This is a genomic window from Bordetella genomosp. 1 (assembly GCF_002261335.1).
GTDB lineage: Bacteria > Pseudomonadota > Gammaproteobacteria > Burkholderiales > Burkholderiaceae_B > Bordetella.
Genome location: NZ_NEVL01000002.1, coordinates 1 through 56,063, shown reverse-complemented (window position 1 = coordinate 56,063; position 56,063 = coordinate 1). Strand labels below are relative to the sequence as shown.

52 protein-coding genes and 1 riboswitch (1 of these 53 running past the window's edge) are annotated in these 56,063 nt (G+C 70.2%); of the genes, 28 read left to right on the top strand and 24 right to left on the bottom strand.

What is annotated here, in order from left to right:
* Positions 1-895, bottom strand: partial view of a sodium:calcium antiporter gene (locus CEG14_RS05325; protein ID WP_094825337.1) — the 5' portion only. 119 nt of this gene lie to the left of the window's left edge; 895 of the gene's 1,014 nt are visible here — the first part of the coding sequence; the start codon lies at positions 893-895; the stop codon falls past the left edge of the window.
* Between the two features lie 45 nt (positions 896-940).
* Positions 941-1,115: riboswitch (yybP-ykoY riboswitch) on the bottom strand.
* A 279-nt stretch (positions 1,116-1,394) separates the two neighbouring features.
* On the opposite strand from CEG14_RS05325, the gene CEG14_RS05320 reads away from it, so the two are divergent.
* Positions 1,395-2,735 carry an aminopeptidase P N-terminal domain-containing protein gene (locus CEG14_RS05320; protein WP_094825895.1) on the top strand — a complete coding sequence of 447 codons (1,341 nt, stop codon included), beginning with the start codon at positions 1,395-1,397 and terminating at the stop codon, positions 2,733-2,735.
* A 22-nt stretch (positions 2,736-2,757) separates the two neighbouring features.
* Here the strand turns inward: CEG14_RS05320 and CEG14_RS05315 are convergent, their stop codons facing one another.
* Positions 2,758-3,237: a TM2 domain-containing protein gene (locus tag CEG14_RS05315; protein WP_094825336.1), complete on the bottom strand. Its 480-nt coding sequence runs from the start codon at positions 3,235-3,237 to the stop codon at positions 2,758-2,760.
* 622 nt (positions 3,238-3,859) lie between these two features.
* Between CEG14_RS05315 and CEG14_RS05310 the strand changes: the two genes are divergently transcribed.
* The 6 genes from CEG14_RS05310 (at position 3,860) to ruvA (ending at position 9,314) form a co-directional block, all read left to right on the top strand.
* Positions 3,860-5,017: a UbiH/UbiF/VisC/COQ6 family ubiquinone biosynthesis hydroxylase gene (locus CEG14_RS05310; protein ID WP_094825335.1), complete on the top strand. Its 1,158-nt coding sequence runs from the start codon at positions 3,860-3,862 to the stop codon at positions 5,015-5,017.
* Positions 5,018-5,150: 133 nt separating this feature from the next.
* The gene (gene dusB, locus CEG14_RS05305) at positions 5,151-6,176 is read left to right on the top strand and encodes a tRNA dihydrouridine synthase DusB (protein WP_176461431.1); all 1,026 of its coding nucleotides are present in this window, start codon (positions 5,151-5,153) and stop codon (positions 6,174-6,176) included.
* A gap of 39 nt (positions 6,177-6,215) precedes the next feature.
* Positions 6,216-6,455 (top strand): helix-turn-helix domain-containing protein, encoded by a 240-nt coding sequence (locus CEG14_RS05300; protein ID WP_094825333.1) that lies wholly within the window; start codon positions 6,216-6,218, stop codon positions 6,453-6,455.
* A gap of 67 nt (positions 6,456-6,522) precedes the next feature.
* Positions 6,523-8,112: a bifunctional phosphoribosylaminoimidazolecarboxamide formyltransferase/IMP cyclohydrolase gene (gene purH, locus CEG14_RS05295; protein WP_094825332.1), complete on the top strand. Its 1,590-nt coding sequence runs from the start codon at positions 6,523-6,525 to the stop codon at positions 8,110-8,112.
* Positions 8,112-8,663, top strand: coding sequence for a crossover junction endodeoxyribonuclease RuvC (gene ruvC, locus CEG14_RS05290; protein ID WP_094825331.1), 552 nt, complete (start codon positions 8,112-8,114; stop codon positions 8,661-8,663). Before purH ends, ruvC begins: the two co-directional genes overlap by 1 nt.
* Before the next feature lie 78 nt (positions 8,664-8,741).
* Positions 8,742-9,314: a Holliday junction branch migration protein RuvA gene (ruvA, locus tag CEG14_RS05285; protein WP_094825330.1), complete on the top strand. Its 573-nt coding sequence runs from the start codon at positions 8,742-8,744 to the stop codon at positions 9,312-9,314.
* A gap of 127 nt (positions 9,315-9,441) precedes the next feature.
* Here ruvA and CEG14_RS05280 read toward each other — a convergent pair whose 3' ends face one another.
* Positions 9,442-10,362, bottom strand: coding sequence for a complex I NDUFA9 subunit family protein (locus CEG14_RS05280; protein ID WP_094825329.1), 921 nt, complete (start codon positions 10,360-10,362; stop codon positions 9,442-9,444).
* A 146-nt stretch (positions 10,363-10,508) separates the two neighbouring features.
* On the opposite strand from CEG14_RS05280, the gene ruvB reads away from it, so the two are divergent.
* Positions 10,509-11,576, top strand: coding sequence for a Holliday junction branch migration DNA helicase RuvB (ruvB, locus tag CEG14_RS05275; RefSeq protein ID WP_094825328.1), 1,068 nt, complete (start codon positions 10,509-10,511; stop codon positions 11,574-11,576).
* Between the two features lie 115 nt (positions 11,577-11,691).
* Here the strand turns inward: ruvB and recQ are convergent, their stop codons facing one another.
* Positions 11,692-13,521 (bottom strand): DNA helicase RecQ, encoded by a 1,830-nt coding sequence (gene recQ / locus CEG14_RS05270; protein WP_094825327.1) that lies wholly within the window; start codon positions 13,519-13,521, stop codon positions 11,692-11,694.
* A 79-nt stretch (positions 13,522-13,600) separates the two neighbouring features.
* Entirely contained in the window at positions 13,601-15,043 is a 1,443-nt protein-coding gene (locus tag CEG14_RS05265) for a fimbrial protein (protein ID WP_094825326.1), read from the bottom strand.
* 180 nt (positions 15,044-15,223) lie between these two features.
* Between CEG14_RS05265 and CEG14_RS05260 the strand changes: the two genes are divergently transcribed.
* Both CEG14_RS05260 and CEG14_RS05255 read left to right on the top strand, forming a co-directional pair.
* Positions 15,224-15,925 carry a response regulator gene (locus tag CEG14_RS05260; protein WP_094825325.1) on the top strand — a complete coding sequence of 234 codons (702 nt, stop codon included), beginning with the start codon at positions 15,224-15,226 and terminating at the stop codon, positions 15,923-15,925.
* The gene (locus CEG14_RS05255) at positions 15,922-17,448 is read left to right on the top strand and encodes a sensor histidine kinase (RefSeq protein WP_094825324.1); all 1,527 of its coding nucleotides are present in this window, start codon (positions 15,922-15,924) and stop codon (positions 17,446-17,448) included. The genes CEG14_RS05260 and CEG14_RS05255 overlap by 4 nt, the downstream gene beginning before the upstream one ends.
* 66 nt (positions 17,449-17,514) lie before the next feature.
* Here CEG14_RS05255 and CEG14_RS05250 read toward each other — a convergent pair whose 3' ends face one another.
* Both CEG14_RS05250 and CEG14_RS05245 read right to left on the bottom strand, forming a co-directional pair.
* Positions 17,515-18,573 (bottom strand): cytochrome d ubiquinol oxidase subunit II, encoded by a 1,059-nt coding sequence (locus CEG14_RS05250; RefSeq protein ID WP_094825323.1) that lies wholly within the window; start codon positions 18,571-18,573, stop codon positions 17,515-17,517.
* Positions 18,570-19,910, bottom strand: a complete 1,341-nt coding sequence (locus tag CEG14_RS05245; RefSeq protein WP_094825322.1) for a cytochrome ubiquinol oxidase subunit I — start codon at positions 19,908-19,910, stop codon at positions 18,570-18,572. The genes CEG14_RS05250 and CEG14_RS05245 overlap by 4 nt, the downstream gene beginning before the upstream one ends.
* A gap of 116 nt (positions 19,911-20,026) precedes the next feature.
* Between CEG14_RS05245 and CEG14_RS05240 the strand changes: the two genes are divergently transcribed.
* The gene (locus CEG14_RS05240; RefSeq protein ID WP_094825321.1) at positions 20,027-21,793 is read left to right on the top strand and encodes a glutamine--tRNA ligase/YqeY domain fusion protein; all 1,767 of its coding nucleotides are present in this window, start codon (positions 20,027-20,029) and stop codon (positions 21,791-21,793) included.
* Positions 21,794-21,866: 73 nt separating this feature from the next.
* Here the strand turns inward: CEG14_RS05240 and CEG14_RS05235 are convergent, their stop codons facing one another.
* Genes CEG14_RS05235 through CEG14_RS05225 form a run of 3 tightly spaced genes read right to left on the bottom strand, consistent with a single transcriptional unit; the run spans position 21,867 to position 25,053 of the window.
* The gene (locus CEG14_RS05235) at positions 21,867-22,862 is read right to left on the bottom strand and encodes a Bug family tripartite tricarboxylate transporter substrate binding protein (protein WP_256985586.1); all 996 of its coding nucleotides are present in this window, start codon (positions 22,860-22,862) and stop codon (positions 21,867-21,869) included.
* A 44-nt stretch (positions 22,863-22,906) separates the two neighbouring features.
* On the bottom strand, positions 22,907-24,130 hold the full coding sequence (locus CEG14_RS05230) for a CaiB/BaiF CoA transferase family protein (protein ID WP_094825320.1): 1,224 nt from the start codon (positions 24,128-24,130) through the stop codon (positions 22,907-22,909).
* Entirely contained in the window at positions 24,127-25,053 is a 927-nt protein-coding gene (locus CEG14_RS05225; protein WP_094825319.1) for a hydroxymethylglutaryl-CoA lyase, read from the bottom strand. Before CEG14_RS05225 ends, CEG14_RS05230 begins: the two co-directional genes overlap by 4 nt.
* 109 nt (positions 25,054-25,162) lie before the next feature.
* Here CEG14_RS05225 and CEG14_RS05220 point away from each other — a divergent pair, with 109 nt between their 5' ends.
* The 4 genes from CEG14_RS05220 (at position 25,163) to minE (ending at position 28,130) form a co-directional block, all read left to right on the top strand.
* Positions 25,163-25,906, top strand: coding sequence for an IclR family transcriptional regulator (locus CEG14_RS05220; protein WP_094825318.1), 744 nt, complete (start codon positions 25,163-25,165; stop codon positions 25,904-25,906).
* A gap of 126 nt (positions 25,907-26,032) precedes the next feature.
* On the top strand, positions 26,033-26,920 hold the full coding sequence (gene minC, locus CEG14_RS05215) for a septum site-determining protein MinC (protein WP_094825317.1): 888 nt from the start codon (positions 26,033-26,035) through the stop codon (positions 26,918-26,920).
* A 118-nt stretch (positions 26,921-27,038) separates the two neighbouring features.
* Positions 27,039-27,854 carry a septum site-determining protein MinD gene (gene minD, locus CEG14_RS05210; RefSeq protein ID WP_094825893.1) on the top strand — a complete coding sequence of 272 codons (816 nt, stop codon included), beginning with the start codon at positions 27,039-27,041 and terminating at the stop codon, positions 27,852-27,854.
* 3 nt (positions 27,855-27,857) lie between these two features.
* Positions 27,858-28,130 carry a cell division topological specificity factor MinE gene (gene minE, locus CEG14_RS05205; protein ID WP_094825316.1) on the top strand — a complete coding sequence of 91 codons (273 nt, stop codon included), beginning with the start codon at positions 27,858-27,860 and terminating at the stop codon, positions 28,128-28,130.
* Positions 28,131-28,922: 792 nt separating this feature from the next.
* On the opposite strand, the gene CEG14_RS05200 is transcribed toward minE, so the two are convergent.
* From CEG14_RS05200 to mog, 3 genes are all read right to left on the bottom strand, one after another.
* Positions 28,923-29,792 carry a M23 family metallopeptidase gene (locus CEG14_RS05200; protein ID WP_094825315.1) on the bottom strand — a complete coding sequence of 290 codons (870 nt, stop codon included), beginning with the start codon at positions 29,790-29,792 and terminating at the stop codon, positions 28,923-28,925.
* Positions 29,792-30,133, bottom strand: coding sequence for a hypothetical protein (locus tag CEG14_RS05195; protein ID WP_094825314.1), 342 nt, complete (start codon positions 30,131-30,133; stop codon positions 29,792-29,794). The genes CEG14_RS05200 and CEG14_RS05195 overlap by 1 nt, the downstream gene beginning before the upstream one ends.
* A 61-nt stretch (positions 30,134-30,194) precedes the next feature.
* A complete protein-coding gene (gene mog / locus CEG14_RS05190) occupies positions 30,195-30,839 on the bottom strand; it encodes a molybdopterin adenylyltransferase (RefSeq protein ID WP_094825313.1) in 645 nt (214 codons plus the stop codon).
* Between the two features lie 205 nt (positions 30,840-31,044).
* On the opposite strand from mog, the gene CEG14_RS05185 reads away from it, so the two are divergent.
* On the top strand, positions 31,045-32,520 hold the full coding sequence (locus CEG14_RS05185) for an inorganic phosphate transporter (RefSeq protein ID WP_094825312.1): 1,476 nt from the start codon (positions 31,045-31,047) through the stop codon (positions 32,518-32,520).
* Between the two features lie 96 nt (positions 32,521-32,616).
* A complete protein-coding gene (locus tag CEG14_RS05180) occupies positions 32,617-33,294 on the top strand; it encodes a DsbA family protein (protein ID WP_094825311.1) in 678 nt (225 codons plus the stop codon).
* Positions 33,295-33,323: 29 nt separating this feature from the next.
* On the opposite strand, the gene CEG14_RS05175 is transcribed toward CEG14_RS05180, so the two are convergent.
* The 4 genes from CEG14_RS05175 to CEG14_RS05160 form a co-directional block, all read right to left on the bottom strand.
* Entirely contained in the window at positions 33,324-33,662 is a 339-nt protein-coding gene (locus CEG14_RS05175) for an AzlD domain-containing protein (protein ID WP_094825310.1), read from the bottom strand.
* The gene (locus CEG14_RS05170) at positions 33,659-34,327 is read right to left on the bottom strand and encodes an AzlC family ABC transporter permease (protein ID WP_255032171.1); all 669 of its coding nucleotides are present in this window, start codon (positions 34,325-34,327) and stop codon (positions 33,659-33,661) included. The genes CEG14_RS05175 and CEG14_RS05170 overlap by 4 nt, the downstream gene beginning before the upstream one ends.
* Positions 34,328-34,451: 124 nt before the next feature.
* Positions 34,452-34,778 (bottom strand): chaperone modulator CbpM, encoded by a 327-nt coding sequence (locus CEG14_RS05165; protein WP_094825308.1) that lies wholly within the window; start codon positions 34,776-34,778, stop codon positions 34,452-34,454.
* A gap of 2 nt (positions 34,779-34,780) precedes the next feature.
* On the bottom strand, positions 34,781-35,728 hold the full coding sequence (locus tag CEG14_RS05160; protein ID WP_094825307.1) for a DnaJ C-terminal domain-containing protein: 948 nt from the start codon (positions 35,726-35,728) through the stop codon (positions 34,781-34,783).
* Positions 35,729-35,869: 141 nt separating this feature from the next.
* Between CEG14_RS05160 and CEG14_RS05155 the strand changes: the two genes are divergently transcribed.
* The 10 genes from CEG14_RS05155 (at position 35,870) to fabI (ending at position 45,370) form a co-directional block, all read left to right on the top strand.
* A complete protein-coding gene (locus CEG14_RS05155; RefSeq protein ID WP_094825306.1) occupies positions 35,870-36,358 on the top strand; it encodes a GNAT family N-acetyltransferase in 489 nt (162 codons plus the stop codon).
* A gap of 7 nt (positions 36,359-36,365) precedes the next feature.
* Entirely contained in the window at positions 36,366-36,920 is a 555-nt protein-coding gene (locus CEG14_RS05150; protein ID WP_094825305.1) for a DinB family protein, read from the top strand.
* Between the two features lie 19 nt (positions 36,921-36,939).
* Positions 36,940-37,269 carry a DHCW motif cupin fold protein gene (locus tag CEG14_RS05145; protein WP_094825304.1) on the top strand — a complete coding sequence of 110 codons (330 nt, stop codon included), beginning with the start codon at positions 36,940-36,942 and terminating at the stop codon, positions 37,267-37,269.
* Between the two features lie 325 nt (positions 37,270-37,594).
* Positions 37,595-38,446 carry a hypothetical protein gene (locus CEG14_RS05140; protein WP_143277168.1) on the top strand — a complete coding sequence of 284 codons (852 nt, stop codon included), beginning with the start codon at positions 37,595-37,597 and terminating at the stop codon, positions 38,444-38,446.
* Between the two features lie 130 nt (positions 38,447-38,576).
* Positions 38,577-39,212, top strand: coding sequence for a glutathione transferase (yfcF, locus tag CEG14_RS05135; RefSeq protein WP_094825302.1), 636 nt, complete (start codon positions 38,577-38,579; stop codon positions 39,210-39,212).
* Positions 39,213-39,234: 22 nt separating this feature from the next.
* Positions 39,235-39,630, top strand: coding sequence for a VOC family protein (locus tag CEG14_RS05130; protein ID WP_094825301.1), 396 nt, complete (start codon positions 39,235-39,237; stop codon positions 39,628-39,630).
* Positions 39,631-39,784: 154 nt separating this feature from the next.
* Positions 39,785-42,385, top strand: coding sequence for a DUF3141 domain-containing protein (locus CEG14_RS05125; protein ID WP_094825300.1), 2,601 nt, complete (start codon positions 39,785-39,787; stop codon positions 42,383-42,385).
* A gap of 30 nt (positions 42,386-42,415) precedes the next feature.
* Positions 42,416-43,393 (top strand): phosphate acetyltransferase, encoded by a 978-nt coding sequence (locus tag CEG14_RS05120; RefSeq protein WP_094825299.1) that lies wholly within the window; start codon positions 42,416-42,418, stop codon positions 43,391-43,393.
* Positions 43,394-43,403: 10 nt separating this feature from the next.
* Positions 43,404-44,588: an acetate/propionate family kinase gene (locus tag CEG14_RS05115; protein WP_094825298.1), complete on the top strand. Its 1,185-nt coding sequence runs from the start codon at positions 43,404-43,406 to the stop codon at positions 44,586-44,588.
* Positions 44,585-45,370, top strand: a complete 786-nt coding sequence (gene fabI, locus CEG14_RS05110) for an enoyl-ACP reductase FabI (RefSeq protein ID WP_094825297.1) — start codon at positions 44,585-44,587, stop codon at positions 45,368-45,370. The genes CEG14_RS05115 and fabI overlap by 4 nt, the downstream gene beginning before the upstream one ends.
* A 7-nt stretch (positions 45,371-45,377) precedes the next feature.
* Here the strand turns inward: fabI and CEG14_RS05105 are convergent, their stop codons facing one another.
* From CEG14_RS05105 to tkt, 4 genes are all read right to left on the bottom strand, one after another.
* Positions 45,378-47,099 carry a SulP family inorganic anion transporter gene (locus CEG14_RS05105; protein WP_256985585.1) on the bottom strand — a complete coding sequence of 574 codons (1,722 nt, stop codon included), beginning with the start codon at positions 47,097-47,099 and terminating at the stop codon, positions 45,378-45,380.
* Between the two features lie 121 nt (positions 47,100-47,220).
* Entirely contained in the window at positions 47,221-48,417 is a 1,197-nt protein-coding gene (locus tag CEG14_RS05100; RefSeq protein WP_094825296.1) for a phosphoglycerate kinase, read from the bottom strand.
* A gap of 143 nt (positions 48,418-48,560) precedes the next feature.
* Positions 48,561-49,571 carry a type I glyceraldehyde-3-phosphate dehydrogenase gene (gene gap / locus CEG14_RS05095; RefSeq protein WP_094825295.1) on the bottom strand — a complete coding sequence of 337 codons (1,011 nt, stop codon included), beginning with the start codon at positions 49,569-49,571 and terminating at the stop codon, positions 48,561-48,563.
* 15 nt (positions 49,572-49,586) lie between these two features.
* Positions 49,587-51,626: a transketolase gene (tkt, locus tag CEG14_RS05090; protein ID WP_094825294.1), complete on the bottom strand. Its 2,040-nt coding sequence runs from the start codon at positions 51,624-51,626 to the stop codon at positions 49,587-49,589.
* 277 nt (positions 51,627-51,903) lie between these two features.
* Here tkt and CEG14_RS05085 point away from each other — a divergent pair, with 277 nt between their 5' ends.
* Positions 51,904-52,644, top strand: coding sequence for a 16S rRNA (uracil(1498)-N(3))-methyltransferase (locus CEG14_RS05085; protein WP_094825293.1), 741 nt, complete (start codon positions 51,904-51,906; stop codon positions 52,642-52,644).
* A gap of 86 nt (positions 52,645-52,730) precedes the next feature.
* Here CEG14_RS05085 and CEG14_RS05080 read toward each other — a convergent pair whose 3' ends face one another.
* The 3 genes from CEG14_RS05080 to CEG14_RS05070 all read right to left on the bottom strand — a co-directional run.
* Entirely contained in the window at positions 52,731-53,198 is a 468-nt protein-coding gene (locus CEG14_RS05080) for a barstar family protein (RefSeq protein WP_094825292.1), read from the bottom strand.
* Positions 53,195-54,358 (bottom strand): patatin-like phospholipase family protein, encoded by a 1,164-nt coding sequence (locus CEG14_RS05075; protein WP_094825891.1) that lies wholly within the window; start codon positions 54,356-54,358, stop codon positions 53,195-53,197. The genes CEG14_RS05080 and CEG14_RS05075 overlap by 4 nt, the downstream gene beginning before the upstream one ends.
* 49 nt (positions 54,359-54,407) lie before the next feature.
* Positions 54,408-56,063, bottom strand: a 1,656-nt coding sequence (locus CEG14_RS05070; protein WP_094825291.1) for a phosphate acyltransferase, incomplete at its 5' end; no start/stop codon positions are given.

Here is a 56,063-nt window from a genome sequence, read left to right as displayed (position 1 = left end):
AGGCCAGCGTGAGCAGGCCCGCGGCGATCAGCGGCGCGTCGAGCAGCCAGGGCGTCATCGCGATCCCCAGCGCGCTCGGGATCGTGGCCTGGATCATCATCGCGCCCGAGATGTTGGCCAGCGCGAGACGCTCCTTGCCCTGCCGCACCCAGATCAGCGCGTTCATGATCTCGGGCAGCTCGGTGGCCACGGGGGCGAGCAGGAGCGCGGCCAGGTGCGGCGACATGCCCATCGCCACGCCCAGCACCTCGATCTGACGCACGAACACATGCGATGCCAGGCCGATCACCACCAGCGCCAGCACCGCCTGCATACAGGCCCAGAACAGACTCGGATCGGGATCGCGCGGCCGCAGCTTGAGCGGCTCGAGCGCCTCGGCGTCGATGCACTCGTCGTCGTGCGCGAGTTCGCGCTTCACGTAGAGCGCATACACCCCGAGGAACAGGATGGCGAGCCAGGGCTTCCACACGAAGGCGATGAGGCCGACCGCCACCTTGACGATGAAGATGCCCATGAACCAGGCCTGGTCGCGGGCGAGGCGGCGCTGGTCGGCGTTGATGACGCCGCTGGCGGTGCGCGGCGTGCCGGCGGCGGTCTTGCCGCGCAGGAGCGCGAAGCCCACGACGGCGTAGGCCAGGGTCGCCAGCACGAGCGGCCCGCCCATGGCGGCGCCGACGCCGATGTCTTTCTGCTCGGGCGTGTTGCCGAACACGACCGCCATGAAGGTGACGGCGCTCTCGGGCAGGGCCGTGCCGAAGGCGGCCAGCACGGTGCCGGTGGCCGTGGCGCCGAGCTGGAAGCGATGGCCCATCCATTCGACGCCATTGACGAAGAATTCACAGGCAAAGTAGATCACTGCCGCAGCGAGCAGGAACAGGGTGATGGACAACAACATGATGACAACAGCCGGACGAGCAGAAACCCAATGGCGCGACAATGCGGCTCGCCCGGCTGGGTGAACGCATCGCGGCCAAAGGTCTCGCCTGGCGTGTCCGTCGCGACGCCCGCGCGTGCGGGTGGACGGATGCCGTCAGCGCCATGGGGTGGGACCACCAAGTTTGTTGACGCTGACTCCCTTGGGGCTCAAAGGATGGCTACTCCCCAATGACAGTGGGCGCGATTGTAGCAGCGTCCGATAACAACCGGGTCGATGCCGGCGCGGGGAATGTGGGCGCGTGGGTGGAGGCGATCGGCGGCAACGGCGGCTGGCCACGGGCGGGGCGCGGCCAGGGAGGCAGCGCGGCCCGCGGGCGCGCCGGGCCGCGCTGCATTCGGTCTGCGTCGCGGCGCGTACCGCCGCGCGGAAAAGCGCCGGCGCGGGCGCCGGGCGCGCGGTCCGCAAGCGCGTGGCGGTGCGCTAAGCTAGCCGCTCCACCGAAAGGATGCACACCGCCATGAGCCTGCCCGTAGCCGACCTCGCCCCCTTCGCCGACCGCCGCCGTCGCGTGCTCGACTGGATGCGCAGCCAGGGCGGCGGCGTGGCGGTGCTGGCCGCGGGCGTGGCGCCGGCGCGCAATCGCGACAGCGAATACCCCTTTCGCCCCGACAGCGACTTCTATTACCTCACCGGCTTCACCGAGCCGGAAGCCTGGCTGGTGTTGATTGCCGGCGCACAGGACCGCGCCATCCTGTTCTGTCGCGAACGCCATCCCGAGCACGAGATCTGGGAAGGCAGGCGCTTCGGACCGGAGGCCGCGGGCGCGCACTTTCTGATGGACGACGCGCATCCGGTGTCGGCCCTCGACGAGCTGGTGCCGGCCTGGCTGCAGGATCAGCCCACGCTGTGGCTGCGGCTGACGGATGAATCCTCGGGCGTTCGGGCGCGCGGCTGGCTGGGCCAGGCCCACACGCGTGTCCGCAACGGCGTGCAGGCGCCCGGCCGGCTCGAAGACCTGAGCGGCGTGCTGGCCGCGATGCGGCTGGTGAAGGATCCGAGCGAAATCGCGACCATGCGGCAGGCCGCACGCATCTCCGCACACGCGCATGCGCGCGCCATGCGCGCGGTGCGGCCCGGCATGCACGAATACGAGCTCGAGGCCGAGCTGATGTACGAGTTCCGCCGCCACGGCGCGCAGGCCGTGGCCTACGGCACCATCGTGGCGGGCGGCGCCAACGCCTGCGTGCTGCACTACCCCGCCGGCGATGCCGTGTTGCGCGACGGCGATCTGGTGTTGATCGACGCGGGCTGCGAGCTCGACTGCTACGCCTCCGACATCACGCGCACCTTTCCGGTCAACGGCACGTTCAGCGGCCCGCAACGCGCGCTCTACGACCTGACCGTGGCCGCGCAGGAGGCCGCCGCGGCCGTCACGCGGCCCGGCGCGAGCTTCAATGACGCGCACGACGCCGCGCTGCGCGTGCTGGCCCAGGGCATGCTCGACGAGCGGCTGCTGCAGGGCTCGCTCGACGGCGTGATCGAGTCGGGCGCCTACAGCCGCTTCTACATGCACCGTACCGGCCACTGGCTCGGGCTCGACGTGCACGACGTGGGCGACTATCGCGGGCCGGCGCGCGCGGCGGGCGAGGCGCGGCCCTGGCGCACGCTCGAGGCCGGCATGATGCTCACGATCGAGCCCGGCATCTATGTGCGCGCGGCCGACGACGTGCCGGCGCGCTTCTGGGACATCGGCATCCGCACGGAAGACGACGCGCTGGTGACCGACACGGGCTGCGAGCTGATCACGCGCGCGGTGCCGGTGAGCGCGCGCGAGATCGAGGCGTTGATGCGCGAATGAGCGGCGGCTGCGCCGTCAGCGGCTACAGCACGTAGCCGTCGAGCCACCCCATCGCCACCCACACGTACACGACCACCATCGCGATCGCGAACATGCCGCAGATCGCGCCGACCAGCGTGCCGAAGATCGCGACCAGCACTTCGGGCCAGCCGCTGCGCGACACCGGGCCGAGGCCAGGGTTGTAGCGCCGGTCGAACTTCTCGTCGGGCATCAGGCTGAACACCACGCCCTCGATGAAGCCGTCGACCATCGGGATGAACAGCAGGAAGAACGCGGGGTTGTCCCACCAGACCGGATAGAGCGAGGTGGCGGCCAGGCAGACCAGTGCGTAGACCGTGACTGCCCAGGCGTAGCGGCGCCGCAGATACCACCAATGCGCGCCCGCCCATCCCAGCAGACAGGCCAGCAGCCCCACCGCGACCTTGCGCCGCGGCGCCCGCCGCCCGGCAGCCGCCGCGGACGAGGACGCAGACAAAGACGAAGCGCTCGACGACTGGCTCATGCGGATATCCCCTGATCGGTGTGCCCGGTGTCAGACTGCATTTTCTGATCGGCGTCTCTTATTGGAGTCAGACTGCATTTTCCGCCGACCCGCCCCGCGCGCGAGACCGGCACCGACAAAATTCCGCCCACCGCCGTAACCCGCATTCTCACCCGGATTCCGTCTTATCTGTGTCAGACTGCATTTTTTCCGAGCCCGCCACCGGCTGCCGTTGTTCCTACGGGTGTCAGACTACATTTTTTCGCCCTGTCACCCAGTCCTACTGGTGTCAGACTGCATTTTTCGGCGGCGTTCCCCCAGGGAGGATGGCGCCCATCCCTAGCGGAAATTGCAGTCTGACACCTTTGTTTGAGCGGGGAAATTGCAGTCTGACACCTTTGTTTTTGGGCGCGATGTCCCGTGCGGCGCCGGGGATTGGTCTTACTGGTGTCAGACTGCATTTATCGCTCGGGCCGGAGCCGGGGCGCCAGTTGCGAGCGGGGACGCTGCCTCGCCGCAGCGTCAAAAAATGCAGTCTGACACCTTTTCGAAAAATGCAGTCTGACTCCTTTTTGGAAAATGCAGTCTGACACCTTTTCGGCGGTCTGTTCGGGGGGGGGGGGGGGGGGGGTAAAATCGGGGGATGACTCCGTCCGTCTTCGACATCGCGATTTTGGGCGCCGGCCCGGTGGGCCAGGCGCTGGCCCTGCTGCTGGCGCGTGCGGCGCGTGATCCTGCGCGCATTGCGCTGCTGGCCACGCCCTCGGGCGCGAGCGGCGCGGCGCCGCTGGCCGATCCGCGCGTGCTGGCGATGAACCGCGGCAGCCGCGTGCTGCTCGACTCGCTCGGCGCGTTTCCCGCGCGGGTGGCGGACATCCGCCATATCCACGTGTCGCAGCGCGGCCGGCTGGGCCGCACGCTGATCGACCACACCGACTTCGACGTGCCGCAGCTGGGCAGCGTGGTCGCCTACGCCACGCTGCACGAAAGCCTGGCCGCCCGCGTGGCGGCCAGCGGCGTGACCGTGCTGTCGGGCCCGGCCGCCCGGCTCGGCCCCGCGCTGGGCGAGATCCAGCAGGTCATGCAGGGCGACGTGGCCATCGCCTGTCGCGTGGCGGTGCAGTGCGACGGCGCCGGCGGCGCCGACGTGCAGCGCAGCTACGGCCAGCACGCCGTGCTCACCAGCGCGCGCGCCGCGCTGCCGCGCGCCGGCTGGGCCTGGGAGCGCTTCACGCGCGAGGGGCCGCTGGCCATGCTGCCGCATCCCCAGGCGCCCGACACCTACGCCGTGGTCTGGGCCTGCGCGCCCGAGCGCGCGGCCGAGCTCGCCACGCTCGACGACACCCGGTTCTCGGCGGCGCTCACCCAGGCCTTCGGCACCCGCCTGGGCCGGCTGCACAGCCAGGCGCCGCGCCACGTCTTTCCCCTCGAGCTCAAGGCGCGCCGCGCCCAGGTCCAGGGCCGCTGCGCCATCATCGGCAACGCCGCCCAGACGCTGCACCCCGTGGCGGGCCAGGGCCTGAACCTGGGCCTGCGCGACGCGGCGCAGCTGGCGCAGACGCTCGCCCCCTGGCTGCAGGCGCCCGAGCAGAATCCGGCGCCGCTGCTGGCCGCCTTCGCCCGCGACCGCAGCGCCGACCGCCTGCTCACCGCCAGCCTGACCGACCTGATGCCCCGCATCTTCGCCACCGGCCTGGCGCCGGTCGAGCATGCCTGCGGGCTGGCCCTGCTCACCCTCGACCTGGTCCCGGCCGTGCGGGCGCCATTGGCCCGCCACCTGCTCCAAGGCCTGCGCACCTGATGCCCGTTTTCCTGTTTCCCACGGCGCGCCCGGCGGGCGTGCCTGGCGGTGTTTTCCCCTGCGCAACCCCGTGCGCGGCCGCGTTTGCCGCCGTGAAAACGGGGTGCCATGGTCTAGCGGTTAAAATGTGAGCATGCGCATCGGCCCCTGGACCCTTCCCAACAACGTGCTGGTCGCCCCCATGGCGGGGGTGACGGACCGTCCTTTCCGCCAGCTCTGCAAACGGCTGGGGGCGGGTTACGCCGTGTCCGAGATGGCCGCCAGCAATCCGCGCCTCTGGGACAGCGTGAAGACCTCGCGCCGTCTCAACCATGATGGCGAGATCGACCCGATCTCGGTGCAGATCGCCGGCGCCGACCCGGCCATGATGGCGGAAGCCGCCGTGTTCAATGTGAACAAGGGCGCCCGCATCATCGACATCAACATGGGCTGTCCGGCCAAGAAGGTGTGCAACCTGGCCTCCGGCTCCGCCCTGCTGCGCCACGAAGACCTGATCAAGCGCATCCTCGACGCGGTGGTCGAGGCCTGCGCGCCGCTCGGCATCCCGGTCACGCTCAAGACCCGCACCGGCTGGGACCGCGAGCACAAGAACGCGCTGCGCGTGGCGCGCCTGGCCGAAGACAGCGGCATCGCCGCGCTCACGCTGCATGGCCGCACTCGCGCCGACCTCTACACCGGCGAGGCCGAATACGACACGATCCGTGCGGTGCGCGCCGAAATCAAGATTCCGCTGGTCGCCAATGGCGACATCACCACGCCGGAGAAGGCGCGCGCCGTCCTGGATTACACTGGCGCCGACGCGGTCATGATCGGCCGTGCCGCCCAGGGCCGCCCCTGGATCTTCCGAGAGATCGACCATTTCCTGCGCACAGGCGCAACGCTGGCCCCGCCCACGTGGGGCGAGATGCGCGACCTGCTGCTCGAACACCTGGACGACCACTACCGCTTCTATGGCGAGCACACCGGCGTGAGGTCGGCGCGCAAGCACATCGGCTGGTACCTCGAAGATCTGCCCGGCGGGCCGGCCTTCTGCGCCCGGATGAACCTGATCGACGACACCCGCAGCCAGTGGCAGGCGGTCGCCGACTGGTTCGACAGCATCATGCGCGACGGCCCGCAACCCGGGAACGGCAACGCGCAAACCCTGCTGGCGGCATAACCGCCAGTACCACCAACACATAAAAATATCTGTACTCCAATGAGCAAGAAAGATGTCCTGGAAGAATGCGTGCGCGCCAGCCTGGAGCGCTATTTCGAAGACCTGGGAGACTCCGAGCCCCACGACATGTGGGACATGGTGATGCGCTGCGTCGAGCGCCCGGTCCTTGAGGTGGCGCTGGAACGCTCCAACGGCAATCAGTCGCGCGCTTCCGAAATGCTGGGCATCACCCGCAACACCCTGCGCAAGAAGCTGCTGGCCCACAACATCCAGCCCTGAAGATTTTTCCGATCCCCCGCCCGTGGCCTGGGCCTGGCCCCACCCGGACGCAACATCCCCAACCGCTATGAAAATCGAAACCGCCCTGCTTTCGGTGTCCGACAAGACCGGCATCGTCGAATTCGCCCGTGCGCTGGCCGCCCGCGGCGTGCGCCTGCTCTCGACCGGTGGCACCGCCCGCCTGCTGTCGGAGTCGGGCCTGACCGTGACCGAGGTTGCCGCCCACACGGGTTCGCCCGAAATCCTGGACGGTCGCGTCAAGACCCTGCATCCGAAGATCCACGGCGGCCTGCTGGCCCGCCGCGACAGCGCCGAGCACCTGTCCACCATCGCCGAACACGGCATCGACCGCATCGACATGCTGGTCGTGAACCTGTATCCGTTCCGCGAAACCGTGGCCAAGCCCGACTGCACCTTCGCCGACGCGGTCGAGAACATCGACATCGGCGGTCCGGCCATGCTGCGCGCCGCCGCCAAGAACCACGGCACCGAAGCCGGTGGCGTGACGGTCGTGATCGACCCGGCCGACTACTCGCGCGTGCTGTCCGAGATGGACAAGGGCGGCTCGACCTCGTTCGCGCTGCGCCTGGAGCTGGCCTCCAAGGTCTACGCCCACACCGCCTCGTATGACGGCGCCATCGCCGCCTACCTGACCAGCCTGGCCGAAGCCGCGCCGGCCCAGGAAGCCGTGCCGGCCCGCAACGAATGGCCCGGCACCCTGACCATCCAGGTCAAGCAGGAACAGGCCCTGCGCTACGGCGAGAACCCGCACCAGTCGGCGGCCTTCTACGTCGACGCGCAGCGTCCGGCCGGCCTGCTGGGCAACTACCGCCAGCTGCAGGGCAAGGAACTGTCGTACAACAACATCGCCGACGCCGACGCCGCATGGGAATGCGTGCGCAGCTTCGACACCCCGGCCTGCGTCATCGTCAAGCACGCCAACCCGTGCGGCGTGGCCGTGGCCGCCGATCCGCTGACCGCCTACCGCCAGGCCTTCAAGACCGATCCCACCTCGGCCTTCGGCGGCATCATCGCCTTCAACCGTCCGGTCGACGCGGCCACCGCCGAAGCCGTGAGCGGCCAGTTCCTCGAAGTGCTGCTCGCGCCCGCCTATGACGGCGCCGCGCTGGCCATCCTCGCCGCCAAGAAAAACGTGCGCGTGCTCGAAGTGCCGGCCGGTGTCGGCCAGAACGCCTTCGACGTCAAACGCGTGGGCGGCGGCTGGCTGGTCCAGACCCCGGACGCCTACAACGTGCCGCGCGACGCGCTCAAGGTCGTGACCAAGCGCCAGCCCACCGAGCAGGAAATGAACGACCTGTCGTTCGCCTGGAAGGTCGCCAAGTACGTCAAGTCCAACGCCATCGTGTTCGTCGGCAACGGCATGACCCTCGGCGTGGGCGCCGGCCAGATGAGCCGCATCGACTCGGCCCGCATCGCCTCGATCAAGGCCGAGAACGCCGGCCTGACGCTGGCCGGTTCGGCCGTGGCGTCCGACGCGTTCTTCCCGTTCCGTGACGGCCTCGACGTGGTCGTGGCCGCCGGCGCGACCTGCGTGATCCAGCCGGGTGGCAGCGTGCGCGACGACGAAGTCATCGCCGCCGCCGACGAGCATGGCATCGCCATGGTCCTGACCGGCACCCGCCACTTCCGTCACTGATGCGCATCCTCGGCGTCGATCCCGGCCTGCGCCGCACCGGTTTCGGTGTGATCGACGCCGAAGGCATGCGTGCGCGATACGTCGCCAGCGGCACCATCGTGGTACCGCCGACGCTGTCGCTGCCGGAACGGCTCAAGGTCATCCTCGACAATCTGCGCGAGGTGGCCCGCGAGACGCGGCCCGACGTGGCCGCGCTCGAAATCGTGTTCCTCAACACCAATCCCGCTTCCACGCTGCTGCTGGGCCAGGCCCGCGGCGCGGCGCTGTGCGCGCTGGCCGACAGCGGGCTCGACGTGCACGAGTACACCGCGCTGCAGATCAAGAAATCCGTGGTCGGCACCGGCCGCGCCGCCAAGGAACAGGTGCAGATGATGGTGCAGCACCTGCTCAAGCTCGACGGCACGCCCGCGCCCGACTCGGCCGACGCGCTGGCCTGCGCCCTCTGCCATTCGCACGTGGGTCCGCTGCAGGACCGCGTGGCCGCCCTCGGCACCGCGCTGGGCAACAGCAGCGGCCGCACGCGCCTGCGCAACGGCCGCCTGCTCGGCTGAGCCGCGCCGGCCCCGCGCCGCGCCAGCGTATAGAATCGCGGCATCGGCGCACGCGCCCCACTCTTCTTTCCTGACGCCATGATCGGACGCATCACCGGAACCCTGATCGAGAAATCGCCCCCCGTCGTCTGTGTCGACGTGAACGGCGTGGGCTACGACATCGACGTGCCCATGAGCACGCTCTACGCCCTGCCCGAAAACGGCGCGCGCGTCACGCTCTACACCCATCTGGTGGTGCGCGAAGACGCGCACCTGCTGTATGGCTTCGCCACCGCCAGCGAGCGCAGCGCGTTCCGCGAGCTGGTGAAGGTGAGCGGCATCGGCGCGCGCACCGCGCTGTCGGTGCTGTCGGGCCTGTCGGTGGCCGACCTGGCACAGGCCATCACGCTGCAGGAGGCCGGCCGCCTCACGCGCGTGCCGGGCATCGGCAAGAAAACGGCCGAGCGCCTGCTGCTCGAGATGCGCGGCAAGCTCGGCGCCGACATCGGTGCGAGCGCGCACCCGATCCAGGAAGGCCAGGCCGACATCCTCAATGCGCTGCTGGCGCTGGGCTACTCCGACAAGGAATCGCAGGCCGCGCTCAAGGGCCTGCCGGAAGGCGTGAGCGTGTCGGATGGCATCCGGCTCGCGCTCAAGTCGCTGGTGCGCTGAGCCGCGCCCGGCCCGCACGCAGAACGCAAAAATGGCGGCACGCGGTGCCGCCATTTTTTTTGCCTCGACGCGCCGCCCGCTGCACGCGATCGGCCGCTGGCCGCTCGCCGCACGGCGCCGCCGGCCCCTACCCCCGGCCCGACAGATAGCGCGGCGCCAGCGCGTCGAGCGCGGTGGGCACCAGGCCGAGCTCGGGCGCCATCGGGCCGCTCAACACATTGGGCACGCCCAGCGAATCGAGGTTGTCGTTCGAGATCAGCGGATCGCCGGGCAACAGGCCCAGCACCGCGGCCTGCAGCCGGCCCAGCGCCATCGGCACGGCGATCACGGGCCGCGGATGGCCGCTCCAGAGTGCGCACAGCCGCACCAGCTCGCCCAGCGTGTAGACCTGCGGGCCGCCGAGCTCGTAGACCTTGCCGCGCGTGTGATTGTTGGCCAGCGCGGCCATCATGGCGTCGGCCACGTCGCCCACGTAGACCGGCTGCATGCGCGCATCGGCGCCCGCGATGGGCAGGAACGGAAACCAGCGCGCCAGGCCGGCGAAGGTGTTGGTGAAGCGGTCGTCGGGGCCGAACACCACCGAGGGCCGGAAGAAGGTCCAGGCGGCCTCGTGGGCGCCCGCAAAGGCGGCGATCACGGCGGCCTCGCCGTCGCCCTTGGAGCGCTGGTACATGCTGGGCCCGGCCGGATCGGCGCCGAGCGCGCTCATGTGCAGCATGCGGTGCACGCCGTTGCGCACGCAACCCTGCGCGATGCGCTCGGGCAGCCGCACGTGGGCGCGGGCGAAATCGGACCCGTAGGGACGGCCGCGGTTGCCGTGCAGCAGGCCCACGAGATTGACCACGGCGTCGGCCTGGCGCAGCAGGTCGTCGAGCGCGGCATCGTCGTGGATGTCGGCCTGCACCACGGTGACCGTGGGCAGCACCTGCAGGTCGCGCCCGCGGGCGATCGCGCGCGTGGGCACCAGCACCCGGTGCTCGGCCGCCGACAGGCGGGCCACCAGATGGCGGCCGATGAATCCGGTGCCGCCGATGACAAGGATACGCATCACGCTGCCCTCGTTCGTCAGGAGTGCTTTGATTCTGCCCTGAGCGGGGGTCCGCCGCAAGCGCGCCGGGCATGCGAAAATCGGTCAATGCACCCTGCCGCCCGGGGTGTACGATCCCAGGGCCGCCGCCCGCTTTCCCGATTGCCATGGCCATACAGTCCGACTCGCTTTCCACCCGCCCCGACGCCCCGCGCCTGGTCACGCCCCAGCCCGCCTCCCCCAACGAGGAGTCGATCGAGCGTGCGCTGCGCCCGAAGGCGCTGCAGGAATACGTGGGCCAGCAACGCGCACGCGAGCAGCTCGAGATCTTCATCGCGGCCGCGCGCAAGCGCGGCGAGGCGCTCGACCACGTGCTGCTGTTCGGCCCGCCCGGCCTGGGCAAGACCACGCTGGCGCACATCATCGCCCACGAAATGGGCGTGCAGCTGCGCCAGACCTCCGGGCCGGTGCTGGAGCGCCCCGGCGACCTGGCCGCGCTGCTCACCAATCTCGAGAAGAACGACGTGCTGTTCATCGACGAGATCCATCGCCTCTCGCCCGTCGTGGAAGAAATCCTCTACCCGGCGCTCGAAGACTTCCAGATCGACATCCTGATCGGCGAAGGGCCGGCGGCGCGCAGCGTCAAGCTCGATCTGCAGCCCTTCACGCTGGTGGGCGCCACCACGCGCGCCGGCATGCTCACCAATCCGCTGCGCGACCGCTTCGGCATCGTGTCGCGCCTCGAGTTCTACAACACCGAAGACCTGACCCACATCGTCACGCGCAGCGCCAAGCTGCTCAACGCCGAGATCACCACCGACGGCGCGCGCGAAGTGGCGCGGCGCTCGCGCGGCACGCCGCGTATCGCCAACCGCCTGCTGCGCCGCGTGCGCGACTACGCCGAGGTCAAGACCGACGGTCGCATCGACGCCGAGTCGGCCGGGCTGGCCCTGGCCATGCTGGAGGTCGATCCGCAGGGCCTCGACCTGATGGACCGCAAGCTGCTCGAGGCCATCGTGCACAAGTTCGATGGCGGGCCGGTGGGCGTGGACAGCCTGGCCGCCGCCGTGGGCGAAGAGCGCGACACCATCGAAGACGTGATCGAGCCCTACCTGATCCAGCACGGCTACCTGCAACGCACCCCGCGCGGCCGCGTCGCCACGCAGACCACCTGGCGCCACCTGGGCCTGACCCCGCCGTCGGGCAGCGTGTCGTCGAGCGGCGACCTGTTCTGACGCCGCGCCGGCCGCGGCCGGCGCGACGCCCGGTCCACCCCTCGGCGCGCGCTGCACGGCCGGCACCCAGGGAAAAGGGCCCTCGCGGGCCCTTTTTCCTTGCGCGCGCCGCCGGCTACAGCCGGGGGCTGGAGACGGTGCGCAGGATCTCCTCGCCATAGGCCTCGAGCTTGCGCGCGCCCACGCCGCTGATGTGGCCGAGCGCGTCGATCGAATCAGGCTGGGCCAGCGCGATCTCGCGCAGGGTGGCGTCGTGGAAGATCACGTAGGCCGGCACGCCATGGCTCTTGGCCACCTCGCCGCGCCAGGCGCGCAGCGCCTCGAACACGGGCTGGGCCTCGGCCGGCAGGTCGATGATCGGGGCCTTGGCGCGGGTGCTGCCGCCGCGCCCGGCGCGCGCCTTCTTCTCGGGCTCGCGGCGCAGCATGAGCTGGCGTTCGCCCTTGAGCACGGTGCGGCTGTCTTCGGTGAGGGCCAGCGTGCCGTAGCCGTCGGTGTCGACCATCAGCAGGCCCTGCGCGAGCAGCTGGCGCAGCACGCCGCGCCACGCCGTTTCGGAGAGGTCTTCGCCGATGCCGAACACGCTGAGCGATTCGTGGTCGTTCTGGCGGGTGCGGTCGGTGCTCTTGCCGCGCAGGATGTCGATGATGTGGCCGGCGCCGTAGCGCTGGCCGCGCTCGCGGCCCAGGCGATACACGGCCGACAGCACCTTCTGCGCCGCCACGGTGCCGTCCCAGGCCTGGGGCGGGTCGAGGCAGACGTCGCAGTTGCCGCAGGCGGTGATGGTCTGGCCGAAATAGGCCAGCAAGCGCACCCGCCGGCATTCCACCGTTTCGCACAGGCCCAGCATCGCGTCGAGCTGCTGCCCGAGCCGGCGGCGGTAGGTCTCGTCGCCGGGCGACTCGTCGATCATGCGGCGCTGCTGCACCACGTCCTGCAGGCCGTAGGCCAGCCAGGCGGTGGCCGGCAGGCCGTCGCGGCCGGCGCGGCCGGTTTCCTGGTAGTAGCCCTCGACCGACTTGGGCAGGTCGATGTGGGCCACGAAGCGCACGTCGGGCTTGTCGATGCCCATGCCGAACGCGATGGTGGCCACCATCACGATGCCGTCCTCGCGCAGGAAGCGCGACTGGTTTTCGGCCCGCACCTGCGCGGCCAGGCCGGCGTGATAGGGCAAGGCATTGATGCCGTTGTTGCACAGGAACTCGGCGGTCTCCTCGACCCGGGCGCGCGACAGGCAGTAGACCACGCCGGAATCGCCCTCGTGCTCGCTCTGGATCAGGTCGAGCAGCTGCTTGCGCACCTCGTTTTTCTCGATGATGCGGTAGCGGATGTTGGGGCGGTCGAAGCTGGCGACGAAATGGCGCGCATCATCGAGCGCGAGCCGCTGCGCGATCTCGACCCGGGTCTCGGCGGTGGCCGTGGCGGTGAGCGCGATGCGCGGCACGTTGGGCCAGCGCTCGTGCAGCATCGACAGCCCGAGGTATTCGGGCCGGAAATCATGGCCCCACTGCGACACGCAGTGCGCCTCGTCGATGGCGAACAGCGCGATATTGCCGCGCTCGAGCAACTGCAGGCAGCGGTCGGTCAGGAGCCGCTCGGGCGCCACGTAGAGCAGGTCGAGCTGGCCGTTGAGGAATTCCTGCTCGACCTCGCGCGTGATGCGCCAGTCTTGCGTGGAGTTCAGGTAGGCGGCGCGCACGCCCAGCTCGGTGAGCGCGTCGACCTGATCCTGCATCAGCGCGATGAGCGGCGAGACCACGATACCGGTGCCCTCGCGCACGAGCGCGGGCACCTGGTAACAGAGGGACTTGCCGCCGCCGGTGGGCATCAGGACCAGGGCATCGCCGCCGTCGATGACGTGCTGGACGATGGCCTGCTGGTCGCCGCGGAAGGATTCGTAACCGAAAACGCGCTCGAGCACGCCCAGAGCGCGTTCTTCAGACATGAGTAGCAGCCAATAGCATCATGACGGGGATTTTACGCCCCGTTTGAGCCGGCCCCGTTTCTCCCGCTGCACGACCGTGTCAGAAGCCGAACCAGCGGCCGCGCATGAAGGTGTCGACCGGCATGGAAAGGCGCGCGCGCCAGCCGTATTCGCCGGTGACGAGATCGCGGTCGGCCCCCAGCGCGAACTGCACCTTGGGCGCGAGCAGCATGCTCTGCTCGAGCCCGACGCGGCGTTCGTTGGGGTCGTTGTTGTCGATCACGCCCGAGGTGTAGGTGCCGCTGAGCGTGCCCCAGCCCGAGATCGGCACGCCCGCCGACAGCGTGCTGCGCATCTGGCGCGCGCTCGAGGCGCCGCCGGTGTAGGAAGACAGGTCGTTGAAGCCGGCGCCGATGTCCTCGCCGGTCACGCCCAGGGTGACCGCATCCGACATCGTGACGCTGTAGCCGAAGCGGTAGCGCCAGGCGTTGACCGAATCGAAGCTGCTCTGCGTGGCGCCGGCCTGGAAGGTGCCGATGTCGCCGGCCCGGTAGGTGGTGCCGAAGCCGCGCGTGCTGAGCTGCGGCGCCGACTGCATCTGGCCTTCGAGCGTGACGTCGGAGGTCAGGCCGTAGCGCACCATGCCGCTGCCGGCCGAGGCGCCGTAGTCGACCGCGCCCGAGGTCGCGGCCGGGTCCATGAGGTTCAGGCGCCCGATCGAGGAGGCATAGCCCAGCTCGCCGGCCCGCAGGCCGGTGCCACTGCGCTCGGACAGCTGAATGCCGCCGATGGGCGCACTGCTGCCCCACGAGGGCGCCGCGCTGGTGATGTTGCCCACGCCCAGCGAGGGGCCGCCCACGTCGGGCGTGTAGCGCCAGCTGCGCCCGGAGTACGAAGAGGTCGGCACCGAGCTCACGGCCGAGAACCAGCGCGCGCGCGGCGCCGTGATGCCCATGCCGCCCACCGGGCGGGCGGCGGCCAGGTCGGCGGCGTCGATGTCGAAGGAGTAGGCGGCCGAGTTCGGCGTGGTGTCATAGGCCGCCGGAAACGGCGACGCGCACTCGATCGCCGGGGCGGCAGCGGGCGCGGCCGGTGCGGCGTCCAGCCCCAGCGGCGGGGTGTCCTGCACCTGCAGGCCCTCGCCGGGCGCGGCGGCCGGCGGCGCCGCCGCGGCATCGGCATCGGGCGAGGTCACGGCCAGGCAGGGATCGGGTTCGGGCGGCAAGGCGTAGGCATCGAGCTGCGAGGCGGGCGCGACCGGCTGCGGCTGGACCGGCGACAGCACGCCGATGCCATATCGTGAAATCTCGTTGGAGGCGACGAGGCGCGCCGGCGCCTTGGCCTGCGCGGCAGGACGCGCCGCCGCTGCGGCGGGCGGCGTGGCAGGGGATGAAACCGGGGTGGGGCCGTCGGGCGCGGCGCAGGCGGCCAGCGCCATGTTGGCGCCGAGTACCGTGGCCAGGATGGTGCGCGAGACCCGCTTTTCTTCACGTTCGCGAGCAGCCATATTGCGAATCAGTTTAGAAAGTCTGCGGCGCCACATCTGTAAACGATCTTAAAAAAACGGCACGGGAAGTCTCGCCTGCTTGAAGGCCGGCGGGCACGAGCCGGCTATTCTAAGCCCAGGCATGGCGTGCACGCAGGGTCGGCTGGTTACCGTTATATTTTTCAATCGATTTCTTCCCACTTGCCCCCTGGCGGGCCGCGAACGACACTGGCATCCATGGAAAATCCGCATACCAAGCTGTTGGTGGTCGACGACGACCCTGCCCTGCGCCAGTTGCTGGCCGACTACCTCAACCGCCACGGTTACGACACGCTGCTGGCGCCCGACGCCAGCGACCTGGCCGCGCGCATCACGCGCTACGTGCCCGACCTGCTGGTGCTCGACCGCATGCTGCCCGGCGGTGACGGCGCGGATGCGTGCCGCCGCCTGCGCGAACAGGGCGAAGACATTCCCGTGATCCTGCTGACCGCGCGCGACGAGGCGGTCGACCGCATCATCGGCCTGGAGGCCGGCGCCGACGACTACCTCGGCAAGCCCTTCGACCCGCGCGAGCTGCTGGCCCGCATCGAGGCGGTGCTGCGGCGCAAGCGCGGCCCCTCGGCCCTCACCAAGGACGCGCCGGTTTCCTTCGGGCCGTTCGTCTTCGATCCCACCACGCGCCAGTTGCTGCGCGATGACACGCCCGTGAAACTCACCGGCGGCGAGATCAACCTGCTCGAGGCGCTGGTGCGCAACGCCGGCAAGCCGCTGTCGCGCGAGCGCCTGCTGGCGCTGGCCCGCGACGACGACAGCGGCGAACGCAACGACCGCGCCATCGACATCGCGATCCTGCGCCTGCGTCGCGCGATCGAGGAAGATCCCAAGCAGCCGCGCTGGATCCAGACGGTCTGGGGCATCGGCTACCGCTTCGCGCCATGACGTTCTCGCCCGCACGCCTGGTGCCGCGCTCGCTGCGCGCGCGGCTGATCCTGCTCGTGCTGGGATCGGTGCTGCTGACCCAGGCCGCCACGCTGGCCACCGTGTCGTACTTCCGCCAGAAGTTCATGGAGGACGTCGCGATCGGCTACATCGCCACCACCATCCGCACGCTGCGCGCCTCGCTGGCGCAGATCCCTGCCGAGGACCGCGCCGATTTCGTGCGGGCCGCGTCGCAGAATCAATGGCGGCTGTGGTCGCGCATGCTGCCGGCCGAGGCGCGCCTGCAGCGCCTGAACATGCCGCCGCCCGACCGCTTCATGCCGGGCGCCATGCCGCCGCCCCCGCCCGGTCCGCCGCGCGACGACGACCTCGACGATCCGGTCGAACGCGAACAGCGCATGGAGGCGTTCCGCCGCATGGAGGCGCAGCGGCGCGCGCGCCACCCCCACGATGACCCCGATGACGTGCGGCGCGACCTGCGCGACCTGGTGCGCGAGCTCAACATCCGCCTCAACGACGGCACCCGCGTGGCGCTGTCGCGCGGCCCGCGCGCCGAGGTCTACATTTCGCTCGCGCCCAACCCGGCCAGCGAAGACGCGCCGCTGCTGCGCGAATGGCTGGTGATCCCGCTCGAACGCCTGGATCCGCCCGTGTCCTCGCCGCTGGTGGCCTTCTGGCTCGGCGGGCTGGGCCTGGTGCTCATGCTGGCGGCCTGGTTCTCCTGGCACATCACGCGGCCGCTCACGCGCCTGGCCCAGGCCGCCGACCAGCTCGCCGCGGGCCAGCCGCAGCGCGTCGAGCCCGCCGGCCCGCACGAGACGCGGGCGCTCGGCGAGCGCTTCAACGCCATGCTGGACGCGCTGGCCGAATCCGACTCGGTGCGACGCACCCTGCTCTCGGGCCTGCCGCACGACCTGAAGGGACCGCTGTCGCGCATGTGGCTGCGCATCGAGATGGCCGACGATTCCGTGCTCAAGGAGGGCCTGCGCAAAGACCTCCAGGACATGCAGCACATGGTGGACCAGTTCATCGGCTTCGTGCGCGGCACCGACCCCGCGGCCTACCGCTACGCCCCGCTCGAGATGGTGGACTGGGCGCGCGACCGCGTCGGCGCCTGGCAGAGCACCAACACCGCCATCACGCTGGACGCGCCCGAGGACGACAGCCTGCACGTGCAGGCCGACGCGGTGGCGCTCGGCCGCCTGCTCGACAACCTGATCGGCAACGCCCTGCACCACGGCGCGCCGCCCATCGACGTGCGCCTGGCACGCGACGGCAACCACGCGGTGCTGGAGGTGGGCGACCACGGCACCGGCATCGCCGCGCCACGGCGCGCCGAGGCGCTGCGGCCGTTCGCCCGTCTCGACGACGCCCGCACCCGCACCGGCAACGTGGGCCTGGGCCTCGCGCTCACCGAGGCCATCACGCGCGCCCACGGCGGCACGCTCGAGCTGGGCGACCACAGCGGCGGCGGCCTGCTGGTACGCATCACCCTGCCGCTGGCGCCGACCGATCCGGCCTGAGGCCGATGGCGCCATCCATGCAAGAGGCCGCCCGCGGGCGGCCTCTTGCATGGGGAAACGGGCGGTTCAGGACACCGAGGGCGGCGGCAGCAGCGCCACCGGGCGGCGCTCCTTGCCGAACACCGAGCGGTAGGCCAGCAGGTTGAAGATCAGCACCACCGGCACGCCGACCACCACGCCGGCCAGCACCAGCCGCATCGAGCCGAGCGCGCCGCTGCCGTCCCAGATGGTCATGTCGTCGAGGATCAGATACGGGAAGAAGCTGTAGGCCAGGCCGAGCAGCATCAGCACATACAGCAGCACGCAGAGCACGAACGGCGCCCAGCTGAAGCTGTCGGGCTTGGTCGGCACGCGCGCCAGGAACACCTCGGCGCTCACGAAACACAGCAGCATGCCGGCCCACACGGCCGTGGCCGCGCCCAGATGCGCCGCGTTGCTCCATTTGTAGAAGATGCCCGCGTTGGCCAGGCCGAGGGTGACGGCGATCGCCACCATGCCGGCCGCCGTCCAGCGGATCGAATGGCGCGCCCAGCGGGCCGCACGGCGCTGCAGGTCGCCGTCGACGCGCATCACCAGCCAGCAGGCCCCCAGCAGCGCGTAGGCCGCCACCGCGCACAGGCCCACGAACAGCGAGAACCAGCCGTAGCCCGCGTCGCTCTGGTAGTCGGTGGCGATGCGGCCCAGCACCATGCCCTGCCCGATCGCGGTCAGCAGCGAGCCGATCCAGAAGCCGAAGATCCAGCGCGGCTTGTGTTCCTGGCGCGCGCGGATGCGGAACTCGAACGCGACACTGCGCAGCACGATGCCCAGCGTGACCACCATCAGCGGCCCGACCAGCTTGCCGGTGATGGCGCCCCAGGCGAACGGAAAGGCCGAGGCGAACAGCCCGACCCCCAGCAGCGGCCAGAACTCGTTGGCGTCGCGCCAGGGCGACAGCAGGCCCATCATGCGGCCGCGTTCTTCCGAGGGCGCGATCTGCAGCAGGATGCCGACGCCGAGGTCGAAGCCGTCGAACACGATGCCGGCGGCGATCAGCAACAGCAGCAGCCCCATGAAGACCATGGGCATCCAGAACATCGGATCGTCGGGCGCCAGCCCGAGCGAAGCGGCCAGAGTGGCGATCATGGCGTACCTCCCGTCTTGCGCACGGGCACCACGCCGTAGCGCGCCGCGTGGAACAGCATGCCGATGAAGGCCGCCAGCAATATGAAATAGAGCACGCCCCACGCGACCAGGCCGTAGCCCAGCGTGGAGGCGGCGACCGGACTCAGCACCTCGGACTGGGTGATGCTGCGGTTGACCAGATAGGGCTGCAGGCCCAGCAGCGACACCCACAGCGAGGCCACCACGGCGGCCCCGCCCGAGAACATCATGCCGGTGAGCAGGCGCAGCCACCAGCGCGGCATCACGCCCGGATCGAAGCCGCGCCGCATGGTGCCCAGGAACGACACCAGCGCGGCCACGAACATCAGGGCGCCCAGCAGCACCGCCACGCGCAGCGACCAGAACACCAGCGCCACGGGCGGCTGCATGCCGGAGTATTTGTCGAGCCCGATGTACAGGCCGTTGGGGTCGAGGGCGAGCCAGCGCTGCCCGGTGTTCTGCAGCGTCCAGGCGCCCAGGTTGGCCTGGCTCTCGGCGTCGGGCCAGCCCCAGACCGCGATCTCGGGCTTGCCGCCGCTGTGCCAGTAGCCCGCGAGCGCGGCCGCCTTGGCGGGCTGGTGCCGCACGGTGAGGTCGCGCAGGCTCTGCGCCACCGGCCATTGCAGGGCCGCGGCCACCAGCGCCACCACCACCGCGGCCTTGAACGCCAGGCGTTCGCCGTCGTCGAGGGGGCGGCGCAGGGCCTGCAGGGCGTGCACGCCGATCATCAGGAAAGCGGCCGCCAGCGCGGCGCCCACCACGGTGGCGCCGGCGCGCCAGCCGAACGAGGGGTTGAAGATGACTTCCCACCAGTCGTAGACCTGGTAGCGCCCGTCGATCAGGGCGGCGCCGTCGGGGGTCTGCATCCAGGTCTGGAGCGCCACCACCCAGCCCAGGGCCACCAGCTGGCCCACGGCCACCATGAACACCGCGAAGGTGTGGGCCAGGTCGGACACGCGGCGCTGGCCGAACAGCATCACGCCAAGAAAACAGGACTTCAGCACGAATACCGACAGCACGCCGAAGCCGATCAGCGGGCCGGCCACGTTGCCGATCTTGTCCATCAGGCCGGGCCAGAGGCTGCCCAGCTGGACCAGCACCGGCACGGCGGCGGCGAGCGCCAGCACGAAGGCCAGGGCGAATATCCGCACCCAGAGGCGGTAGGCCGCGGTCCAGCCGGCCTGGCCGGCGCCGCGGGCCCGGATCTTGAAAAACAGCAGAAACCAGGCCAACGCCAGCGAAATGGCCAGGAACAGAGCCAGAAAGCTCAGGCTGGTCATGAACTGGGTTCGAGCCAGCTGCAGAGGGGCGATATTCATGATGGGCGGTAGTGTAGAGCCTGTTCCGCCCCCGTGGGAGGCAGGATTGCAACGGCCTCTGGCCGGGAACGTGGCAAAATTGACGCTTTGTCGCCGCTTTTTCCGATTCTTGCAGAATGACCCACGCACCGACGCCGCCTGCCGCCAGTAACTATCTGCGCAACATCATCGAGGAAGACCTGGACGCCCAGCGCTTCCAGGACAAGCGCTGGGCGGGCCGTCCCGGCCCGGCAGCCGTCCAGGCCGCGGGGGAACCCGACACCGCCCGGATCCGCACCCGCTTCCCGCCGGAGCCCAACGGCTACCTGCACATCGGTCACGCCAAGAGCATCTGCGTGAACTTCGGGCTGGCCAAGGAGTATGGGGGCGTCTGTCACCTGCGCTTCGACGACACCAATCCCGAGAAGGAAGACCAGGAATACGTCGACGCCATCGAAGAGGCCGTGCACTGGCTCGGCTTCGACTGGAAGGCCGATGGCCGCGACAACCTGTACTTCGCCAGCGACTACTTCGGCTATATGTATGAGTTCGCCGAGGCGCTGGTCGAGGCCGGCCACGCCTACGTGGACGAGCAGACCGCCGACGAGATCCGCGCCCAGCGCGGCACCCTCACCGAGCCGGGCACCAACTCGCCATTCCGCGACCGCGCGCCGGCCGAATCGCTGGCCCGCCTGCGCGAGATGCGCGACGGCAAGCATCCCGACGGCAGCCTGGTGCTGCGGGCCAAGATCGACATGGCTTCGCCCAACATCAACCTGCGCGACCCGGTGATGTATCGCGTGCGCCATGCCACCCACCACCGCACCGGCAACCAGTGGTGCATCTACCCGATGTACAGCTGGGCCCATCCGGTCGAGGACGCGCTCGAAGGCATCACGCACAGCATCTGCACGCTGGAGTTCGAAGACCAGCGGCCGTTCTACGACTGGATCCTGGCGCGCCTGGCCGACCTGGGCAAGCTGGCCCGTCCGCTGCCGCACCAATACGAATTCGCGCGCCTGAACCTGACCTACATCGTCACCAGCAAGCGCAAGCTGCTGCAACTGGTGCGCGAAGGCTACGTCGACGGCTGGGACGACCCGCGCATGCCGACCCTGTTCGGGCTGCGCCGCCGCGGCTACACCGCGTCGTCGATCCGGCTGTTCTGCGACCGCACCGCGGTGTCGAAATCGGATTCCCGCATCGACTACAGCCTGCTGGAGCAGGCCGTGCGCGACGACCTCGATCCGGCCACGCCGCGTTCGGTGGCCGTGCTCGACCCGATCAAGCTGGTCATCACCAACTATCCCGAAGGCCAGACCGAGCCCTGCACCGCGCCGCGCAATCCGCACGACCCGGAAGCCGGCGTGCGCGAGTTCCCGTTCTCGCGCGAGCTCTGGATCGAACGCGACGACTTCCGCGAGGAGCCGCCGAAGAAGTATTTCCGCCTGTTCCCCGGCAACACCGTGCGCCTGAAATACGGCTACGTGGTGCGCTGCACCGGCTTCACCAAGAACGAAGCCGGCGACGTGGTCGAGGTGCAGGCCGAATACCTGCCCGACACCAAGAGCGGCACGCCGGGCGCCGACAGCGTCAAGGTCAAGGGCAACATCACCTGGGTCAGCGCCGCGCACGCGGTGCCGGCGCAGGTGCAGCTCTACGACCGCCTGTTCGCCGATCCGCATCCCGACGCGGGCGACAAGGACTTCCTCGCCGCGCTCAACCCGAACTCCAAGCAGACCGTGCAGGCCTGGCTGGAGCCGGGCATCGTGACCGAGCCGGGCAACACCTGGCAGTTCGAGCGCCTGGGCTACTTCACGGTCGACGCGAAGGACTCGGCGCCGGGCGCGCCGGTGCTCAACCGCATCGTCACGCTGAAAGACTCGTGGGCCGCCGGCGCCTGAGCGCCGCCCGCGTCAACGCAAAAAAAAGCCGCGCGGCGTCTGCTCCGCGCGGCTTTTTTCATGGTGCGCCGCCTCAGTCGAGCCGGATGCCGGCGGCCTTGACCACCTCGCCCCACTTCACGGTCTCGCTGTCGAGATATTGGCGGAACGCCTGCGGCGTGCCGCCCAGCACCTGGCTGCCCTCGTCGGCCAGCCGGCGCTTCATCTCGGGCTCGGCCAGCACGGTCTGCAGCCGTGCGTTGAGCGCCTGCACCGCGGGCGCGGGCAGGTTGGCGGGCCCGACCATGCCGGTCCAGGCCGAGGCCTCGAAGCCCGCGAAGCCGGACTCGGCCACCGTGGGCACGTCGGGCAGGGCCTCCAGGCGCGAGGTCGAGGTGACCGCCAGCGCGCGCAGCTTGCCGGCCTTGAACAGCGCGAAGGCCGTCTGCGGCGTGATGAAGTAGAGATCGGTCTGGCCGCCGACCAGGTCGGTGACCGCCGGGCCGGCGCCCTTGTACGGCACGTGCAGGAATTCCACGCCGGCGCGGCGCGCCAGCATCATGCCGGCCATGTGGCCGATGGTGCCGTTGCCGGCCGACGCCAGCCGCAGGCTGCCCGCGGGGCGCTTGTGCGCGTCGTCGAGCAGGTCCTTGAGCGTGCGGTAGGGCGAGTCGGCCCGCACCACCAGCACCACCGGCTGCGCCGCCACCAGCCCGATCAGCGTGAAATCCTCGGCCGGCTTGAAGGGCATGCGCGGATAGATCGCGGGGTTGATGGCGAGGTTCGCGGCCTGCCCCATGCCCACCGTGTAGCCGTCGGGTTCGGCGCGCGCGACGAACTCCATGCCGATGTTGCCGGTGGCGCCGGGCTTGTTCTGCACCACCATCGACCAGCCCGCCCCGCCCGCGCCGACCCGCTCGGCCACCAGCCGGCTCACGGTGTCGGTGCCGCCGCCGGGCGGCATGGGCACGATCAGGTTGATGGGCCGCTCGGGATAGGCGGCCTGGGCCGGTGCGCCGGCCATCGCGGCGGCCAGGCCGGCGGCCGCGCACAGGGAGCGCATGAACGCATGCGCGCTTGAGAACTTCATGGTTGTCTCCGTCTTGTTATGAAATCGGCCGGCGCGACGCCGGCTCAGGTCACCGGGCCGAGCACGCCGGCCTCGATCAGTTCGGCCCGCGTCCGCGCATCGACGCCGATGGCGTCGAGCACGTCCAGGCCCTGCGCGCCCAGCACGGGCGGGTCCGAGCGCACGCCGGGCCGGCGTCCGCCCAGCGTGATCGGCAACAGCGGCACGCGCGTGGTCTCGCCCTGGCGCGCGCCGTCGGGCAGGCGGATGTCGGCCAGGCCGCCGGTGCCGGCCAGATGCGGGTCGTCGAACAGCTCCTGCGGCTTGGCGATCGGCGCGTACGGCAGGCCATGCCGCTCGAAGCGCTGCGCCAGCTCGGTGGCCGAGAACGCGGCCAGGCGCTCGCGCAGGATCGGCATGAGCCAGGGGCGCGCGTCGACGCGCTCGTTGTTGCTGTGCAGCCGCGCGTCGGCGGCCAGGTCGGCATAGCCGAAGGCCTCGCAGAACACGCGCCACTGCGTGTCCGACACCACCGCCAGGAAGATCTGCGCCTCGTCGGCCACCGTGAACACGTCGTACACGGCCCAGGCCGAGATGCGGCTCGGCATGGGCGCGGCGGCCTGCCCCGTGACCGCGAACTGCATCATGTGATGCCCGACCAGGAACACGTTGTTCTCGAACAGCGCGCTCTGCACCTGCTGGCCGCGCCCGGTCTGGCGCCGCTCCAGCAGCGCAGCCATCGCGCCGAGCGCGCCGAACATGCCGCCCATGATGTCGTTGACTGCGGCGCCGGCGCGCAGCGGCCGGCCCTGCGGTCCGGTCATGTAGGCCAGCCCGCCCATCATCTGCACCACCTCGTCGAGCGCGGTGCGATGCTCGTAGGGGCCCGGCAGGAAACCCTTGTGCGAGACGTAGATGAGCCCGGGGTTCAGCGTCTCGAGGCTGGCGTAGTCCAGGCCGAGGCGCGCCATCGCGCCGGGCTTGAAGTTCTCGCTCACGATGTCGGCGGTGGCGATCAGCCGCAGCACCAGCTCGCGGCCGCGCGGATCGTGCAGGTCCACCGGCAGGCTTTTCTTGTTGCGGTTGAACATGGCGAAGAAGCCCGCGCCCGAGCCCTTGAGGCGGCGCGTGTTGTCGCCCTGCACGGGCTCGATCTTGATGACCTCGGCGCCGAGATCGGCCAGCACCATGCCGCAGGTCGGGCCCATCACCATGTGCGTGAACTCGATCACGCGCACGCCGGCCAGCGGCAGCGCGGTGTCGGGCGCGGTGTCGTGCGGCGCGTTCATGCGGCCTCCCGCGCGTAGGCGAAGCCCTTGGGCAGGCCGGCATCGGGCAGGTGCCCGTACAGCGGCTCGCCCGGCAGCGCCTCGGCCAGGATGGCGCGCGCCTGCAGCAGGGCATCGAGATCGATGCCGGTGTCCAGGCCCATGGCCTCGAGCAGGAACACCAGGTCTTCGGTGACGATGTTGCCGGTGGCGCCGGGCGCGTGCGGGCAGCCGCCGAGTCCGCCCTGGCTCGCGTCGAAGGTGGTCACGCCGGCCTCGAGCGCGGCCACCACGTTGGCCAGGCCCTGGCCGCGCGTGTTGTGGAAGTGGGCCCCGCCCGCGCGCTCGCCGACCTCGCGCCGCAGCGCGCGGAACAGCCGGCCGACCTGCGCGGGGTTGGCATAGCCGGTGGTGTCCGACAGGCCGATCTCGTCCACGCCGCAGTCGGCCATGGTCTGCGCCATGCGCAGCGTCTGCGCGTCGCTGACCGCGCCAGCCAGCGTGCAGCCGAAGGCGGTGGACAGCCCCGCCTCGATGCGCACGCCGGCGAATTCGGCATCGCGCAGCGCCACCACGCCGCGCACCACCTCGACCATTTCGGCGTGGGTCTTGCGCACGTTGGCGAGCGAATGCGCTTCGCTCACGGACACCGGCAGCGTGAGCTTGTGCGCGCCGGCCGCCATCGCGGCGCGCGCCCCCTGCAGATTGGGCGCCAGCGCGGCCACGTGCAGGGCCGGCAACGCGCAGGCCGCGCGCACCACCTCGGCGGCATCGGCCATCTGCGGCATCAGCCGGGCCGGCACGAACGAGGCCACCTCGATCTCGGGCACGCCGGCGCGCGCCAGCGCCGCGAGCCAGCGCTGCTTGGCGGCGGTGGGCATGATCGTGGCGATGCTCTGCAGGCCATCGCGCGGCCCGACCTCACTGACCCAGACTGCGGGCATGGCTGTCTCCTTGACGTTTTTCGCATCGTTCCGTAAGATAGAACGACGTTCTATTAATTTATTATTTGCCTTTCGCCGCGTCGGTGTCAACCGCCGCGGCCGCCCGCCCATGCCCCGCAAAGCCACCCAGCCCTCGCTTGCCGATGAACACGCCGCGCCCGGCGGCGCCGCCGCGGTCGACCGCGCCCTCTCCGTGCTGGCCGCGTTCCGCGCGGGCGACGGCGAGCTGCCGCTGGCCGAGCTGGCGGCGCGCACGCGGCTCTACAAAAGCACCGTGCTGCGGCTGTTGGCCTCGCTCGAACACGGCGGGCTGGTGCGGCGCAGCGCCAGCGGCCACTACGCGCTCGGGGCCGAGGTGGCGCGGCTGCACGCCATCTACGCGGCCTCGTTCGCGCTGCAGGATCTGGTGCTGCCGGTGCTGCGCGAGCTCGCGGCGCGCACGCGCGAAAGCGCGGCCTATCACGTGGCCCAGGGCGGTCACCGGCTCTGCCTGTATCGCGTGGATTCGCCGCAGCCGATCCGCGACCACATCCGCGCGGGCGATCTGCTGCCGCTCGATCGCGGCGCGGGCGGCCGCGTGCTGAGCGCCTATGCGGGCGCCAACGACGCCATCGCGCGCCAGGTGCGGCGCGAGCAGGTCATCGTGCTGGAGGGGGATCGCATGCCCGAGCTGTCGGGCATCTCGGCGCCGGTGTTCGGCGCGGACGGCGCGCTGGCCGGCGCGGTCACGCTCACCATGCCCACCGCGCGGCTGGTGCGCGAACAGGCCGCCGACGTGCTGGCGGCCGCGCGCACCCTGACCCGCGCGCTCGGCGGTGTCGTGCCCGCGCAGCAGCGCGGCGATACGGCCTGAATTCATGGGGGCGCGGCGCGGTTTTCACCTTATCGGCGCACCCTCTCGCGGGTTATCATGCCCGACATTGCAGAACCGGCCCGCGCGCGCCCAGTCGTGGCGCGCCGGCTGGCTCACACCCCGACCATGACCAACGAACCCCTAGCCCTGGATTTCAAAAGCGCCACGCTCTACGCCATCCGCGTGGTCCTGAACAACGCCGACCTCGACGCCCTGCGCGCCGCGCTCGACAAGCGCATGGCCGACGCCGGCAGCTTCTTCGAGAACGAACCGGTGGTGATCGACGCGAGCCGCGTCGACGCGGCGATCGACTGGCCCGCGCTGGTGCAGGCGCTGCGCGATCACAACCTGCCGGCCATCGGCGTGGTGGCGAATGGTGCCAACCTCGACGCCGCGCGCGCCGCCGGCCTGACGCCGGTGGAGCTGTCCACGCCGGGTCCGCGCGTGCCGGCCACCATCGACACCACGCCGCCCAACGACGTCGCCACGCCGGTGCCGTCGGTGCAGGCCGCCGCGCTCGACATGAACGCCGACGGCCCCACGCCGGAGCCCGCGCCCGACGCGGCGCCGGCCACCGGGGCGCAAGAGCCGACGGGCGACGACGATGCCGCCGTGCCGGGTCGTGCCGCCGGCAACACCGCCGAATCGGCGCGCCACACCGCGGGGGCGCCGCAGAGCAGCTCGGCGCTCGTCATCACGCGGCCGCTGCGATCGGGCCAGCGCGTGTATGCGCGCAACTCCGACGTGGTCGTGATCGGCATGGTGAGCCAGGGTGCGGAAGTGATCGCCGACGGCAACGTGCACGTCTACGGGCCGCTGCGCGGCAAGGCGATGGCGGGGGCGCGCGGCGACACGTCGGCGCGCATCTTCACCACGCAGCTCGATGCCGAACTGCTGGCCGTGGCGGGTGTGTATCGCGTGGTCGAAGACAAGCTCGACCGCGCCCTGCACAACCAGCCGGCGCTAGTGCGCCTGGCGGGCGACACCCTGCACATCGAGGCGCTCAAGGGCTGATATCCACGGGCTTGCGGCCAGGCGCCGCGGGCCCGCGCAATACACACATGTAAGAAGCCATTAGGGGCTTTTTGCTTTACGATAACGCGATTTATTCGAACATAAGGGTTTGATCGTCATGACACGTATTGTTGTGGTGACCTCCGGCAAAGGCGGCGTGGGCAAGACCACCACGAGCGCCAGCTTTTCCTCTGGCCTGGCGATGCGAGGCCACAAGACCGCGGTCATCGACTTCGACGTGGGCCTGCGCAATCTCGACCTCATCATGGGTTGCGAGCGCCGGGTGGTGTATGACTTCGTCAACGTGATCCAGGGCGAAGCCAACCTGAAGCAGGCGCTGATCAAGGACAAGCAGCTCGAAAACCTGTTCGTGCTGCCTGCCTCGCAGACGCGCGACAAGGATGCGCTCACGCAGGAAGGCGTCGAGAAGGTCATCAACGACCTGAAGGACATGGGCTTTGAATACATCATCTGCGATTCGCCCGCCGGCATCGAGACCGGTGCGCTGATGGCGGCCTACTTCGCCGACGACGCGCTGGTCGTGACCAACCCCGAAGTGTCTTCGGTGCGCGACTCCGACCGCATCCTGGGCATCCTGGCCGCCAAGTCGCGCCGCGCCGTGCAGGGCGACGAGCCGGTGAAGGAGTACCTGCTCCTGACCCGCTACAACCCCAAGCGCGTGAACGACGGCGAGATGCTGTCGCTCTCCGATATCGAAGACATCCTGCGGATCAAGCTGATCGGCGTGATCCCGGAATCCGAAGCGGTGCTGCAGGCCTCCAACCAGGGCCTGCCCGCCATCCACCTGAAAGACACGGACGTCTCCGAGGCCTACAAGGACGTGGTCGCCCGTTACCTGGGCGAAGACCGTTCGCTGCGCTTTACCGAATACGAAAAGCCCGGCCTGCTGAAACGCCTGTTCGGAGGAAAGTAAGCAATGTCGTTCCTGTCGTTCCTGCTCGGCCAGAAGAAATCCACGGCAAGCGTTGCCAAAGAACGCCTGCAGATCATCCTCGCCCACGAACGTTCCGGCCGCGGCGACTCGCCCGACTACCTGCCGCAGCTGCAGCAGGAGCTGATCGCCGTGATCTCGAAGTACGTCAAGATCAACCCGGAAGACATCAAGGTCCACCTCGAGCGCCAGGACAGCCTGGAAGTGCTCGAAGTCAAGATCGAGATGCCGCAGCCCGAAACGCAGCCGCAAGCCTGATCCCCGCGCGCCGCAACGAAAAAGCCATCCCCAGGGATGGCTTTTTTCATGGGCAAGGCAAACCCCAATCGTCGCCCGCCCCTTCCCAACAAAGGTGTCAGACTACATTTTTGGCGTACAAAACAAAGGTGTCAGACTGCATTTTTCCGACACGCGAAACAAAGGTGTCAGACTGCATTTTTCGACGGACGTCCTCTGCCGAAAATGTAGTCTGACACCTTTCTTTTGGGACGGACGGCGATCTTCAAAAATGTAGTCTGACACCTTTGTTTGGCATCCCGAGGGATGGCTTTTTTCATGGGCAAGGCAAACGCCAGTCGACGCCCCCTTCCCAACAAAGGTGTCAGACTACATTTTCGACGCGCAAAACAAAGGTGTCAGACTGCATTTTTTCGACCGACGCCCTCTGCCGAAAATGTAGTCTGACACCTTTCTTTTGGGACGGACGGCTATCTTCAAAAATGTAGTCTGACACCTTTGTTTTTGATGGCGGCAGATGGGCCGAGACCTTGGCAAGCACGACCGCCGCCGCCCGGCCGCCCGAAGGCGGCGGAGCCCCCTCGGGGGGCAGCAAGCGCGCAGCGCGCGGCGTGGGGGCCACCCACAGGGACTCCGCCGCCGCCCGGCCGCCCGAAGGCGGCGGGGCCCCCTCGGGGGGCAGCAAGCGCGCAGCGCGCGGCGTGGGGGCCACCCACAGGGACTCCCGCCGCCGCCCGGCCGCCCGAAGGCGGCGGGGCCCCCTCGGGGGGCAGCAAGCGCGCAGCGCGCGGCGTGGGGGCTACCCACAGGGGCTTACTTTTTAAATGCGCCGATGAAGATCGCGGGATCCACGCGGGCGTCGTTCAGGCTGACGTTCCAGTGCAGGTGCGGGCCGGTGGCGCGGCCGGTGGCGCCGACCTTGCCGACCACGCCGCCGCGCGCGACCTCGTCGCCCACGGCCACGTCGATCGCCGACAGGTGGCAGAACATGCTGATGAAGCCCTGGCCATGGTCGACGAACACGGTCTTGCCGTTGAAGAAATAGTCGCCCACCAGCACCACACGGCCGGCCGCCGGCGCGCGCACCGGGGTGCCCGACGGCACGGCGAAGTCCAGGCCCGAGTGCGGATTGCGCTCTTCGCCGTTGAAGAAGCGGCGCAGCCCGAACGGGCTGGAGAGGCGGCCCTGCACGGGCGCGTCGAGCACCACGTTGCTCGGCACCACGCCGGCCCGGAACGCGCGATAGGCGGCATTCTGCTCGGCCAGCTCGCGTTCGATGCGGCGCATGTCGTCGGGATCCGGATTGACCTGGCGCTTGTTCTTGAGCTTGATGTGCTGCGCGACGTAGGTCTTCGTGCCCACGGTGAACGGCACGCGTGTCGCGCTCGCACCCGAGCCCACCGTGACCGACTCGGAACCCGGCTTGACCGACAGCGGGATGCCCACGATCGCGAGCCAGGCGTTGCCCGGCTGCGGCAGCACCATCACGCGCTTGTTCAGGTAACGCACCTCGGGCTCGGTGGCCGAGGCGCCCAGGCGCAGCACGGCCACGCCGCCCGGCACCGGGAAATTCAGCTTGCGCGTGATGTAGTCGGCGGCGTCGCCCTGGGCCCGCGCCCAGGCCGGCAGCAGGCCTGCCAGGCCCAGCGCCGCGGAGCCCGCGAGGAAGTCGCGCCGCTGCATCACAGGCACAGATTGGCCGAATCGGACAGCGTGACCGCCCGCGACGGACGGCGCGTGGTCAGGCGCGCGTCGGTCTTGCCGCGCCAGGTGGTCGCGCTCAGCACGGCCTCGACGCCGAGCGTGCCGTCGACCACCAGCTCGCCGCCATTCTTGATCTCGGTCTGGTGGAAGTCGACGCCCTGCCCCTTCCAGGCGGCGGCCACGCAGCCCAGGTATTCGGCGGCGGGGCGCGCGGTGGAACCGTAGAACACCGGATCGGTGTTGCTGATGTCCTTGACGTTGGCGCAGGCCGTGAGCATCAGGGTCGCGGCGGCGAGGGGCAGTGCAATCGAAACCTTCATTTTCTTCTTTCCGAAAGATCAGCAGACAACGCGGGCAACTATACCGCAGGGCCCGCGCGCCTCAGCCCTGCGCGGGCTGCGGCCGGATCGCCGACTTGGGGCGGAAGGCCTTCACCACGTTGGCGTGCGTTTCGATGTAGGGCCCGCCGATCAGGTCGATGCAGTACGGCACGGCCGCGAAGATGCCGGAGGCCAGCACCGTGCCGTCGTCGCCGCGCAGCCCTTCGAGGGTCTCGCGGATGGCCTTGGGCTGGCCCGGCAGGTTGAGAATCAGCGCCGCATGGCCATCGATCTCGCGCAGCACGCCGACCTGGCGCGACAGGATCGCGGTGGGCACGAAGCGCAGGCTGATCTGGCGCATCTGCTCGCCGAAGCCCGGCATCTCGCGCGTGGCCACCGCCAGCGTGGCCTCGGGCGTCACGTCGCGGCGCGCCGGGCCGGTGCCGCCGGTGGTCAGCACCAGATCGCAGCCCTGCACGTCGACCAGCTCGGTGAGCGCGGCCGAGATCTGCGCCGCCTCGTCGGCCACCAGCCGCTCGACCGCGCGCCACGGCGAGGCCAGCGCGCCGCCCAGCCACTCGCGCAGCGACGGCACGCCCTGGTCGGCGTAGACGCCGCTGGCGGCGCGGTCGGACACGGACACCAGGCCCACGATCAGTTCGTCGGGGTGGGCGCGGGCGGGACGGGAGGCGGGCGTAGCGGTCATGGCGAGTCCTGGTGGCGGGCGGGCGCGGCATCGGCCGGCGCACCGCCTTTTTGTAACCAATTAAATCATCAAAGCGCGCTCCCTTCCTGGGACGCGCCGGCAAATCGGCATCCTAACGCAGCGCGAGGGTGCCCGCGGCGGCCCGGCCGCTTTCACAAATCTGCAATAATTTCGTCACAACACATCCCGCCCCTCTCCAATTCCCATGTTCGACATCTTCGCCGGCCTCGACCCCTGGGTGGGTCTGAGCCTCGTCCTGGCGCTCACCTTCGTCCTCGCATTCGAATTCATCAACGGCTTTCACGACACCGCCAACGCGGTGGCCACGGTGATCTACACCAAAGCCATGCCGGCCCACCTCGCGGTGGTGTTGTCGGGCATCTTCAACTTCCTGGGCGTGTTGCTGGGCGGGGTGGGCGTGGCCTACGCCATCGTGCACCTGCTGCCGGTGGAACTGCTGATCAACGTGGACACCGGGCGCGGCCTGGCCATGGTGTTCGCCATGCTGACCGCGGCGATCGCCTGGAACCTCGGCACCTGGTATTTCGGCATCCCGGCCTCCAGCTCGCACACCCTGATCGGCTCGATCCTGGGCGTGGGCCTGGCCAACGCGCTGCTGACCGACCTGCCGCTGGGCGCGGGCGTGAACTGGGGCAAGGCCATCGACATCGGCATGTCGCTGGTGGTCTCGCCCGTGGCGGGCTTCCTGGTCGCGGGGGGCGTGTTATTGCTGCTCAAGCGATGGCTGCCGCTGTCCAAGATGCACAAGACGCCCGACCAGCGCCGCGCGCTGGATTCGAAGAAGCACCCGCCGTTCTGGAACCGCCTGGTGCTGGTGCTGTCGGCCATGGGCGTGAGCTTCGTGCACGGCTCGAACGACGGCCAGAAGGGCATCGGCCTCATCATGCTGGTGCTGATCGGCATCGTGCCCGCGCAATTCGTGCTCGACGAAAGCGCCACCACCTACCAGATCGACCGCACGCGCGACGCGGCCACCCATCTGCAGGCCTTCTATCACCGCAACAACGAGATGCTGGGCGAATACCTGGCCCTGCCGGCCGCCGGCCGCCGCGCCGATCTGCCGCAGAATTTCCGTTGCGAGCCCACCGCCACCCTGGCCACCATCGATGCCCTGCAGCACGACCTGGCCGGCGTGTCGCACTACAAGGAACTCTCGCCCGCCACGCGCGTGAACGTGCGCCGCTACCTGCTGTGCCTGGACGACACGGCCAAGAAGGTGGGCGCGCTCGAAGGCATGCCGGCGCGCGAACGCGCCGACCTGCAGCGCCTGCGCGCCGACCTCACCGCCACCACCGAATATGCGCCGCTGTGGGTCATCATCGCCGTGGCGGTCGCGCTGGGCGCGGGCACCATGGTCGGCTGGCGCCGCGTGGTGCTGACCGTGGGCGAGAAGATCGGCAAGCAGGGCATGACCTACGCCCAGGGCATGGCCGCGCAGGTGACCGCCGTGGGCGCGATCGGCCTGGCCAACGTCTTCAGCCTGCCGGTGTCCACCACCCACGTGCTGTCGTCCGGCGTGGCCGGCACCATGGTCGCGCACGGCAGCGGCGTCCAGGGCAGCACGGTGCGCACCATCCTGCTGGCCTGGGTGCTGACCCTGCCCGCCTCGATGCTGCTCGCCGCCGGCCTGTACTGGGTCGGCGTGATGATCTCCGGCTGAGGCCCGCCGCGCCCGGTCGATCTGACCGTTTGGCGCAACACACTCTTCCGTCCCGCCGGCTAGGCCGCGACGGAAGAGTGGCCTAAGATGCGGCCCATGAACGCCGCTCTTCTCCCCGTCCTCCATTACGTCCACGATCCGCTGTGCGGCTGGTGCTACGGCGCCGCGCCGCTGGTGAAGGCCGCGCGTGCCCTGCCCGGCCTGCGCATCCTCACGCATGGCGGCGGCATGATGACCGGCGCGCGGCGGCAGCCCGTCACGGAGGCGCTGCGCCATTACGTGATGCAGCACGACCGCCGCATCGCCGCGATGACGGGCCAACCCTTCGGCGACGCCTACTTCAATGGCCTGCTGCGCGACAGCGGCGCGGTGTTCGACTCGGGTCCGCCCAGCGCCGCGGTGCTGGCGGCGGCGGCCCAGGACGGCGACGGCCTGGACCTGCTGGCGCGCATCCAGGATGCGCACTATGTGCTCGGGCTGCGCGTGGCCGATCCGGCCGTGCTGCGCGAGCTGGCCGCGCAGTCGGGTCTGGACCTCGACCGCTACGATGCCGACATGCAGACCTATTCGGGCGCGCCGCTGGCCGGCCATTTCGAGGACAGTCGCGCCCTGCTGCGCGAGCTCGGCGCCAATGGCTTCCCGACCTTCGCCCTGCAGACCCGGGCCGGCTGGCAGGTGATGGACCCGGGCCGCTACCTCGGCCAGCCCGAAGCGTGGCGCGACGCGCTCGCCGCCGCGATGCGCGCGGGCGAGACGCAGGCCACGCCGGCCTGAACGCCGACGGGCCGTTCAAAGCCCCTGGCTCAGACCAGCGCCAGCAGTCCGCCGTAGCCCGCCAGGCCCAGGATCACCGCCAGGCCGGTGTTGCCGGTCAGGCGCGCCGCCAGCGCGGTCACCACCAGCCCGCCCACGTAGGGCATGGCCTCGGCCACGCGCTGATCGCCCCACAGATCCGGCACGATCACGGCGGCCGCGATGGCCGCCAGCAGTGCCGGGCCCAGCACCGCCAGGCGCGAGCCCTCCTGCGAGAGCCGCTGCAGCAGGCGATTGCGCGAGGACAGCAGGAACGGCAGGGCCCGCGTCATGAACGTGATCACGGCCATGGCCAGCACGGCCACCCAGAATTCGATGCCGCCGGTCATGCGCGCGCTCCCCGCGGGCGATAGCAGAGGCAGCCCGCGAGCGCGCCGGCCAGGATGGCGAGCGTGCCATGGCCGGCCGCGGCGAGCGCCCCGCCCACGACCAGCGCGGCGGCCAGCGGCAGCCACAGGTCGCGCTTGGCGCTCTGGCACACCAGCGCCAGGAACAACGCCGGCAGCGCAAAGCGCATCACCTGCGCCAGCATCGGAAACTGCCGCTCCAGCCCCTCGCCGGCATACACGCCCACGGCGGTGCCGGCGATCCAGGTCAGCCAGGCGCCCACGCCCAGCCCGGCCATCCAGCGCGCGCGCTGGCGCGGCTCGACCAGGCCGAGCCGGTGCAGGGCCGTGGCGAACACCTCATCGGTGAGAAAGAAGGCGAGGCGCAGCCGCGTGCGCAGCGCCGGCGGCAGCCAGCGCGACAACAGCGGCCCGTAGAGCAGGTGGCGGGCGTTGAGCAGCGAGCAGAGCGCCACCACCCAGGGCCACGGCGTGCCGGCCTTGATCGAGGCCAGCAGCAGGAACTGGCTGGCGCCCGCATACACCAGCACCGAGATCAGCACCACCTGATAGGGCGCCAGGCCCGTGCCCAGCCCGGCGATGCCGAAGGCGACCGCCACCGGGAAATAGCCGATCATGACCGGCACGCAGGCCTTCAGGCCCGCCATCAGGGGGCGGTGGGGAACCTCGGGGGTCTCGGGCGGGCAGGCCCCGGCGGACGGTGCGGACATGGATGCGGCGGCGTATCGGGAAACCCTCGATTCTACCCAGGCCGCCGCCGCGGCCCGCGCCTCAGCCGGCCTGGCCGAGCGCGCGCAGCTGCGCCTTCAGGCGCCGCACCTCCTGGCTCAGGTCCAGGATCAGCGCGGCCGCGTCCAGCCCGGCGCCCAGGTCGCGCTCCAGGCGGCGCGCGTCCAGCGCGCGGCGCAGGTCCAGGCTCTGGAAGCGCCATTCGGCCGGGCCGCGCGCGGCCACGCCGGCCGGCACCCGCACGATCCCGACCTCCACCAGCCGCGCCACCCATTCGAGCTGCGCATCGCAGGCCCGGGCCAGGTCTTCGGCGGTGAGGGGCTGCTCCTGACATACGACGGTGGCATGTGCCACGACGACTTTGCTCATGGTCATACTCCGAGGTTGTGGCGGGGGTCGAAGGCGAGGTCCTGGGCCATCCTGCGATAGGCCTCGCGGGCCGCGTCGCTGTCGGCCGGCGGCAGCACCAGGTCGAGCACCAGATACAGGTCACCGGCGGGGTCGCCGGGAATGCCGCGGCCGCGCAGGCGCAGCTGGCGGCCGTTTTTCGAGCCGGCCGGGATCGACACCTCGACCGTGCCCTTGGGGGTCGGCACCTCGACGGCCGCGCCGAGCGCGGCCTCCCAGGGCGCGACCGGCAGGTTCATGTAGAGATCGCGACCCTCCGCGCGATAGCGCGCGTGCGGCCGGAACCGCACCTCGAGAAACAGGTCGCCGGGGTCGCCGCCGCCATAGCCGGGCATGCCCTGCCCGGCCAGTCGGATGAACTGGCCCTCGCGCACCCCCTGCGGGATCTTCACCGACAGCGTGCGCGTGCGCATCTGCGGCTGGCCCTGGGCGTCGGCCTGCACCGAACGCAGGCTGATCTCGCGCGTGGCTCCGTTGAGCGCGTCGTCGATGTCGACCTCGACCGCCGCGTGCTGGTCTTCGCCGCGCGCGCGGAAGTTCTGCCGCGCGGCGCGCTCGCGCGCCTGCCCGCCGAACAGCGAGGAGAAGAAGTCGCTGAACTCCTGGCCGCCCTCGCCGTGCGCCTGCCCGGGGCCGTAGTGAAACTCGAAGCCCTGGTCCCAGCCGGGCGGCGGCGCGAAGCCGCCATCCGGGGAGACGCCGGCGGCCAGCTTGTCGTAGGCGCCGCGCTTCTCGGCGTCGCGCAGCACGTCGTAGGCCTCGTTGACGTCGCGCATGCGGGTTTCGGCGTCGGCTTCCTTGCTGACGTCGGGATGGTATTTGCGGGCGAGCTTGCGATAGGCGCGGCGGATATCGTCTTCGGAGGCGCCGCTCTCCACGCCCAGAATCTTGTAGTAGTCCTTGAACTCCATGTTCCGGCTTCCTGGTGTAGGCTACCGGCGCAGGGCTCTCCCCGCCGGTCGGGATATACAGAAGATAGGTGCATCTGTGCATTTTTTCAACGCACGGGCGCGCGGCATAATGCGGGATCTTCCCTGTCTGCCGGATATGCCGTGGTCACCATCACCGAAGCCGATTTTCACAACCCCGCGCACGGCGCGGCCATCGTGGCGCTGCTCGACGAATACGCCACCGACCCGATGGGCGGCGGCGCGCCGATCTCGGCGCACGTGCGCGCCAACCTGATCGGCGAGCTCGCCCGCCGCCCCAACGCGCATGCGCTGATCGCCTGGGATGCCACGGGCGCCCCCTGTGGCCTGGCGATCAGCTTCGAGGGCTTCTCCACCTTCGCCTGCCAGCCGCTGCTCAACCTGCACGACTTCATGGTGTCGTCGCGCGCCCGCGGCCAGGGCGTCGCGCTCAAGCTGCTCGACGCGCTCGAGGGCCTCGCGCGCCGCCTGGGCTGCTGCAAGATCACGCTCGAAGTGCTCGAAGGCAACGAACCGGCGCGCAAGCTCTACCTGAAGGCCGGCTACGCCGACTACGCGCTCGGCGGCGATACCGGCGCGGCCCAGTTCTGGCAGAAAAAGCTCGCCGCCTGAGGCCACGATGCCCTCTCCCGCCGACCTGGCGCTGCTGGCCGACTACAACCAGTGGATGAACCGGCAACTGCTCGATGCCTGCGCGCGCCTGCCGGCGGCCGAGCTCGATGCCGAGCGCGGCGCCTTCTTCGGCTCGATCCTCGGCACGCTCAATCACCTGATCGTGGGCGACACGATGTGGCTCCAGCGTTTCGCCACGCACCCCGGCGTGAGCGCGGCCGCGCAGGCCGCCCTGGCGCCGGTCAGGGCCGCGCCGCCGCCGGGTCCGCTCGACGGCCGGCCGCATGCCACGCTCACCGCGCTCGCCGCCGCGCGCACGGCGCTCGATGGCGCGATCGTCGCGTGGGTGGCCGCCCTCACGCCCGCGGATCTCGCCCGCCCGCACGACTACCGCAACAGCCGCGGCGTGGCCTCGCGCCGCGAGCTCGGCGCGCTGTTGCTGCATTTCTTCAATCACCAGACCCACCACCGCGGCCAGGCCACCACGCTGCTGACGCAGGCCGGCGCCGACGTCGGCGCCACCGACCTGCTGCTGCGCGTGCCCGACGCGCTCAACCCTTGATCCCCCGACCAGGTTCCCCATGAAAATGCACGCCATCCCGTTCGGCACCACCGATTGGTCCGAAGTCGAAACCACCCGCCACCCGGGCGACACCGGCCATGCGCTGTGGCGCACGCGCCAGTTCGGCGACATCCGCGTGCGCATGGTGGAATATTCGCCGGGCTACCTGGCCGATCACTGGTGCAGCAAGGGCCACATCCTGTTCTGCCTCGAGGGCGAGCTGCACACCGAGCTCGAAGACGGCCGCCGCTTCGTGCTCACGCCGGGCATGAGCTACCAGGTGGCCGACCAGGCCGAGCCACACCGCTCCTCCACCCCCACCGGCGCCAGGCTGTTCATCGTCGACTGAGCCGCCATCGCCCCCGGATGTTTGCGCACGCAACGATTCCGTTGCGCGCGCACCCATGCCTTTGTAACAACTGAATCGCGCACGCAACAAACGCTCACGCACTCGCGGCGCCTGACGGCTTGTCAGCCGCGAAAGCCTGCCGATATCATCGACGCCGCACGAATCGCGCCGCCCCGCGGCCCGGGCGCTCGCCCCGCAAGCCGAGCACCGGGTGGCCCATGCCACTTTTTTTTCGTCCCGCCGATGCGCGCCAGCCGGTCCCCGCCGGCTCACGCGCAACCGCCGTTCCCCGCGAGCTCCACAGAGGGTGCTTGAAATGAAATCCATGATGAAGGTAAGTCCGAGCCTGGACGCCGCCCTGCGCCACGCGCTGGCCGGCGTGGCGATCGCCGCGTCGATGCTGACGCTGCCCCTGGCGGCCCACGCCAAGGACGCGCCGCCCACCAGCGGCGCCGTGCTGGGCGCGCTGCACGACGTGCAGCCCGCCGACGACGCCACCACGATCGATATCGCCAACGGCGCCACCGCCAACTTCTGGTACGGCTACCGGGTCGAGATCGGCGGCAAGACTTACTACACCGGCCTGGTCTGGAACACCCCCGAACGCTACGGCAAGCCGGGTGAAGACGAGGCCGGCCCGGGCGACACGGTCAACCTGGCCGAGACCACCTTCGTGCTCACGCATCCGGGGCAGAAGCCCGCCTGGACCTGGCTCGGCAGCGAGTTTTCCATCGGCGAATTCGGCGCATACAAGAAGCCCGAGGAGATCGACACGGAACGCAAACCGATCGAGCACCGCACCGCCGGCGGCCGCGTCATCGTGGGCGTGCCCGTGAGCTCGTTCGAGAACGGCTTCACGCTCAAGGGCTATTCGATGTTCGTGTTCAACCCCAACCGGGATCCGGACAACATCGAGGAACACGTGTGGACCTACCTCGGCCGCGTGGCCACCGACGAGGAAAACGCGGCGGCCTGCGACGGCGGCGCCGTGATGCCGTGCATCGCGCGCACCGGCGAGGTCGGCTTCGTGACCGGCCCGGCGGAAATGCCGCAGGTGGTGGTGAAGTTCAAGGGCACCACCATCGAGGGCCCCGGCAAGACGCGCGAACTCGGCGCGGCCGACAACGCGGTCTACCAGTTCAACCGCAAGAAGCAGTCGTACGAGGCGAAGTCGTAACGCCCCGCGGCGGCGCGCCGACTGTGGCGGCGCCGCCGCGTCCCGCCCTGTTTTCAGGGCTCCGGACGCGGCCACGGGGCCCGCGCCGCGCCGAGTGCGGTACGCTGTAGCTCTCAACGGAGACCCCGCCTTGGCCCCCTCGCTCACGCTTTACGTAGACGCCGACTTCCTGAGCCCGTATGCCCTCTCGGCATTCGTCGCGCTCACCGAAAAGGCGCAGTCCTTCGAAATCCGCCTGGTCGATCTCGGCGCCGGCGAGCAGCGCATGCAGCCCTACCAGCATCGCGCGCCCACCTGCCGCGTGCCCGCCCTGACCCACGACGGTTTCCACCTGAGCGAATCCAGCGCCATCACCGAGTATCTCGACGAGCTCTATCCCGCGCCGGCCCACACCGCGCTGTATCCAGCCGACCGCCAGCAACGCGCCCGCGCGCGCCAGCTGCAGGCCTGGCTGCGCAGCGACCTCGGCGCGCTGCGCGCCGAGCGCCCCACCGAACACGTGTTCCACGCGCCCACCGGCCGCCCGCTCGGCGACGAGGCGCAGGCCGCCGCCAACAAGCTGGTGCGCGTCGCCGGCCTGCTGCTGGTGCCGGGCCAGGCGCAGCTGTTCGGCGACTGGAGCATCGCCGACACCGAGCTCGCCGTGATGATCAAGCGGCTCGCCGGCGACGAGGCCCCCGACTGGCTGCGCGACTATGCCGACGCGCAATGGCAGCGCCCCGCCGTGCAGGCCTGGCTCGAACACAACCGCAGCGCGCGCGCCTGACGCGGCCGGCGCGGCGATCGCAATGCAGCTGCTCGACCACGTCTCCATCGCGGTGCCCGACCTGGCGCGGGCCCGCGCCTTCTACCATGCCGTGATGCAGACGCTCGACGCGGCCTGCGTCTACGACGAGCCCGACCGGCTCGGCTTCGGCGAGCGCTGCCGGCCCGGCGACGCCGCCCACACCTACCTCGCGGTGTACCAGCACGACGGCGCACAGGCCGGCGACGGCCGCCACTGGTGCTTCAAGGCCCGCCACCGCGGCGCCGTGGACGCGTTCCATCGCGCCGCGCTGGCACACGGCGGCAGCGACGACGGCGCGCCCGGCCTGCGCCCCGCCTACCACCCCCACTATTACGCCGCCTTCGTGCGCGATCCCGCCGGCAACCGCCTCGAAGCGGTCTGCCACGACCCGGCCTGACCCCATTTGCGCCCAGGCGCGCGAAACCATCCGTCCCCGATGTTGCGCTGCAACATTGTTTGCGGTGTAATGGGTCGAACGATAGCCCTGACTGCCGGACCCTTTCCGGCAGCGGCCGGCCCGGCGCCGGCCTTCGCAAAGCAGGAGACAGCCTATGGCCAGCAACAACGGCACCCGCAAGACGGCCCCCGCCGCCCCCGCCACCCCCCTGCCCTTCGGGCTGGACGCCAATCCCTTTGCCAAGCTCGCACTCCAGGCGGGCAGCTACATGGTCGACGCGTGGCAGCGCAGCGTGCTCTACACCGATGTGATGCGCCAGCGCGGCAACCAGTACCTGAAGCACATGGCCAAGAAGGCGCCGAACGTGCTGTCGATGGCGTCGGAGGTGGTGCTGGACGGCCGCGAGCTGGCGCGCCCGGTGAACTACGTGTTGCTGCGCATCGTGCCGCCTGCCGACACCCCGGTCGATCCGGAGAAGCGGCCGTTCCTGGTGGTGGACCCGCGCGCGGGCCACGGCCCGGGCATCGGCGGCTTCAAGCCCGAATCCGAGATCGGCGTGGCCGTGCGTGCCGGCCATCCCACCTATTTCGCCTCGTTCCTGCCGCAGCCCACCCCGACCCAGACGGTCGAGGACGTGATGCGCGCCGAGGCCCGCTTTCTCGAGGAAATCATCGCGCGCCACCCGGAGGCCGAAGGCAAGCCGGTGGTGGTGGGCAACTGCCAGGCCGGCTGGCAGATCATGATGACCGCCGCGATGCGGCCCGAGCTGTTCGGCCCCATCATCGTGGCCGGCGCGCCGCTGTCGTACTGGGCCGGCTGGCGCGGCCGCAACCCGATGCGCTATTCGGGCGGCATGCTGGGCGGCAGCTGGATGACCGAACTCACCAGCGACCTGGGCAACGGCCGCTTCGACGGCGCCTGGCTGGTGCAGAACTTCGAAAACCTCAACCCCGCCAACACGCTCTGGGGCAAGCAGTACAACCTGTACGAGAAGGTCGACACCGAGGCCACCCGCTATCTCGAGTTCGAGAAGTGGTGGGGCGGCCACGTGTACCTGAACGGCCCGGAGATCCAGTACATCGTCGACAACCTGTTCGTCGGCAACCGGCTCTCGACGGCCGGGCTGGTGACCTCCGACGGCATCCGCATCGACCTGCGCAACATCCGCTCGCCCATCATCGTGTTCTGCTCCAAGGGCGACAACATCACGCCGCCGCCGCAGGCCCTGGGCTGGATCCCGGACCTCTACCAGGATGACGCCGAAGTGGTGGCGCACGGCCAGACCATCGTCTATGCCGTGCACGAAAGCATCGGCCACCTGGGCATCTTCGTGTCCGGCAGCGTGGCCCGCAAGGAACACCAGGAATTCACCAGCAACATCGACCTGATCGACGTGCTGCCGCCCGGCATCTACCAGACCGAGATTGCCGACAAGACGCCCGAGACCGCCAACGCCGACCTGGCCTACGGCAACTACGTGCTGTCGTTCGCCGGGCGCAAGCTCGACGACGTGCGCGCCATCGTGGACCGGCGCGAGGAAGACGACCGCCGCTTCGCCGCCGTGGCGCGCATCTCCGACATCAACCTCGGCCTGTATCGCAGCTTTCTCAAGCCCTGGGTGCAGGCGAGCGTGACGCCGCAGACGGCCGAGTGGTCGCAGCGCATGCATCCGCTGCGCCTGCCCTATGAGCTGATCTCCGACCACAATCCGCTGGTCGCGCCGTTCAAGCAGGTGGCCGAGCAGGTGCGCGCCGAGCGCCACCAGGTCGAGCCCGACAATCCCTTTTTGGTGATGCAGAACATGATGTCGCAGGCCATCGAAAGCGGCCTGGACATCTTCCGCGAGATGCGCGACGACACCGTCGAGCGCGTCTTCATGAACGTCTACGGTTCGCCGCTGGTGCAGGACTGGGCCGGCCTGGGCGCGCGGCCCGGCGCGCCGCGCAAGCACCCGGGCGTGTCGCCCGAGCATCACGAGTTCATGGGCGAGCGCGCCGACGACCTGCGCCACAGGATCCACGAAGGCAGCCTGCACGAGGCGGCCATGCGGCTGCTGCTGTACGTGACCAGCGCCGAGGGCAGCATCGACGAACGCAGCTTCTCGCTGATCCGCGCCATGCGGGCCAACGCCAGCAACGCGCTGCCGCTGCAGGACTTCAAGGACATGGTGCGCGAGCAGGCGCTGATCCTGCGCCTGGACGGCCCGGCCGCGATCCGCGCCATCCCCGAGCTGCTCGAAGGCGTGGACGCCGACGCGATCGCCGCCACGCTGGACACCATGCGCCAGGTGGTGCTGGCCGCGGCGCCGCTGAGCGAGCACGCCAGCGAGAGCCTCAAGGAGATGGAGCACCTGTTCGAGTCGTGCGAACGACGCGCGCGCCGCCGCAACGCCAATGCCCGCACCACGCGCCCGATCCTGGACGCGCAGGCCGACGTAGAGGCCGCCGCCGAACAGATGGCCGGCCACGCCGCGGGCCGCAAGCCGCTCGCCCGCCTCGCGCCCGACGGCCGCGGCGCCCCGGCGCCGTCGGCGCCGCCGGTGGCCAGGTCCACGCGGGCCGTGCCGGCCAAGGCCGCGCGCAAGACGCCCGCCAAGGCTGGCGGGGCGGCACGACAGGCGGCGGCCAAGGCCCCGGCGAAGACCACGGCGGCACGGCCGGCCGCCAAACGCGCCGCGCCGCGCACCACGGCGGCGGCCAAGCCTGCCGCGGGCGCGTTGCCGAAGCGCAAGACGAGCCGAGAGAAAGCACGGTAAAACATGGGGGACCTCCCCACAGGATGCGAGATGACCGACCACGCTGCAGCACCCCGCCCTGACCCGACCTCCCCCGTTTCCCATGCCTCGCCCTACGACCGCCTGATCGCGGCCGCCAGGGCCCTGCCGCCCTCGACCTGCGCGGTCGCCCATCCCTGCGACGAGACCTCGCTGGGCGCCGCCGTCGAGGCCGACCGGCTCGGCCTGCTCAAGCCCATCCTGGTGGGGCCGCAGCACCGGATCCGCGAGGTGGCCGAGCAATGCGGCTTCGACCTCACCTCGATCCCCATCGTCGATGCGCCGCACAGCCACGCGGCGGCGGCCGCCGCCGTGGCGCAGGTGCGGGCCGGCGCGGCCAGCCTGCTCATGAAGGGCAGCCTGCACACCGACGAGCTCATGCACGAGGTGGTTGCGCGCGAAACCGGTCTGCGCACCGGCCGGCGCATCAGCCATGTGTTCATCATGGACGTGCCCACCTATCCCGAGCCGCTGTTCATCACCGACGCGGCCATCAACATCTTCCCCGACCTCGAAACCAAGGCCGACATCATCCGCAACGTGATCGAGCTGCACCATGGCCTGGGCCTGGGCACGCCGCGCGTGGCCATCCTGTCGGCGGTCGAGCAGGTGATGCCGGCGATCCCCGGCACGCTGGAGGCCGCGGCGCTGTGCAAGATGGCCGACCGCGGCCAGATCACCGGTGGCGTGCTCGACGGCCCGCTGGCGCTCGACAACGCCATCAGCCCCGAGGCCGCGCGCGTCAAGGGCATCGTCTCGCCGGTGGCCGGCCGGGCGCAGGTGCTGGTGGTGCCCGACCTGGAGGCCGGCAACATGCTGGCCAAGAACCTGACCTTCCTGGCCAACGCGGAAGCGGCCGGCGTGGTGCTGGGCGCGCGCGTGCCGATCGTGCTCACGAGCCGCGCCGACAGCGCCCGCTCGCGGCTGGCCTCGTGCGCGGTGGCGGCGATCTACGCCAACCACCTGGCCCGCACCTCGCCCCTGATCTGAGGACGCGGCCATGAGCGACACCATCCTCGTCATCAACGCCGGCAGCTCCAGCATCAAGTTCCACCTGTTCGAGGTGGGCCCGGGCGATACCCTCACCGCGCGGCTGGGCGGCCAGGTCGAGGGCATCGGCTCGAGCCATCCGCGCCTGCGCGCGCGCGATGCCGCCGGCCAGACCATGATCGAACGCGACATCGCCCCCAGCCACGCCGCCGACGTGCCCAACGCGCAGGAAGTGGTGGGCATGTGGCTGAGCGGCCACCTGAGCGGCGTGCCGATGGCCGTGGGCCACCGGGTGGTGCATGGCGGCCCCGACCTGTCCGAGCCCGTGCTGATCGACGACGCCGTGCTGGCCAAACTCGAGTCGTACACCTCGCTCGCGCCGCTGCACCAGCCCAACAACCTGGCACCGATCCGGGTGATCCGCGAGCGCCGTCCCGGCATCGCGCAGGTGGCCTGCTTCGACACGGCGTTCCACCGCTCGCACGACGCGCTGGCCGATCACTACGCCCTGCCCGAGCGCTTCTACCAGGAGGGCGTGCGGCGCTACGGCTTCCATGGCCTGTCCTACGAATACCTGGTGCAGCGCCTGACCCAGACCCTGCCCGAGGTCGTGCCCGGCCGCATCGTGGCCGCGCACCTGGGCAACGGCGTGTCGGCCTGCGCGATCCGCGCCGGCAAGAGCGTGGACAGCACCATGGGCTTCACCGCGCTCGAAGGCCTGCCCATGGGCACGCGCCCGGGCCGGCTCGACCCCGGCATCGTGCTGTGGATGATGAACCAGGGCATGACGCACGACGAGATCGAGCACCTGCTCTATCACGACTGCGGCCTGAAGGGCCTGTCGGGCATGGGCAACGACGTGCGCGAGCTGCTCGCCAGCGACGATCCGCGCGCGCGCCTGGCGCTCGATTACTTCGCCTGGCGCGTGGCCGAGGGCATCGCCGGCCTGGGCTGCGCCATGGGCGGCATCGACACGCTGGTGTTCACCGCCGGGATCGGCGAGAACGCCGCCGCCGTGCGCGCCGCCATCTGCGCCCGCCTGGCCTGGCTCGGCATCGCGCTGGACGACGCGCGCAACGCGCAGCACGGCCCGCGCATCAGCACGGCCGACAGCCGCATCGGCGTGTACGTGGTGCGCACCAACGAAGAGCTGATCATCGCGCAGCACACGCTCGACCGGGTGCGCGGCCGATGAGCGCGCCCGCCGCCCCCTTCGCGCCGCTGGCGGGCCGCCGCGGCCTCATCACCGGCATCGCCAACGACCAGTCGATCGCCTGGGGCTGCGCGCGCGCCTTCCGCGCGCTCGGCGCCGAGCTGGCGCTCACCTATCTGAACGACCGCGCGCTGCCGCACGTCGAACCGCTGGCGCGCGAGGTCGAGGCCAGCCTGCTGCTGCCGCTCGACCTGCTGCAGCCGGGCCAGCTCGAGGCCGTGTTCGCGCGCATCGCCGCCGAGTGGGGCGGACTGGATTTCGTGATGCACTCGATCGCCTACGCGCCGCGCGACGACCTGCACGGCCGGGTCACCGACTGCTCGCGCGACGGCTTCCTGATGGCGATGGACGTGTCGTGCTGGTCGTTCATCCGCATGGCCAAGCTGGCCGAGCCGCTGATGCCGCACGGCGGCACGCTGTTCTGCATGACCTACTACGGCTCGCAGATGGTGGTGGAGAACTACAACATGATGGGGCCGGTGAAGGCCGCGCTCGAATCGGCCACGCGCTACCTGGCGGCCGAGCTCGGACCGCAGGGCATCCGCGTGCACGCGATCTCGCCGGGGCCGCTCAAGACCCGCGCGGCCAGCGGCATCGCCGGCTTCGACGATCTGCTCGAACAGGCCCAGACCAAGGCGCCCACGCGCAGCCTCGTCACCATCGACGACGTGGGCGAGGCCACCGCCTGGCTGGCCACCGACGGCGCGCGCCGCATCACGGGCCAGACGCTCTACATCGACGGCGGCTACTCGATCATCGACTGAGCGCGGCTCAGGGCGCACTCTGGTCGAAGGCGAGATCTTCGGCGCGGCCGTAGCGGCCCGCCTCCACCGCCTCGACCGCCTGCTCCGGCGTGAGGAAGATGCGGTCGCGCCCGATCGCATCGGCCAGGCCCGAGCGGTCGAGCGCCATGCGGAAGTTGCCGTGGCCGCCGGCCAGCAGCAGCGTCATGCCGCGCGCCTCGACCTCGTTCCTGAGCTGCGTCAGGGCGTCGATGGCGTCGGCGTCGGCGTGCGTCATGGCCTCGGCGTCGAGCACGAACCAGCGCGCGCCCTGCCCCAGCACCATCACCTCGCGCGCGCGCCGGCGGAACGCGTCGGCGTTGAAGAACCAGATCGACGACTCGAACAGCCACACCACCGTGCCGGGCACCGGCTTGGCGGTGGGATTCAGGTGCAGCTTGCACAGCGCCGTGTCGCCCGGCAGCCGGCCCAGCAGCGCATCGCGCGGCGTGGCGGTGACGTACATCACGTACATCAGCGTGGCGGTGACGGCCACCACCACGCCGGTCAGCACGCCGTAGAACACCACGCCCACCGTGGCCAGCACCGCAAACGCCAGCTCGGCGCGCGAGATGCGCGCCAGCGTGGCGAAGGCGCGCCAGTCGAACAGATGCAGCGCGGCCAGCAGCAGGATCGCCGCCAGCGCGGCCTGCGGCAGCCAATACAGCACGCCGGTCGCCACCGACACCACCAGCGCCAGGGCCAGCGCGGCCACCACGCTGGTCAGCGGCGAGCGCGCGCCGGCCGACAGGCCCACGGCGGTGCGCGAGTCCGCGCCCGTGACCACGAAGCCCTGGAACAGGCCGGCGGCGATGTTGGCCGCGCCGAAGCCGACCAGCTCGCGGTTCGGATCGACGGTCTCGCCGGTGCGGGCGGCGAAGCTGCGCGCCGTGACGATGCCGCTCGAAAAGCTCACCAGCAGCACGCCGGCCGCGCCCATCAGCAGCGCGTCCACGTCATGCATGCGCTCGGGCAGGTGCAGGGCCGGCAGGCCGGCGGGGATGTCGCCGACCACCGCGATGCCGAGCGCCGGAAAATTCAGCAGCCACGACACCAGGCACGAGATCGCGACCAGCAGGATCGGCCCCGGCCACCTGGGCCGCGTCAGCCGCAGCGCGGCCAGGAAGGCCACGCACAGCAGGCCGAACACCAGCGTGGGCCAGTGCACCTGCGTCACCAGGCGCGACACCTCGGCAAACGGGCGCAGCAGGTCGCTGCCGCGCGGCCCGACGCCGGTGAGCGCGGCGAACTGCGCGCCGGCCAGCGTGATCGCCACGCCGGCCATGTAGCCCACCAGCACCGGGCGCGACAGCAGATTGGCCAGCGCGCCGAGCCGGAACAGGCGCGCCGCCAGGCAGCCCAGGCCCACCACCAGCGCCATGCCGGCGGCCGCCGCCAACCGTTCCTCGGGCGCCACGATGGCCATGCCGGTGAGGGTGGCGGCGATCAGCGTGCAGGTGGCGGTGTCGGGCCCGACGATGAGCGTGCGCGAGGCGCCGAACAGCGCGTAGCCCAGCATGCCGGCAATCGCGGCCCACAGGCCGGCCGCGGCCGGCACGCCCATCAGGGTGGCGTAGGCCAGGCCCACGGGCAGCGCGACGGCGGCCACCGACAGGCCGGCGAGCGCGTCGCCGCGCGCCTGCGCGGGCGTGATGCCGCGCCATTTGTCCATGCCGGGAAGGAAACGCCAGATCGAAGCCGGGATCATCATCGGGTCCGTGAGTCGGAAAGCAGCAGGCCCGCGCCATGCTTGCGCACGACGCGGGCCTGCCGATATTACCGCCGCCGCGGGTCCGGGCGCATGACACGCCGCAAACCCGCGCGCGCGCCGCTTACTTCGCGGCGCGTTCCTGCAACACCGCCACGGCGGGCAGCGACTTGCCCTCGAGGAACTCGAGGAAGGCGCCGCCGCCGGTGGAGATGTAGCCGACCTGATCGGTGATCTGGTACTTGGCGATGGCGGCGAGCGTGTCGCCGCCGCCGGCGATCGAGAACGCGGGCGAGGCGGCGATGGCCTCGGCCACGACCTTGGTGCCGTTGGCGAACTGATCGAACTCGAACACGCCGACCGGGCCGTTCCAGACGATGGTGCCGGCCTTCTTCAGGATGTCGGCCAGGGTCTGGGCGGTGTCCGGACCGATGTCCAGGATCATGTCGTCGTCGGCCACGTCCGCGGCCGCCTTGACGGTGGCCTGGGCATCGGCGCCGAACGACTTCGCCACCACCACGTCGGTGGGGATGGGCACGGCGGCGCCGCGCTGCTTCATGATGTCGATCACGGCGCGCGCCTGGTCGACCTGGTCGGGCTCGGCCAGCGACTTGCCGATCAGCAGGCCGGCGGCCAGCATGAAGGTGTTGGCGATGCCGCCGCCCACCACCAGCTGGTCGACCTTGTCGGCCAGGGCCTGCAGGATCGACAGCTTGGTCGACACCTTGGAGCCGCCCACGATGGCGACCAGCGGACGCTTGGGCTCATGCAGGGCGCGGCCCAGGGCCTCGAGCTCGGCTTCGAGCAGCGGGCCGGCGCAGGCCACCGGCGCGAAGCGCGCGATGCCGTGCGTGGTGGCCTCGGCGCGGTGCGCGGTGCCGAAGGCGTCGTTGGCGTAGACGTCGCAGAGCGCGGCCATCTTGCGCGACAGCGCCTCGTCGTTCTTCTTCTCGCCCACGTTCACGCGGCAGTTCTCGAGCAGCACCACGCGGCCCGGCTCGACCTTCACGCCGTCGACCCAGTCCTGCACCAGCGGCACGGGCATGCCCAGCAGCTCGGACAGGCGCTGCGCCACGCGGGCCAGCGAGTCGGCTTCGGTGAGTTCGCCTTCCTTGGGCCGGCCCAGGTGCGAGGTGACCATCACGGCGGCACCGGCGTCCAGCGCCAGGCGGATGCCGGGCACGGAGGCGCGGATGCGCGTGTCTTCGCTGATGCGGCCGGCATCGTCGAACGGCACGTTCAGATCGGCGCGGATGAACACGCGCTTGCCGGCGAGTTCACCGGCGCGGGCCAGGGCGGAGAGCGTTTGGACTTGAGACATGTATGCGGATTTCCCTTGTATCGGCCCGCTGCGCGAGGCCGAGAAAAAGGCCAGACATCGTCGTTGTGACCGGGCATCCGCCCCACAACGCGCCTGTCTGGCCCGTTTTCCGGCGCCGCCCGAGAGCGGCGCCCATGCGTTGCTTACTTGGCCGACATCAGCGCGACGGTGGTGTCGAGCATGCGGTTCGAGAAGCCCCACTCGTTGTCGTACCAGGACGAGACCTTGACCAGCTTGCCCGAGACCTTGGTCAGCGTCGCATCGAAGTTGCTCGACGCCGGGTTGTGGTTGAAGTCGATCGAGACCAGCGGATCCACGTTGTAGTTCAGGATGCCCTTGAGCTCGCCTTCCGAGGCCGCCTTCAGGATGCCGTTGACTTCCTCGACCGTGGTTTCCTTCGACGCGATGAAGGTCAGGTCGACGATCGACACGTTGATGGTCGGGACGCGGATGGCGTAGCCGTCCAGCTTGCCGTTCAGTTCGGGCAGCACCAGGCCGACCGCGGCGGCGGCGCCGGTCTTGGTCGGGATCATGCTCATCGTGGCCGAACGGGCGCGGCGCAGGTCTTCGTGATAGACGTCGGTCAGGACCTGGTCGTTGGTGTAGGCGTGGACGGTGGTCATCAGGCCGGTTTCGACGCCGAGCTTGTCGTTCAGCGGCTTGACCAGCGGGGCCAGGCAGTTGGTGGTGCACGACGCGTTCGAGATGACGGTGTCGCTGGCCTTCAGGACCTTTTCGTTGACGCCGAACACGATGGTGGCGTCGACATCCTTGCCGCCGGGGGCCGAGATGATGACCTTCTTGGCGCCGCCCTTCAGGTGGGCCGAGGCCTTTTCCTTCGAGGTGAAGAAGCCGGTGCACTCGAGCACCACGTCGACCTTGAGCTCGCCCCAGGGCAGCTCGGCCGGGTTGCGGTTGGCCAGCACGCGGATCTTGTCGCCATTGACCACCATGAAGTCGCCATCGACTTCGACGGTGCCCGGGAACTTGCCGTGGGCGGTGTCGTAGCGGGTCAGGTGGGCGTTGGTCTTGGGATCGCCCAGGTCGTTGATCGCAACGATCTCGATGTCGTGCTTCTTACCGTTTTCGTAGTGGGCGCGCAGGATGTTGCGGCCGATACGGCCATAGCCGTTGATGGCGACGCGAATGGTCATGACTAGATCTCCTTTTTACAAAACCTGCTTGACGGTCTCGGCCACCTTCTCGGCGGTCAGCCCGAAGAACTTGAACAGCGCGCCGGCCGGGGCCGATTCGCCGTAGCGGTCGATGCCGACCACGGCGCCTTCGAGGCCCACGTACTTGTGCCAGAACGCGGTGATGCCGGCTTCGACGGCCACGCGCGGCAGACCGGCGGGCAGCACGCTGCGCTTGTAGTCGGCGTCCTGGGCGTCGAACGCGTCGGTCGAGGGCATCGACACCACGCGCACCGCGATGCCTTCCTTGGCCAGCGCTTCCTGCGCGGCCAGCGCGATCGCGACTTCCGAACCCGTGGCGATGATAACGGCGCGGGCGCCCTCGGCGTCCCGCAAGACGTAACCACCGCGGACAATCGCTTTCAGGGTCGCTTCGTCACGCTGCACGAAGGGCAGGTTCTGGCGCGACAGCAGCAGCGCGGTCGGGCCGCCTTCGTGCACGTCCATCCCGATCGAGGTCGGACGGCTCACGGCGTAGTCCCAGGCCACGGCGGTCTCGACCGTATCGCACGGGCGCCACAGCGACAGGTTGGGGATCAGGCGCAGGCTGCTGGCGTGCTCGATCGATTGATGGGTCGGGCCGTCTTCGCCCAGGCCGATCGAATCGTGCGTGAACACGTGCACCACGCGCTGCTTCATCAGCGCGGCCATGCGGATGGCGTTGCGCGAGTAGTCGGAGAAGGTCAGGAAGGTGCCGCCGAACGGCAGGTAGCCGCCATGCAGCGCGATGCCGTTCATGATGGCGGCCATGCCGAATTCGCGCACGCCGTAGTTGATGTGGCGGCCGAACTGGATGTGGCCCTCGGCGCCGGCACGCACGGCGGCCACGCCCTTCCAGTCGGTGAAGTTCGAGCCGGTCAGGTCGGCCGAGCCGCCCAGCATCTCGGGCAGCAGGCCGGCCAGCTCGGTGATGGCGAACTGCGAGGCCTTGCGGGTGGCGACGGTCTCGCCCTTTTCGTTGGTGGCGGCGATGAAGCGCGCAACGGCCTGGGCGTAGTCGGCCGGCAGGTCACCCTTCATGCGGCGCTTGAACTCGGCGGCCTCGGTGGGGAATTCCTTGGCGTAGGCAGCGAACGACTGCTCCCACTCGGCCTGCGCGGCGGCGCCGGGCTTGCGGCCATCCCAGCCGGCGTAGATCTCGGCGGGGATCTCGAACGGCGCGGCGCTCCAGCCCAGCGCGGTGCGGGTGGCGGCGATCTCGTCGTTGCCCAGCGGCGCGCCGTGCACGTTGTGCGTGCCGGCCATGTTGGGCGCGCCCTTGCCGATCACGGTGCGGCAGATGACGAGGGTGGGCTTTTCGGTCTGCTTGCGGGCGGCCTTGATCGCGGCATCGACGGCAGCGACGTCATGGCCGTCGACGCCACGGATCACGTTCCAGCCGTAGCCTTCGAAACGCGTCGCGGTGTCGTCGCCGAACCAGTGTTCGACGTGGCCGTCGATCGAGATGCCGTTGTCGTCGTAGAGCGCGACCAGCTTGTTCAGCTTGAGCGTGCCGGCCAGCGAGCAGGCTTCGTGCGAGATGCCTTCCATCAGGCAGCCGTCGCCGAGGAAGACATAGGTGTGGTGGTCGACCACGGCATGGCCGGGGCGATTGAACTCGGCCGCCAGCAGCGACTCGGCCAGCGCCATGCCGACCGCGTTGGCCAGGCCCTGGCCCAGCGGGCCGGTGGTGGTCTCGACGCCCGGGGTGATGCCCACTTCGGGGTGGCCCGGGGTGCGCGAGTGCAGCTGACGGAAGTTCTTCAGCTCGTCCATCGACAGGTCGTAGCCGGTCAGGTGCAGCAGCGCGTAGATCAGCATCGAGCCGTGGCCGTTGGACAGCACGAAGCGGTCACGGTTGGCCCAGGCCGGGTCGGCCGGATTGTGGCGCAGGTTGTTCAGCCACAGCGCCTGGGCGATTTCCGCCATCCCCATGGGCGCCCCCGGGTGGCCGGAGTTCGCTTTCTGCACGGCGTCCATCGCGAGTACGCGGATGGCATCCGCCAAGGCAAGTTTGGGGGCGGTCGGATTGCTCATTGGGAAGGCTCTGTAAGGCGACGCTGCGGCGCAACACAGGCACGCGCGGCGGCCACGATGTGGGATGGAAAGCTCACAATTTTAGCATCCAGGGATTACCCGGCCTACCCGGTTGTTGCAACCGCCCCCGGCCCCATGCCGCCGGGCCCGCGGCCCGCCCCCGCGCCTACACGCCGTTACACTCCCGGTGCCGGCCGGCGCGCGCCCGGTCCCGCGTGATAGCCTACGCGCCAGGCGCCGGACCGCTGCGCGCCCGCCCCGAAACACCCCTGTGCCCATGTCCACTCCCCGCTTCTATTGCGAAACGCCGCTGGCGCCGAACACCGAGATCGCCCTGCCCGAGGCGCTGGCCCACCACGCCGCCCGGGTCCTGCGCCTGCGCGACGGCGCGCCGCTCGTGCTCTTCGACGGCCAGGGCGGCGAGTACCCGGGCACGCTGCGCATCGACGGCAAGGCCGCCTGCGCCCTGCTGGGCGCGCACCTGCCGCGCGAGGCCGAGCTGCCGGGGCGCGTCACCCTCGTGCAGGGGCTGCCCTCCGGCGACAAGATGGACTGGGTGATCGAGAAGGCCGTCGAGCTGGGCGCGGCGCGGGTCGTGCCGGTGGCGGCGCAGCGCAGCGTGCTGCAGCTGAGCGGCGCGCGGCTGGACAAGCGCGTGCAGCACTGGCGCCGCATCGCCCAGTCGGCCGCCGAACAGTGCGGCCGCAACCGCCTCACCGAGGTCGATGCGCCGCAAAGCCTGCGCGACTACCTGGCCCAGCCCGAGCCGGGCCTGCGGCTGCTGTGCCACCCCGACGCCACGACCGACCTGCCGGGCGCCCTGGCCGCGCACGACGTGCGCACGCACGGCCTGGCGCTGCTGGTCGGCCCCGAGGGCGGCTGGTCGGAGGCCGAGCTGCAGGACACCGCGCGCGCCGGCGTGACGGCGGTGCGCTTCGGCCCGCGCGTGCTGCGCACCGAGACTGCCGGCCTGGCGCTGATCGCCGCGGCCACCGCGCTGCTGGGCTGGCATCACTGAAGCGGCCACGCCACGGACGGGCGCCGCGCGCCGGACGGCAAAAGGGCTGCCCAGGGCAGCCCTTGTTGCATCGGGATGACAGCGGCTCAGACTTCGCCGTAGGGCTGCGCGGCCACGCCGGGTTCGGGATCGGGATGGCGGCCGGCATGCTCGATCACATAGCAGAACGAGCGGCCGTTGTCGGTGGCGAACTGCGCCGCGTCGTCGCACACGGCCGCGATGGCGGAGGCGTCTTCTTCGAGCGCGGGATCCCCGGAGTGCAGGCGGTAGAGCCACAGCACCACGCCGGCGGTCTTGTTGTCGAGGATGGTGTCGCACAGGCAATCGTAGAGCGCATCCAGATTGCCGCCGAAGAATTCGGGGAAGTCGACCGCCTTGGCAATGGCCCGCAATACCGCCGAACGGCTGCGGGCGCGATCGCAGTCTGCCACCAGCAAGGACATGCCCAGCTCATGCGTGGCGTTGACCATGTCCTGCTTGTCCAGGTCATCATGCTCGATTGCCCCGTTGCGGCGCAATTGCTTCAGCAGCGTCGTCTGGCCGTTCCGCGTCATGCCCGGGCCTCCTCGAAAAACGTCACGACTTCGTCAATACGCCGCATCGTATCGGCATACCCCAGATCTATCAATCGCTGCGTGTAAGCGGATTCGAAGAGCAGATACGACATCAACGCTCCCCCGCCCTGCCGGCTTGGGTCGGACGATACACCGAGAACCCGGAAAAGGGTACGTGCCTGTGCCGGCATGGCCTGAAGGTGTTCCAGCGCCAGCAGATCGAGCGACTGGCTGGGGGTGATGGCCAGCACGTCGACGCGGCGCAGATTCATGGCGGGGTCCTCGCGCCGGCCCATCTGGTCGAGCAGTCGGTTGGTGCGCTGCAGCCGCTCCAGGTCCATCGACAGGCTGTCGAGAAAGATGCTCGACAGGGTGTGCCCGCCCACCTGCGCCAGCGAGGGATAGGGCGGCGCCTCGTCGCGCTGCTCGGGATGGGTTTCGTCGTGATAGCTGGTGCCGATCACCAGCACCCGCTCGGCGCCCAGGTGGATGGCCGGGCTGATGGGCGCGAGCTGGCGCATGGATCCGTCCCCGCACCACTCGACCTGCCCCTGGACCTCCACCGGGTGGGCCGGAAACACGAAGGGGATCGCGCTCGACGCCATGATGTGGTCCACCCCGATCGGCGTGGGCACGGCCCGCCGCAGGAAGCGGTGCCAGGGCTCGATCGGCCGGTTCGACTGGTAGAAGGTGAGGTGCTCGCCGCTGGTGTAGCCCGAGGCGGTGATGGCCAGCGCCGACAGCCGGCCGCGCTGCAGGTTGTGCCTGAGCCGGTTGAAATTGAGCGTGCGGCCGAGCAGGTCGGCCAGCGGCGCATTGTCGAGCAGGCACTGCGGCCGCTTGCGCGCCTTGTTGGTCATCATCCAGCCCAGCGACAGCAGCCCGAGCCAGCGCACGCCGGTGCCGACCAGGCCGGGCGTGTCGGCGCGGTAGACCATGCCGGTCTCGAGCGAGGACCAGAGCCTGCGCATGCGCCGCACCGCGAGATGCGGCCGGTCGGTGCGACAGGCCAGCGCCGCGGCGTTGACCGCGCCGGCCGAGGTGCCGCAGATGATGGGAAAGGGATTGGGAAAGCCCGGGCGCGACTGGGGATCGAGGATCTCCAGGATCGCGCCCAGCACGCCCACCTGATAGGCGGCGCGCGCGCCGCCGCCGGTCAGGACCAGGGCGGTCGGTCGCCGGTGCCCGTGGGCCCCGGCGCTTGCGTCGTCATCTGGGAAGGTTGGCATCTACCACGGTGAGGGCCGTCATGTTCACGATCCGGCGCACGGTGGAACTGGAAGTCAGGATGTTCACCGATGCATTGGCGCCCAGCAGGAACGGGCCCACGGCCACATTACCGCCCGCCGCGGTCTTGAGCAAGTTGTAGGCGATGTTGCCGGCGTCGACGTTGGGGCAGACCAGCAGATTGGCCTCGCCCTTGAGCGTGGACGAGGGCAGGATGCGCAGCCGCAGCGCCTCGTCGAGCGCGCAGTCGCCGTGCATTTCGCCGTCGATCTCGAGCTCGGGGGCCTGCTCGCGCACCAGCTCGAGCGCGGCGCGCATCTTGGCGCCGGAGGCCGAGCTGCCCGAACCGAAGTTCGAGCGCGACAGCAGCGCCACCTTGGGCGCGAGGTTCAGGCGCGTCATCTCCTCGGCCGCGGCGATCGAGATCTCGGCGATCTGCTCGGCGGTGGGATCGTCGTTGACGTGCGTGTCGGCCAGGGCCACCGTGCGCTCGTTGAGCAGCAGGATGTTCATGGCGGCGTAGGTCTTGGCGCCGGGCTTCATGCCGATCACTTCGTCGATGAAGCGCAGGTGGTCGTGGTAGGCGCCCACGGCGCCGCAGATCATGCCGTCGGCATCGCCCACGCGCACCATCATCGCGCCGATCAGCGTCAGGCGGCGGCGCATTTCCACGCGCGCCATCTCTTTCGTGATGCCACGGCGCGACATCAGCTCCCAGTAGGTGGTCCAGTACTGGTGGAAGCGCTCGTCGTATTCGGGGTTGGTCACCTCGACGTCCTGGCCCAGGCGCAGGCGCAGGCCGAACTTCTCGATGCGGGCCGACAGCACGGCAGGACGGCCGACCAGGATCGGGCGGGCCAGGCCTTCGTCGACGATCACCTGCACGGCGCGCAGCACACGCTCGTCTTCGCCTTCGGTGAACACGATGCGGGCACGGCCGCCCTCGCGCACGATGCGCTTGGCGGTGCCGAACAGCGGCTTCATGAAGGCGCCGGAGTGATACACGAACTGCTGCAGCTGCTCGACGTAGGCGTCGAGGTCGGCCAGCGGACGCGTGGCCACGCCCTCTTCCATCGCGGTGCGGGCGACGGCCGGCGCGATGCGCACGATCAGGCGCGGGTCGAAGGGCTTGGGAATCAGGTAGTCGGGGCCGAACGACAGGTCGTAGGTGCCGTAGGCGGCCGCCACGACTTCGCTCTGCTCTTCCTCGGCCAGGCCGGCGATGGCATAGACCGCCGCCTTTTCCATGCCGCGCGTGATCGTGGTGGCGCCCACGTCGAGCGCGCCGCGGAAGATGTAGGGGAAGCACAGCACGTTGTTGACCTGGTTCGGATAGTCCGAACGGCCGGTCGCCATCACGATGTCGTCGCGCACCGAGCGCGCGAGCTCGGGCAGGATCTCGGGCGTGGGATTGGCCAGCGCCAGGATCAGCGGACGCGGGCCCATGGCCGCGACCATCTCGGGCTTGAGCACGCCGCCGGCCGACAGGCCGAGGAACACGTCGGCGTCGCCGATCACGTCGGCCAGCTTGCGCGCCTCGGTCTTCTGCGCGTAGCGCGCCTTGTCCGGATCCATCAGCGTGGTGCGGCCTTCGTAGACCACGCCCTCGATGTCGGTGACCCAGACATTCTCGAGCGG

Coding starts and splice junctions, on each gene's coding strand:
- CEG14_RS05320 (WP_094825895.1), top strand. CDS start 1,395: ATGAGCCTGCCCGTAGCCGACCTCGCCCCCTTCGCCGACCGCCGCCGT.
- CEG14_RS05315 (WP_094825336.1), bottom strand. CDS start 3,237: ATGAGCCAGTCGTCGAGCGCTTCGTCTTTGTCTGCGTCCTCGTCCGCG.
- CEG14_RS05310 (WP_094825335.1), top strand. CDS start 3,860: ATGACTCCGTCCGTCTTCGACATCGCGATTTTGGGCGCCGGCCCGGTG.
- dusB (WP_176461431.1), top strand. CDS start 5,151: ATGCGCATCGGCCCCTGGACCCTTCCCAACAACGTGCTGGTCGCCCCC.
- CEG14_RS05300 (WP_094825333.1), top strand. CDS start 6,216: ATGAGCAAGAAAGATGTCCTGGAAGAATGCGTGCGCGCCAGCCTGGAG.
- purH (WP_094825332.1), top strand. CDS start 6,523: ATGAAAATCGAAACCGCCCTGCTTTCGGTGTCCGACAAGACCGGCATC.
- ruvC (WP_094825331.1), top strand. CDS start 8,112: ATGCGCATCCTCGGCGTCGATCCCGGCCTGCGCCGCACCGGTTTCGGT.
- ruvA (WP_094825330.1), top strand. CDS start 8,742: ATGATCGGACGCATCACCGGAACCCTGATCGAGAAATCGCCCCCCGTC.
- CEG14_RS05280 (WP_094825329.1), bottom strand. CDS start 10,362: ATGCGTATCCTTGTCATCGGCGGCACCGGATTCATCGGCCGCCATCTG.
- ruvB (WP_094825328.1), top strand. CDS start 10,509: ATGGCCATACAGTCCGACTCGCTTTCCACCCGCCCCGACGCCCCGCGC.
- recQ (WP_094825327.1), bottom strand. CDS start 13,521: ATGTCTGAAGAACGCGCTCTGGGCGTGCTCGAGCGCGTTTTCGGTTAC.
- CEG14_RS05265 (WP_094825326.1), bottom strand. CDS start 15,043: ATGTGGCGCCGCAGACTTTCTAAACTGATTCGCAATATGGCTGCTCGC.
- CEG14_RS05260 (WP_094825325.1), top strand. CDS start 15,224: ATGGAAAATCCGCATACCAAGCTGTTGGTGGTCGACGACGACCCTGCC.
- CEG14_RS05255 (WP_094825324.1), top strand. CDS start 15,922: ATGACGTTCTCGCCCGCACGCCTGGTGCCGCGCTCGCTGCGCGCGCGG.
- CEG14_RS05250 (WP_094825323.1), bottom strand. CDS start 18,573: ATGATCGCCACTCTGGCCGCTTCGCTCGGGCTGGCGCCCGACGATCCG.
- CEG14_RS05245 (WP_094825322.1), bottom strand. CDS start 19,910: ATGAATATCGCCCCTCTGCAGCTGGCTCGAACCCAGTTCATGACCAGC.
- CEG14_RS05240 (WP_094825321.1), top strand. CDS start 20,027: ATGACCCACGCACCGACGCCGCCTGCCGCCAGTAACTATCTGCGCAAC.
- CEG14_RS05235 (WP_256985586.1), bottom strand. CDS start 22,862: ATGAAGTTCTCAAGCGCGCATGCGTTCATGCGCTCCCTGTGCGCGGCC.
- CEG14_RS05230 (WP_094825320.1), bottom strand. CDS start 24,130: ATGAACGCGCCGCACGACACCGCGCCCGACACCGCGCTGCCGCTGGCC.
- CEG14_RS05225 (WP_094825319.1), bottom strand. CDS start 25,053: ATGCCCGCAGTCTGGGTCAGTGAGGTCGGGCCGCGCGATGGCCTGCAG.
- CEG14_RS05220 (WP_094825318.1), top strand. CDS start 25,163: ATGCCCCGCAAAGCCACCCAGCCCTCGCTTGCCGATGAACACGCCGCG.
- minC (WP_094825317.1), top strand. CDS start 26,033: ATGACCAACGAACCCCTAGCCCTGGATTTCAAAAGCGCCACGCTCTAC.
- minD (WP_094825893.1), top strand. CDS start 27,039: ATGACACGTATTGTTGTGGTGACCTCCGGCAAAGGCGGCGTGGGCAAG.
- minE (WP_094825316.1), top strand. CDS start 27,858: ATGTCGTTCCTGTCGTTCCTGCTCGGCCAGAAGAAATCCACGGCAAGC.
- CEG14_RS05200 (WP_094825315.1), bottom strand. CDS start 29,792: ATGCAGCGGCGCGACTTCCTCGCGGGCTCCGCGGCGCTGGGCCTGGCA.
- CEG14_RS05195 (WP_094825314.1), bottom strand. CDS start 30,133: ATGAAGGTTTCGATTGCACTGCCCCTCGCCGCCGCGACCCTGATGCTC.
- mog (WP_094825313.1), bottom strand. CDS start 30,839: ATGACCGCTACGCCCGCCTCCCGTCCCGCCCGCGCCCACCCCGACGAA.
- CEG14_RS05185 (WP_094825312.1), top strand. CDS start 31,045: ATGTTCGACATCTTCGCCGGCCTCGACCCCTGGGTGGGTCTGAGCCTC.
- CEG14_RS05180 (WP_094825311.1), top strand. CDS start 32,617: ATGAACGCCGCTCTTCTCCCCGTCCTCCATTACGTCCACGATCCGCTG.
- CEG14_RS05175 (WP_094825310.1), bottom strand. CDS start 33,662: ATGACCGGCGGCATCGAATTCTGGGTGGCCGTGCTGGCCATGGCCGTG.
- CEG14_RS05170 (WP_255032171.1), bottom strand. CDS start 34,327: ATGGCGGGCCTGAAGGCCTGCGTGCCGGTCATGATCGGCTATTTCCCG.
- CEG14_RS05165 (WP_094825308.1), bottom strand. CDS start 34,778: ATGAGCAAAGTCGTCGTGGCACATGCCACCGTCGTATGTCAGGAGCAG.
- CEG14_RS05160 (WP_094825307.1), bottom strand. CDS start 35,728: ATGGAGTTCAAGGACTACTACAAGATTCTGGGCGTGGAGAGCGGCGCC.
- CEG14_RS05150 (WP_094825305.1), top strand. CDS start 36,366: ATGCCCTCTCCCGCCGACCTGGCGCTGCTGGCCGACTACAACCAGTGG.
- CEG14_RS05145 (WP_094825304.1), top strand. CDS start 36,940: ATGAAAATGCACGCCATCCCGTTCGGCACCACCGATTGGTCCGAAGTC.
- CEG14_RS05140 (WP_143277168.1), top strand. CDS start 37,595: ATGATGAAGGTAAGTCCGAGCCTGGACGCCGCCCTGCGCCACGCGCTG.
- CEG14_RS05130 (WP_094825301.1), top strand. CDS start 39,235: ATGCAGCTGCTCGACCACGTCTCCATCGCGGTGCCCGACCTGGCGCGG.
- CEG14_RS05125 (WP_094825300.1), top strand. CDS start 39,785: ATGGCCAGCAACAACGGCACCCGCAAGACGGCCCCCGCCGCCCCCGCC.
- CEG14_RS05120 (WP_094825299.1), top strand. CDS start 42,416: ATGACCGACCACGCTGCAGCACCCCGCCCTGACCCGACCTCCCCCGTT.
- CEG14_RS05115 (WP_094825298.1), top strand. CDS start 43,404: ATGAGCGACACCATCCTCGTCATCAACGCCGGCAGCTCCAGCATCAAG.
- fabI (WP_094825297.1), top strand. CDS start 44,585: ATGAGCGCGCCCGCCGCCCCCTTCGCGCCGCTGGCGGGCCGCCGCGGC.
- CEG14_RS05105 (WP_256985585.1), bottom strand. CDS start 47,099: ATGATGATCCCGGCTTCGATCTGGCGTTTCCTTCCCGGCATGGACAAA.
- CEG14_RS05100 (WP_094825296.1), bottom strand. CDS start 48,417: ATGTCTCAAGTCCAAACGCTCTCCGCCCTGGCCCGCGCCGGTGAACTC.
- gap (WP_094825295.1), bottom strand. CDS start 49,571: ATGACCATTCGCGTCGCCATCAACGGCTATGGCCGTATCGGCCGCAAC.
- tkt (WP_094825294.1), bottom strand. CDS start 51,626: ATGAGCAATCCGACCGCCCCCAAACTTGCCTTGGCGGATGCCATCCGC.
- CEG14_RS05085 (WP_094825293.1), top strand. CDS start 51,904: ATGTCCACTCCCCGCTTCTATTGCGAAACGCCGCTGGCGCCGAACACC.
- CEG14_RS05080 (WP_094825292.1), bottom strand. CDS start 53,198: ATGACGCGGAACGGCCAGACGACGCTGCTGAAGCAATTGCGCCGCAAC.